General features: G+C 57.9%; 39 protein-coding genes and 1 tRNA gene. 21 read left to right on the forward strand and 19 right to left on the reverse strand.

The features are described from left to right. Positions 1–33 precede the first annotated feature (33 nt). Positions 34–798: an alanine/glycine:cation symporter family protein gene (locus AC2FEE_RS23585; RefSeq protein WP_496867891.1), complete on the reverse strand. Its 765-nt coding sequence runs from the start codon at positions 796–798 to the stop codon at positions 34–36. Between the two features lie 391 nt (positions 799–1,189). After that, a complete protein-coding gene (locus AC2FEE_RS23590; RefSeq protein WP_496867892.1) occupies positions 1,190–2,050 on the reverse strand; it encodes a hypothetical protein in 861 nt (286 codons plus the stop codon). 322 nt (positions 2,051–2,372) lie between these two features. Here AC2FEE_RS23590 and AC2FEE_RS23595 point away from each other — a divergent pair, with 322 nt between their 5' ends. The 5 genes from AC2FEE_RS23595 (at position 2,373) to AC2FEE_RS23615 (ending at position 6,876) form a co-directional block, all read left to right on the forward strand. After that, positions 2,373–3,350 (forward strand): serine hydrolase domain-containing protein, encoded by a 978-nt coding sequence (locus AC2FEE_RS23595; RefSeq protein WP_496867893.1) that lies wholly within the window; start codon positions 2,373–2,375, stop codon positions 3,348–3,350. 499 nt (positions 3,351–3,849) lie between these two features. Then, entirely contained in the window at positions 3,850–4,470 is a 621-nt protein-coding gene (locus tag AC2FEE_RS23600) for a sulfotransferase family protein (protein ID WP_496867894.1), read from the forward strand. A 400-nt stretch (positions 4,471–4,870) separates the two neighbouring features. Beyond that, positions 4,871–5,623: a hypothetical protein gene (locus AC2FEE_RS23605; RefSeq protein WP_496867895.1), complete on the forward strand. Its 753-nt coding sequence runs from the start codon at positions 4,871–4,873 to the stop codon at positions 5,621–5,623. A gap of 21 nt (positions 5,624–5,644) precedes the next feature. After that, positions 5,645–6,502, forward strand: coding sequence for a primase-helicase family protein (locus AC2FEE_RS23610; RefSeq protein WP_496867896.1), 858 nt, complete (start codon positions 5,645–5,647; stop codon positions 6,500–6,502). Positions 6,503–6,747: 245 nt separating this feature from the next. Then, the gene (locus tag AC2FEE_RS23615; protein ID WP_496867925.1) at positions 6,748–6,876 is read left to right on the forward strand and encodes a hypothetical protein; all 129 of its coding nucleotides are present in this window, start codon (positions 6,748–6,750) and stop codon (positions 6,874–6,876) included. Positions 6,877–7,063: 187 nt separating this feature from the next. Here AC2FEE_RS23615 and AC2FEE_RS23620 read toward each other — a convergent pair. Continuing rightward, positions 7,064–7,138: transfer RNA gene (locus AC2FEE_RS23620), tRNA-Gln, on the reverse strand. A 67-nt stretch (positions 7,139–7,205) separates the two neighbouring features. Between AC2FEE_RS23620 and AC2FEE_RS23625 the strand changes: the two genes are divergently transcribed. Further along, positions 7,206–7,370, forward strand: coding sequence for a hypothetical protein (locus tag AC2FEE_RS23625; RefSeq protein ID WP_496867897.1), 165 nt, complete (start codon positions 7,206–7,208; stop codon positions 7,368–7,370). 185 nt (positions 7,371–7,555) lie between these two features. Beyond that, positions 7,556–8,059, forward strand: a complete 504-nt coding sequence (locus AC2FEE_RS23630; protein ID WP_496867898.1) for a ferritin — start codon at positions 7,556–7,558, stop codon at positions 8,057–8,059. Between the two features lie 38 nt (positions 8,060–8,097). Here the strand turns inward: AC2FEE_RS23630 and AC2FEE_RS23635 are convergent, their stop codons facing one another. Beyond that, positions 8,098–8,586 (reverse strand): SH3 domain-containing protein, encoded by a 489-nt coding sequence (locus AC2FEE_RS23635; protein ID WP_496867926.1) that lies wholly within the window; start codon positions 8,584–8,586, stop codon positions 8,098–8,100. Between the two features lie 170 nt (positions 8,587–8,756). Here AC2FEE_RS23635 and AC2FEE_RS23640 point away from each other — a divergent pair, with 170 nt between their 5' ends. From AC2FEE_RS23640 to AC2FEE_RS23660, 5 genes are all read left to right on the forward strand, one after another. Continuing rightward, complete coding sequence (locus tag AC2FEE_RS23640) at positions 8,757–9,743, forward strand: 2-hydroxyacid dehydrogenase (RefSeq protein WP_496867927.1); 987 nt, start codon at positions 8,757–8,759, stop codon at positions 9,741–9,743. 46 nt (positions 9,744–9,789) lie between these two features. Beyond that, positions 9,790–11,583 carry a gamma-glutamyltransferase gene (gene ggt / locus AC2FEE_RS23645; RefSeq protein WP_496867899.1) on the forward strand — a complete coding sequence of 598 codons (1,794 nt, stop codon included), beginning with the start codon at positions 9,790–9,792 and terminating at the stop codon, positions 11,581–11,583. 12 nt (positions 11,584–11,595) lie between these two features. Next, positions 11,596–13,008, forward strand: a complete 1,413-nt coding sequence (locus AC2FEE_RS23650) for an FAD-binding oxidoreductase (protein WP_496867900.1) — start codon at positions 11,596–11,598, stop codon at positions 13,006–13,008. Between the two features lie 94 nt (positions 13,009–13,102). Beyond that, positions 13,103–14,386: a hypothetical protein gene (locus AC2FEE_RS23655; RefSeq protein ID WP_496867901.1), complete on the forward strand. Its 1,284-nt coding sequence runs from the start codon at positions 13,103–13,105 to the stop codon at positions 14,384–14,386. Positions 14,387–14,523: 137 nt separating this feature from the next. Further along, positions 14,524–17,031, forward strand: a complete 2,508-nt coding sequence (locus AC2FEE_RS23660) for a GcvT family protein (protein ID WP_496867902.1) — start codon at positions 14,524–14,526, stop codon at positions 17,029–17,031. 45 nt (positions 17,032–17,076) lie between these two features. Here the strand turns inward: AC2FEE_RS23660 and AC2FEE_RS23665 are convergent, their stop codons facing one another. From AC2FEE_RS23665 to AC2FEE_RS23675, 3 genes are all read right to left on the reverse strand, one after another. Further along, a complete protein-coding gene (locus tag AC2FEE_RS23665) occupies positions 17,077–17,412 on the reverse strand; it encodes a carboxymuconolactone decarboxylase family protein (RefSeq protein WP_496867903.1) in 336 nt (111 codons plus the stop codon). A 69-nt stretch (positions 17,413–17,481) separates the two neighbouring features. Further along, on the reverse strand, positions 17,482–18,135 hold the full coding sequence (locus tag AC2FEE_RS23670) for a DUF938 domain-containing protein (protein ID WP_496867904.1): 654 nt from the start codon (positions 18,133–18,135) through the stop codon (positions 17,482–17,484). Further along, on the reverse strand, positions 18,132–19,205 hold the full coding sequence (locus AC2FEE_RS23675; protein ID WP_496867905.1) for an NAD(P)/FAD-dependent oxidoreductase: 1,074 nt from the start codon (positions 19,203–19,205) through the stop codon (positions 18,132–18,134). Before AC2FEE_RS23675 ends, AC2FEE_RS23670 begins: the two co-directional genes overlap by 4 nt. Positions 19,206–19,348: 143 nt before the next feature. On the opposite strand from AC2FEE_RS23675, the gene AC2FEE_RS23680 reads away from it, so the two are divergent. Both AC2FEE_RS23680 and AC2FEE_RS23685 read left to right on the forward strand, forming a co-directional pair. Next, positions 19,349–19,729, forward strand: a complete 381-nt coding sequence (locus tag AC2FEE_RS23680) for a hypothetical protein (protein ID WP_496867928.1) — start codon at positions 19,349–19,351, stop codon at positions 19,727–19,729. A gap of 3 nt (positions 19,730–19,732) precedes the next feature. Further along, positions 19,733–20,965, forward strand: coding sequence for an HlyD family secretion protein (locus AC2FEE_RS23685; RefSeq protein WP_496867906.1), 1,233 nt, complete (start codon positions 19,733–19,735; stop codon positions 20,963–20,965). 19 nt (positions 20,966–20,984) lie between these two features. On the opposite strand, the gene AC2FEE_RS23690 is transcribed toward AC2FEE_RS23685, so the two are convergent. The 8 genes from AC2FEE_RS23690 to xdhA all read right to left on the reverse strand — a co-directional run bounded on the left by AC2FEE_RS23690 (position 20,985) and on the right by xdhA (position 31,849). Further along, positions 20,985–22,352, reverse strand: a complete 1,368-nt coding sequence (locus tag AC2FEE_RS23690) for an MFS transporter (protein ID WP_496867907.1) — start codon at positions 22,350–22,352, stop codon at positions 20,985–20,987. Positions 22,353–22,483: 131 nt separating this feature from the next. Beyond that, positions 22,484–23,557: a BMP family ABC transporter substrate-binding protein gene (locus tag AC2FEE_RS23695; protein ID WP_496867908.1), complete on the reverse strand. Its 1,074-nt coding sequence runs from the start codon at positions 23,555–23,557 to the stop codon at positions 22,484–22,486. A gap of 31 nt (positions 23,558–23,588) precedes the next feature. Next, complete coding sequence (locus AC2FEE_RS23700; RefSeq protein WP_496867909.1) at positions 23,589–24,509, reverse strand: ABC transporter permease; 921 nt, start codon at positions 24,507–24,509, stop codon at positions 23,589–23,591. A gap of 2 nt (positions 24,510–24,511) precedes the next feature. After that, a complete protein-coding gene (locus AC2FEE_RS23705) occupies positions 24,512–25,594 on the reverse strand; it encodes an ABC transporter permease (protein ID WP_496867910.1) in 1,083 nt (360 codons plus the stop codon). A 36-nt stretch (positions 25,595–25,630) separates the two neighbouring features. Further along, on the reverse strand, positions 25,631–27,148 hold the full coding sequence (locus AC2FEE_RS23710; protein ID WP_496867911.1) for an ABC transporter ATP-binding protein: 1,518 nt from the start codon (positions 27,146–27,148) through the stop codon (positions 25,631–25,633). Continuing rightward, positions 27,145–28,080, reverse strand: coding sequence for a xanthine dehydrogenase accessory protein XdhC (gene xdhC / locus AC2FEE_RS23715; protein ID WP_496867912.1), 936 nt, complete (start codon positions 28,078–28,080; stop codon positions 27,145–27,147). The genes AC2FEE_RS23710 and xdhC overlap by 4 nt, the downstream gene beginning before the upstream one ends. Continuing rightward, positions 28,080–30,494, reverse strand: a complete 2,415-nt coding sequence (xdhB, locus tag AC2FEE_RS23720) for a xanthine dehydrogenase molybdopterin binding subunit (protein WP_496867913.1) — start codon at positions 30,492–30,494, stop codon at positions 28,080–28,082. Before xdhB ends, xdhC begins: the two co-directional genes overlap by 1 nt. Next, positions 30,491–31,849: a xanthine dehydrogenase small subunit gene (xdhA, locus tag AC2FEE_RS23725; RefSeq protein WP_496867914.1), complete on the reverse strand. Its 1,359-nt coding sequence runs from the start codon at positions 31,847–31,849 to the stop codon at positions 30,491–30,493. Before xdhA ends, xdhB begins: the two co-directional genes overlap by 4 nt. Positions 31,850–32,192: 343 nt before the next feature. Here xdhA and dnaE point away from each other — a divergent pair, with 343 nt between their 5' ends. The 3 genes from dnaE (at position 32,193) to AC2FEE_RS23740 (ending at position 36,377) form a co-directional block, all read left to right on the forward strand. After that, positions 32,193–35,693 carry a DNA polymerase III subunit alpha gene (dnaE, locus tag AC2FEE_RS23730; protein ID WP_496867915.1) on the forward strand — a complete coding sequence of 1,167 codons (3,501 nt, stop codon included), beginning with the start codon at positions 32,193–32,195 and terminating at the stop codon, positions 35,691–35,693. A gap of 85 nt (positions 35,694–35,778) precedes the next feature. Then, positions 35,779–36,003, forward strand: coding sequence for a YMGG-like glycine zipper-containing protein (locus AC2FEE_RS23735; RefSeq protein ID WP_496867916.1), 225 nt, complete (start codon positions 35,779–35,781; stop codon positions 36,001–36,003). 5 nt (positions 36,004–36,008) lie between these two features. Further along, on the forward strand, positions 36,009–36,377 hold the full coding sequence (locus AC2FEE_RS23740) for a hypothetical protein (RefSeq protein ID WP_496867917.1): 369 nt from the start codon (positions 36,009–36,011) through the stop codon (positions 36,375–36,377). 21 nt (positions 36,378–36,398) lie between these two features. On the opposite strand, the gene AC2FEE_RS23745 is transcribed toward AC2FEE_RS23740, so the two are convergent. From AC2FEE_RS23745 to AC2FEE_RS23755, 3 genes are all read right to left on the reverse strand, one after another. Then, complete coding sequence (locus tag AC2FEE_RS23745) at positions 36,399–36,584, reverse strand: hypothetical protein (RefSeq protein ID WP_496867918.1); 186 nt, start codon at positions 36,582–36,584, stop codon at positions 36,399–36,401. Between the two features lie 108 nt (positions 36,585–36,692). Then, entirely contained in the window at positions 36,693–37,127 is a 435-nt protein-coding gene (locus AC2FEE_RS23750) for a hypothetical protein (RefSeq protein WP_496867919.1), read from the reverse strand. Next, positions 37,099–37,293: a SlyX family protein gene (locus tag AC2FEE_RS23755; protein ID WP_170407015.1), complete on the reverse strand. Its 195-nt coding sequence runs from the start codon at positions 37,291–37,293 to the stop codon at positions 37,099–37,101. The genes AC2FEE_RS23750 and AC2FEE_RS23755 overlap by 29 nt, the downstream gene beginning before the upstream one ends. A gap of 130 nt (positions 37,294–37,423) precedes the next feature. On the opposite strand from AC2FEE_RS23755, the gene hisS reads away from it, so the two are divergent. From hisS to hisG, 3 genes are read left to right on the forward strand one after another with little or no spacing between them, the layout of a single operon-like run. Beyond that, complete coding sequence (gene hisS, locus AC2FEE_RS23760; protein WP_496867920.1) at positions 37,424–38,911, forward strand: histidine--tRNA ligase; 1,488 nt, start codon at positions 37,424–37,426, stop codon at positions 38,909–38,911. A gap of 3 nt (positions 38,912–38,914) precedes the next feature. Continuing rightward, complete coding sequence (locus AC2FEE_RS23765) at positions 38,915–40,003, forward strand: ATP phosphoribosyltransferase regulatory subunit (protein ID WP_496867921.1); 1,089 nt, start codon at positions 38,915–38,917, stop codon at positions 40,001–40,003. Continuing rightward, on the forward strand, positions 40,000–40,689 hold the full coding sequence (gene hisG, locus AC2FEE_RS23770; protein ID WP_496867922.1) for an ATP phosphoribosyltransferase: 690 nt from the start codon (positions 40,000–40,002) through the stop codon (positions 40,687–40,689). Before AC2FEE_RS23765 ends, hisG begins: the two co-directional genes overlap by 4 nt. Here the strand turns inward: hisG and AC2FEE_RS23775 are convergent. Next, positions 40,686–41,117 (reverse strand): DUF1489 family protein, encoded by a 432-nt coding sequence (locus tag AC2FEE_RS23775; protein ID WP_496867923.1) that lies wholly within the window; start codon positions 41,115–41,117, stop codon positions 40,686–40,688. The genes hisG and AC2FEE_RS23775 overlap by 4 nt on opposite strands. 129 nt (positions 41,118–41,246) lie before the next feature. On the opposite strand from AC2FEE_RS23775, the gene AC2FEE_RS23780 reads away from it, so the two are divergent. After that, positions 41,247–43,532, forward strand: a complete 2,286-nt coding sequence (locus AC2FEE_RS23780) for an adenosylcobalamin-dependent ribonucleoside-diphosphate reductase (protein ID WP_496867924.1) — start codon at positions 41,247–41,249, stop codon at positions 43,530–43,532. Positions 43,533–43,928 lie beyond the last annotated feature (396 nt).

A 43,928-nucleotide genomic window follows, 5' to 3' on the forward strand; every position in this document is an offset into this window, starting at 1 on the left:
TAATCAAACCAACCAGATGCGCCAGATCCTCTCTTAGCTCAGGCAGCCATCTGTCCCAAAATCCCTGACAACGGACACCCCTGCAACAATCGACCACAACATAGTTGGCACTTCGGAAATGTTCAGGACTACGACAACGCAGGCAAGCAAGAGGTAAAGACCCGCCATGAGCGGCACGACAATCTCTGCAAACTTTGCGATGGTTCTTATTCCACCGAATATTACCACCGCTGCGGCTGCAGCTAGCGCTATGCCAACGACCAATTTGTTCAACCCGAACGCGCCCTCGAAAGCTTCAGCGATCGAGTTGGATTGGACCGCGACAAAAACCAAACCAAAGCTGACAATCAGGCAAATCGAAAAAATGACTCCAGCCCAAGGAGCATTCAAGGCGTTGGCCATGTAGAACGCTGGGCCTCCTCTGAACCTTCCGTTGGAAGATGTGACTTTATAGAGTTGGGCCAAAGTGCTTTCAGAATATGCAGTGGCCATTCCAACCAATGCCACGATCCACATCCAAAAGATGGCACCTGGACCTCCTAAGGTCAGAGCTACGGCTACCCCAGCCAGGTTTCCGGTCCCAACCCGGGAGGCCAAGCTTACCGTCAGCGCTTGAAAAGGAGTAATACCTCTTTTGTCCGTGCTCTTAGCATAAGTGAGCACACGCACCATTTCCCCAAAATGAAGAAACTGAAGTGCGCCAAGACGAATTGTAAAAAAGATACCGGTTCCAAGAAGTCCGTAAATTAGTACGTAGTTCCAAAGTACCGTATTTATGCCATTAACCAACGCTTCCATAGCACGCCTCTTGATAATTCAAGCACTTCTCGGAAGACAAAAACAGTCTGCCTAGTTTTTCATCATGCACAAAGATGCGAAAGTTGTCAGGAATAAGCTGCGCGGTATCACTAAAAGGTTGGCCTGGAGAGCACTGAAATTGAGGCACTGGCATATAATTACGTATCCATTTGGTAATTCGCTCAGCAGTAGTTCACGCCAAGTGCTGCGAACGACAGCGTCGAACCCAAAGAGTTAAATGCTGCGCTTTATGCGACTGTCACATTTGATTGGATTCTTCGGAAAGCGGCAAAGCGTTCGTTCAATCCCAGTGCAGCCGACGGCTGCTACTAGCACAAAGCAGAAATGCTTGAAGGGCAACGTGCTCTTAAGTTGTCCCGCGCTGTTTCAACTAGTTGCAGATAGGCAATTCTAGTGGCCGTTGTTTAGGCAAGGAAGCTCTCCAACTATTTATGATCGGTTGGAGCCTACTTTTGGGCCAGAACTTTGGTGCGCCTATTGCTTGCAAGCAAGCTGCGTTCCAATAAACTCCTGCTCGCGATAGTGATTTCCCCTTTTTTACAGCCTTAGCGACAGCATTGATGTCCTTGGATTCCGGGTAGATATACAGGGTCGTCGGATTCCCTTCCACAAGCGCCAATATCTCTTTTGAGGCAGACTGTGACCAGGTTGTGCAACCATTGCTACGACCACCAGTGTAGTTCACAAGTTTTCCGTAGGGGACATAGCCGTCGTTGTCTGCATGAGTGCTACGAGGATTTTTGAACCTACATTGCCACTTTAGGAAAACAGCGGGATGGCCTCCAATGGCGCGCTCCCGAGCATTGCTCGTTTCTCCTTCCCCATCAAACAAAAGAAAGGTGCGGTAGAACGGCTGCGTTTTGCCGGAATGACTGTAATAACCTTTGAAGGACGTGCGGGTTTCAGCTGTCACATAGGCACCTCCGGCGGTAAGTTTAGATCCTTCTGCATTGCTGAAGTTCTTCGCGCATTGCCGACCATTCGAGAAATTGGCGCTCTTTAGTTTTCGGCCATTTCCATAGCCGGACGAAACCGCTCGGAAGGAATTTTGTGACTCGCAGATGACGTAAAACCGCTTCGCGGGATTGCCGTTTCTTGCAGTGCTGGGGCGGGTTGCATCCTTGGCAAGGTAGCAGGGGTTCCTTACTTCGCCTCGTCGCACTTTCTCTATGTAAAGCGCTCGCGCCCTGTTCAAAACGATCGGCGCGATTTGGCCGTCATCCGTACCCACGTGTTTTTGTAACCACGCTGGGACATCTTGCGATATCGCTTCGACGCTGTCTGGGAGGGCGCCCGCCGAGATGGCAATTGTAGTGGCAGTGAGTGCGAGACGGAGTGAATTCGGTAGCAACTGGATATCTCCTGCTAGAATGTCCTCCGGGCCAGTCTAACACAGTTCTTGCACTTGACGACGCCAGCCAAGTGTACCAACGAAGCTTCGTGTTGCCACAAATCCCACACGACGATTTTTGGGGAGCGAACATTTTGGGCAATTGGGCTGCGATGTTGCGTAGAATTCTGGACATTCAGAGTTTGGCTTCCAAATAAATGCTATGACCACACGTCGAAAATTCATGTTGTTAACCGCAACCGCAACGGCTGCTCCATACATAGCGCGGGGACAAACGGTAGCGCTGAATAATGTGATAAGCGGTCTGCCGCAGTTGCATTCACTTCAAATTCAACGCGGAGATGACGTCATTTTCGCTAAGACTCAACAGGGTGCTGGCCTAGAAAGGCCAGCTAACATAAAGTCCTGTTCGAAAAGCATTGTGGCTCTGTTGCTTGGGACGGCGATCGGTCGGCAGGAAATCCCATCTGTAGACGCCACCCTGCGGGAGGTCGCTCCGCAGCTCTTGCCTGCTAATGCTACACCCGGCTCCGAAAGTTTAACCATGGAGGACCTGGTGACGCTGCGAGCCGGTCTCGAAAGAACCTCTGGCAGTAACTACGGGGAATGGATCAGCTCTCCTAACTGGGTCGCGGATGTATTGACACGGCCGATGGTTGCTGAGCCAGGACAACAGATGCTCTATTCCACTGGATCAACTCATGTTCTTGGTGCAGCGTTGACCGAGGCTGCCGGCCAAAGTCTTTTGACGCTCACGCGTGAGAGGCTGGGAGTACCTCTTGGTATTGAGATACCTGCTTGGACGAGAGATCCGCAGGGTTATTACCTAGGAGGCAATGAGATGGCAATTACTCCAAAGTCGATGTTGAAGATCGCGGTGTTGCTTCGGGACCGCGGGGCCTTTGCTGATAGGCAAATTATTCCTGAAAGCTGGGTCTTGGAATCGACCAAGCCATATGGCCGCTCGGCTTTCTCTGGGTTGGACTATGGGTATGGTTGGTTTCTGACCCCTTCGGGTTATGCTTTGGCGCGTGGGTACGGAGGGCAAATATTAGCTGCTCATACTGACCGAAACCTAGCCGTAGCAATCACATCTGATCCTACTCGTCCTGCTCGTTCCGGAGGATACTTTGGAGAATTGGTAAGATTATTGGACGGTCCAATCTTGAACGCCACCTAATTAGAACTTTCTATGGTAGTCGCCGAGTGCGCTACAAGGGTCAATATCCGCAACGGGCGCGTAGAGCATTAATGTCGTCGAGTTTCCTTGATTGAGCCCCATCTAGTTGAGGAAATAGACGCGGAATTTAATGGCCACGTCGACAACACGGTCATACCCAGTTTGGATAGAGCTCGCCGGATTTCCTCCTCCAAGTTCGGCGAGCAATTGAAAAAACCTTTCCAGAAACAACTATAACCGAATGGCTCTCGCAGCCAATATTAACCAATGCTGTACGATCACAGTTAAAAGTCAGCTTTGTCCGCGTTGCTGACCTTGATGCCGATTGAACCGACTCAATGACCTACTGAAACCGTCAGATGACCGGTCTGAGCCCGAAGCAGACATCAAATCAAGCTGTCAATCTCCAAACTTGAACGAATTGGTGACAGTAGACAAAAAGTTGGGTTTATTTGTAGTTCATCGCATTCAGACAGAACTAAATTATTAGGAGATTCATTTGCCACTTTCAGTTATTGGCGCAGGATTCGGCCGCACAGGCACCGAGTCGCTTAAGAAGGCCCTTGAAATTTTGGGGTTGGGGCCTTGCTACCATATGTTCGAGGTGCTGCCCAATGCTGAGCGAGTAGCGGTTTGGCGCTCCGCCGCCGGAGGGGACACACCAGATTGGGATCAGGTTTTCGCCGAATATAATGCAACCGTTGACTGGCCCGGCGCCTATTTTTGGAGAGAATTGAGCGCGCACTTCCCGAAAGCGAAGATCATCCTCTCCGTACGCGATGCCGACGCATGGTACGAAAGCATGGATAAGACGATATTGCCGATATTGCGGAATAGCGAAGACGCCGACTCAATTGGGATTAAGTTAATCGCCGATGGCGTGTTCGGCGGTAATATCGCCGAACGAGATCATATGATTTCTGTTTATGAAAAGAATATTTTGGATGTTCAAGCAGAGTTCGGGAAAGACAGACTTCTGACTTATGAGCTTGGTAGCGGGTGGGAACCACTATGCGGATTTCTGGATCGCCCAATCCCCGACCAACCCTATCCACACGGCAATTCAACCGACGAATTTCAGGGAAATGTCGACGCTGTCACAGACGCTCCTTCGGGCTGAAACTCTTTGCCTTTCCAAACGCTCAGCTATTCCACTAGCCTCCAGTTGAATTCCGGTATTGAATTCGGTGCGGAAGACAACACAAGAGCGTAAATTGTGAACATAGAAGAACGGCAACTTTGCCCCGCAGAGCTGCTGTCCAAGGTTCCACAACACTGCGTATTTAGTTTAAGGTCCGCTTCCTGTGCATTGCCGCCATCGCTGAGGCTTAGTGCTGCACTAGCAGCGAATGACAGCTCTGTGGCCTGATTTCTTGCCTTGCCCAACAGATTGCAAGCCCAGCGAATGTCGGTAAGGTCTGCTAAGCGAAAACTCGTCCGGATTGTTTGAACGTCTGCTCCCCAGGAAACCGAGAAACCTCCTGCATCTAAATAAAGAAGCAACTGCAGGAGTTTGATCCATGAAGTACCTGTCTGCCCTCGGCGTTCTCGTCGGGGGTTTTCTTTTGCACCCACCGCCCAAGGCTGTCCTGACGACGATGCTCTGGGTGGTCTCTCGGTCTCATCCCGCTGTCTCAGCGCTGGTTCTGCTGGCGGTTTACCGCCGCCGAAGCAGAGCACGAGCTGACGACTCCTCCACTGAGACACAAATCGAAGCTAACTCTCCAACCAATGCCAACGCACAGGATCAATCCAAGGCTAATGAAGACAACCCGAATGAAGCTCTCGTCGAAGACGAAGCGAATGCTGGCATTGAAAAAAGTGTGGTCTTTCTTGCCAGACAGATAAGCAAATGGGTCGTCCGCTATAAAAACCAGTACTACTTGGTTGAGAGACCTTCGCACCCTCTGTCGCAGGCGGAGGTCAAACGTATCGGTCTAAATAGGATGCGGAAAAACTATCCGACGATGGATTTGTCTCAAAAACTTGTACGCACGGTGTTTCAGCGGGCTTTCGAGGAGGTTCACGATGATCCTAGCCAGAATGTACGGATATGGAACGGATCGACTAAGTGCCGCCCAGACATCAAGGAGCCAATCATACCTGAAGGCGATACAGTTGCCCTCAATACTTGGAGCAAACCAGCTTACCGCAACCTCGCAGTTGCCGACGCTGATACGACAATGTTCGATCAGTTTCTTGAGCGAATCTTCTGCCTCGAGGCGGACCGCCGTGTCGTCAAGGATTGGATCTCGTGGGGTCTTCAGAATTAGGCTGAGAAACTAGCTTGGGCTTTGTTCTTTTACTCCAGACATAAAGGGACCGGCAAAAGCACCCTTTGCACCCTGATCACCAAGCTGTTCGGGGAAGAAAACTCGATCACGCAGAATAGCGTGGCCAAGCTGACTGGGAAGTTCAACAAGCCGATCCTGGACAGCAAGCTGGTGGTGTCAGAGGAACTGCAGCTGAAGCCGGACTCACCACAAGGGAACACCCTGAAGACCTACATTACAGAACGGGTGACAGTCTCGGAGGCCAAGGGACGTGATCTCGAGAAGGTCGAGCAGTGCTGCTGTTTCATCTTCACCACCAACCACATTCCACTATGGATCGAAGGCGGCGATCGTCGTTACTACGCGGTCGAGGTTGATCATGATGGACATGCTTCTGGCCCTGAGGCTGAAGACTTCGGTAACTTCATTGGCGAGTTCAACGCGTGGATGAACCAACCTGAGAATGTCGCTCGGCTCTATAACGGGTTGATGGAGCACCGGCAGTCGAATGACTTTAACCCTCGTTCTCTGAACCTGTCCCTGATCAAGACACCGGTCATGCAACAGATTATGGGAGCGTATCGGGAGGTGCTGTTGGTTCGGCTGGAAGAACATATCAACGGACTTGGTTGCTTCGCCATACCTCAGGAGAAACTGGCGAAGTTATTCATCGAGGAGTTGAAGACCAATCAGAACCGCATTCGTCACATGATGCCTGAACTTCGATGGCGTTCTGAAAGCGTGAAGTGGGGTGGTGTCGATCATGCAAGGACTGTCTGGGTTCATCCCGACTATCAGGTTGCTGGTGGGCGGGTGAGAGGTCCGGATGGCTATGACGAAGCCATCGACCCAGATGAAGACGAAGTGGAGATCATCTGATGAGAGCACCTTTGTTCATCGCAATGGATCGGCATCAAGAATGGTACACGGAACTGATCGCCAACCATCACCAAGAAGCCAGTCAAAAAGTAGAGGAATAGTTAAATGAAACTGAAGAAGATGAAAACGGCTGCTGGGTTACTCCGACTGTTGAGCCCAGAAAGCTACGATTCCGGGGGCAGCAGGATCGGGTGTACAGGTTCGTCTATTGTATTACCCACCGGCTTGCCGCCACCCGCGATCAGGTGATCCGACATCGCTGCCATAATCGTCGCTGTATCAATCCCCACCATCTGACCATCGGTGATCGTCGCGATAACCTTCAAGATGAGCGTGATCGGCAGGCGAACGGGATCGATTGGGATATGCTATAGTACTGTGGCTATGCACAAATCTCGACTTCAAACCAGCTAACCCGCTCCTCCCGCAACGTGGGAGGGGCACCCCCACAGAACCCGCTATAGTAGTTAACGGGTGGTTCGGGTGCCGGGGGCATAAACGGAGGCATTTCTCGGAGAGTTTAGCCCCAAGAGCCTGCTGACCATCCATGTTCCGATGATCTGGCTGGGGTGGTAGGATTCGAACCTACGATACACGGTACCAAAAACCGCTGCCTTACCACTTGGCTACACCCCAACGGTGAGCGGCTATCTACGATTGTTGTTCGGAGGGTTCAAGAGGCTTTGAGCGAAAATCTTCGGCTTTGAGCAAAATTTATTTGGCCCGCGTTCCCGATGGCTCAGGCTCGGATTTCATGTCGATCAGCCGGTTGAGTGATAAGGTGTTCCATGGGCACGAGTGGTCGATACTGCGCAAGGCTTTGGCCGGGAAAGGCGCTGCTTCAACTGACTTTTTTGATGACTGCTAGTGACTTGGTGGCCGACTTAATTAGGGCGTGGAAATCCGATGGGGTTGCAAGTGCCTTTCACTTGCAAATGTTCCCGGTAAAATATTGAAATATATCTAAAAAAACCAAGTGGTTCCGGTTGTGCCAGATCACTGGAGAACATAACTGTATGTTTGCCCCGGCAAACCGTGACACAGGAGATGAAGATGAAGTTAAACCCGAATGTCGCAGAAGCGTTGAATCGTCAGATCAATAATGAACTTCACGCTTCCTACACGTATCTCGCCATGGCCGCTTATTTCGAATCCGAGGACCTGCCCGGATTTGCCCAGTGGTTTCGTGGGCACTCGGTCGAAGAGAGCGGGCATGCCATGCGTATCTTCGACTTTGTAGCGCAGCGTGGCGGAAGAATCGAAATTGATGGAATCGCCAAACCAAAAAACGAATACGCCTCGCCTGTAGAGGCGTTGGAACACGCGCTTGCAAATGAAGTAACGGTGACCGGGCAGATCAATGCGCTGTTTGAGCTGGCGCATGAGGTCAAGGAATACAGCACTCAGAACATGCTGAACTGGTTCCTGGCTGAACAGAACGAGGAGGAGGATCTGTTCGGCAGAATCCTCGACCAGACCAAAGCGGCGAACGGGGATCGCTGGAACCTGCTGTTGTTGGATAAGGAAATGGGCACGCGCACTGCCGAGAGCGCATAGCAGCCGTATTGTTCAGGCGGGGCGGGCATATCGCCCCGCTATTCGCGAATCTCGGATGGATCGACGCCCCAGAGGTTAGACTTCTGTGTCCAGCCGCGATAGCCACCAGCAGAGACGTGGCACCAGTCCAGACTGCAATTGCCCAGGCGCGCTACCACGCCGGATTCGAATTTCGCGCTGACCTGAGAATTGGAGTCGGGGCTGGTGTAGACGGGCAGCAACTCGGATTCGATCAGCACGGTGCGCACGCCGGACAGCAGGGCATAGTGAACCCAACCACCAGCGCCGTCGCGGTCCTGAACCCTGCGCCAGTTGCCGTATTCGGCTGTAATTTGCAGCGGCATTCCGCGCCGTTTGAATACCCAGTCGATTCGATGCGTCAACGACGGGCCTCGGCGGACGTTGCCTTCGGCGGCCTTCATCGAAACATATCGCGGCAGGGGCAGGTTGGTGACAGGGCCACGCTTGTCCTGTGCGCTCGCGTTCAGAGTGCTCAGCACAACTAGAATTGCGGACGTGACCACCAGAAGGCGATGTTTTACTGGTAGAAAACCACTCACTGACTGTCTGCTCTTGTGCCTGTTGATCGGGTTTCGAAAAAAGGTCGTCTCAATGCATTGGGGTTCTTGTGCCCCGCCTTATCCTGCGCCACGATGCCATGGCGCGCGAAGATTTGCAAAGCGATGGGAGGGCGAAAGTGCCAAGAGAACGTCTGAGTGTTGTCGTTACGCGACGGTTGCCCGAGGCGGTGGAAACCAGGCTGAGCGAGTTGTTCGATGTGCAGTTGCGCGACGATGACACGCCTATGACGCGGGAAGAGCTGGTCGCAGCGGTGCAAAGTGCGGATGTCCTGGTGCCCACGGTGACGGATGCCATTGATGGCGGGTTGCTGGGTCAGGCAGGGGAAAAGCTGCGCCTGATTGCCAACTATGGGGCCGGGGTCGATAATATCGATGTGGCCACAGCCCGGCAACGGGGCATTCTGGTGTCGAACACGCCGGGCGTGCTTACTGATGATACCGCAGACATGACCATGGCGCTGATCCTGTCGGTGACCCGGCGGATTCCTGAGGGATTGACGGTCATGCAAAAAGGCGATTGGTCGGGCTGGGCCCCGACCGCATTGCTGGGTGGCCGCATCGGCGGGCGCCGTCTTGGTATTCTGGGCATGGGGCGGATCGGTCAGGCGGTGGCCCGCCGCGCCTCGGCATTCGGGATGCAGGTGCATTACCACAACCGTCGTCGGTTGCGCCCCGAGGTCGAACAGGAGCTTGAGGCTACCTATTGGGAGAGCCTCGACCAGATGGTGGCGCGAATGGATGTGATCTCCATTCATTGTCCGTCTACTCCGTCGACCTTTCACCTGATGAACGCGCGGCGGTTGAAGCTGTTGAAGCCATCGGCTGTGATCGTGAACACGTCGCGGGGCGAGGTGATCGATGAAAACGCGCTGACCCGTCAGGTCCGCTCGGGTGAGATCGCCGGAGCCGGGCTGGACGTCTATGAACACGGTACGCAAGTGAACCCACGCCTACGACAATTGCCGAACGTCGTCCTGCTGCCTCATATGGGATCGGCCACGCTGGAAGGGCGGATCGAGATGGGTGAGAAGGTCATCATCAATATCAAGACCTTCGAAGACGGGCACCGCCCACCGGATCAGGTTGTGCCTTCCATGTTGTAACGTGTTTGCGCCGCAAGGACGACAAACGGATTTTCAGGAGGATACGATGAAACGAAATCTGATTTCGGGATTGTTTTTGACGGCGTTGATGCTGAGCAGCGCGTCTTTTGCGCAAGAGACAGCGGATGCAGTGGCTCCCGAGGCGGCCTCTGACGGGCAGGTTCAGGGTCTGACGGACGAGGTCATCGCTGCGCTTGAGGCCAAGATAGCTGGTCAGCCGGTAACGTCGCAGAACTGGATGGTTGCCGCCGCGAACCCTCTGGCTGTTGAAGCCGGGGCAAAAGTGCTGCGGGCCGGTGGGTCTGCCGCTGATGCGATGGTTGCCGTGCAGGTTGTGCTGGGGTTGGTCGAGCCGCAATCCTCGGGTCTTGGCGGCGGGGCTTTTCTGGTCTGGTATGACGCAGCAACCGGCAAGTTGACCACGCTGGACGGGCGGGAGACGGCTCCGCTTGAGGCAAACCACCGGCTGTTCCATGACGAAAACGGCGAACCACTGAAATTCTACGACGCCGTGGTTGGCGGTCTTTCGGTTGGCACGCCCGGTACGCCCGCTTTGTTGGAAGAGGCGCACCGGCGTTGGGGGCGAAGCCCGTGGCCCGGCCTGTTTCAGGATGGCATCACACTGGCCGATGAGGGGTTCCTTGTCTCTCCACGCCTGGCCACGTTGGTCGAAGCGGACGCCGAGCGCCTGTCGCGTTTTCCTGCAACGGCTGAGTATTTCCTGCCGGGCGGAGAGCCATTGCAACAGGGCCAACGGTTGATGAACCCGGACTATGCCGAAACGCTGCGGGTTCTGGCCAGCGAAGGTTCTGCCGGATTTTATGGTGGTGAGATCGCGGCAGGGATTGTCAGCACTGTCCGCAACGCACCGGGTAACCCCGGGGTTTTATCCGGTGTTGATCTGGCGTTGTATCAGGTGATCGAGCGCGAGCCCGTTTGCGCCAACTATCGCGTCTATGAGGTCTGCGGCATGGGCCCGCCCTCTTCGGGTGCGTTGACGGTCGGTCAGATACTGGGGATGCTTGAAGGGTATGATCTGGCGACGATGGGGCCGGAGGACGTACATACATGGCGTCTGATTGGCGACGCCTCGCGTTTGGCCTTTGCCGATCGTGGTCGCTACATGGCAGATCACGATTATGTCCCGATGCCGACACAGGGCCTGGTCCATCCCGACTACCTCTCTGAACGCGGAACATTGCTGAATGGTGAGGGGGCGCTGCCCGAGGTTGCGCCGGGCAATCCTGAATTCGACCACGCGTCGAACTGGGCGGATGATGTGTCGCTGGAACTGCCTTCGACCTCGCATATCTCGATCGTCGATCAGTATGGCAACGTGCTGTCGATGACCACGACGATCGAGAACGGGTTCGGTTCGCGGCTGATGACCAACGGGTTCCTTTTGAACAACGAACTGACCGATTTCTCGTTCAAGACCCACAGCGATGGTGTTCCGATTGCCAACCGGCTGGAACCAGGCAAGCGACCACGTTCGTCCATGAGCCCGACTATCGTGATGCAGGACGGTGCGCCGGTGTTGGCGATCGGTTCGCCCGGTGGTAGCCGGATCATTGGCTACGTGGCCAAGTCGATCATCGCCTGGGCCGATTGGGACATGGATGTGCAACAGGCGCTGTCGCTGCCGCATCTGGTCAACCGCTTTGGCACCTATGATGTGGAGCAGGGCACGGCCGCCGAAGGCTATGCCGACGCGCTGATTGAGCTGGGGTTCGAGGTCAACCCGCGCGACCTGACCTCGGGTCTGCACGCAATTGAAATCGGAGATGTTCTGATCGGTGGCGCCGACCCGCGCCGCGAAGGCATTGCGCTGGGCGAATAAGAGAGGTTTTTCATGGTGCAGGCAGTAACGTTGCCCCGAAACGAGGCCGGGATTGAAACAGCTGTCGGCATCTTGAAGCAGAAATTCGGTGATCGCCTGCAAACTGGTCAGGCGATCCGCGAACAGCACGGTCACACGACTACCTGGATCGAAAACCAGTCCCCGGATGCTGTGGTTTTCCCGCATTCAACCGAGGACGTGTCCGAGATCGTCAAAACCTGCGCCCAGCACAAGGTGCCTGTGATCCCTTTTGGGACTGGCACCTCGCTGGAGGGGCATGTGAACGCCCCGGCTGGCGGGATATCCATCGACTTGACCCAGATGAACAAAGTGCTGTCTGTCCATGCCAGCGATCTGGATTGCGTCGTGCAGCCCGGTGTCACGCGTGAAGACCTGAACACCCATCTGCGCGATCAAGGCTTGTTCTTTCCCATCGATCCCGGCGCCAATGCCTCGTTGGGCGGGATGGCCGCAACCCGGGCTTCGGGTACCAATGCAGTGCGCTATGGCACGATGAAGGACAATATCCTCAGCCTCGAAGCGGTAATGCCGGACGGTCAAATTATCCGCACCGGCCACCGGGCCAAGAAATCCTCGGCCGGTTACGATCTGACGCGTCTTCTGATCGGGGCCGAGGGCACGCTGGGTATCATCACCGAGCTTACCCTCCGCCTGCAGGGCATCCCCGAGGCGATCACCTCGGCCCGGTGTTCCTTTCCTTCGGTCGATGCCGCCTGTCAGGCGGTGATGATGACGATTCAGTTTGGCGTACCCGTGGCGCGGATCGAACTGCTGGATGAACTGTCCGTCAAGGCTGCCAATGCCTATTCCGGGCTCGACCTGCCGGAAACACCACTGTTGCTTCTGGAATTCCACGGGTCCGAGGCCGGTGCGGTTGAGCAGGCCGAGACATTCGGTCAGATCGCCGAGGAATTCGGTGGTGCGGATTTCGCCGCGACGTCGACCGCCGAAGAACGCAGCAAGCTGTGGCAGGCGCGGCACGACATGTACTGGGCAAGCTTGCAACTGCGTCCCGGTGCGCGGGGAATTTCTACCGATGTCTGCGTCCCGATCTCGCGCCTGGCGGAATGCGTCGCGGCGACGCGGGCCAAGGCGCAGGACGTTGGCCTGTTGGCCCCGATTGTCGGGCATGTAGGCGACGGGAACTTTCACACTCTGCTGCTGATCGATATGGAGAACTCGGACGAGGTGGCCAGGGCCGATGGCTTTGTCGGCTGGCTGAACGATCTGGCGATCTCGATGGAGGGGACTTGTACCGGAGAACACGGAATCGGGCAGGGTAAACGACCCTACCTGGTCAAGGAACTGGGCCCGGCGGTCACCTATATGGCGGCGATAAAAACGGCGCTGGATCCGGATAACATCATGAATCCGGGCAAAATTTTTCCGTCCACAGAGTGTTGACACGTATCGGTTTTCCGGCGCCACAGCCATAAGACCGCCCCAATTTGGTTATATCTTTCGCGAAAACGAGCAGCGATTGATTTCGGGTATTCAGATGGACGGTTTGCGGATCTTTGGGTTTGTGGTGATCATAGTCTTGGTCATTGTCGGCCTGGACTATTATCAACAGGACAAAAAACACGAAGGTACTCTGTCCGCTAATGGCTATGTGGACACGATCAAGCATCGCTTTTCGCAGCAGCAGGCCGAGCGTGACGCCAAAGCCGCCGAACGGGAGCGCAAGAAGCAGTGGAAAGCGGGCGCAAAATCTCACCTTCCTGCCTCCACCGAGGAATGGTCCCGGTATGAGCTGACCGATGCGGAAAGCAAGGCAGTTGCGACCGCGATTTCAAAATTTGGTATGACGCCGCTGATCAGTTCCATTTCAAACACGGCGGAACTGATGAGTCTGTCCGGCGGGGGCAAAGACGGTATTCTGCGCAAGCTCAGCAAAACAGGTGCGGTCTATGCCAAAGGCGAGGAGATCGCTTGGTTCGACATCAGCCTGAAACCGGAATCGGCACGCAACACGCTGGCGGGAATCGCGCTGTCTCGACAGCAGAATTTCATGGCGCAGGCCGTGATCAAGAAAGGGCTCGCCGTTGTCGACGGTGTCGCCTTCGTTGAGATCACTCAGGACATGACGTCTCCGACCGATACGCTCGCGTATCGCAAGGTCACAGGGCGGATCGGGATCGACGAAGAGGTTGTGATCCGGCTGCACACCAATGCCAGCGACGCCTCTATCCGAGAGCTTTTGGGCATGGTTGACTATGCAGCCCTCAACTCTTTACTGACTTTCCCTTCACCTGTGGTAGGGCAAGGAATATCGGTGCCTCTGGATCGGCAACCGGAGGTCGCCGGGAAAATGGATCGCCTGTATTCCGAGATGACGTTGATTCAGGAAAAGACGACCCGCAAAAAGCTCAAGAATCTGGATGTCACGGCACTGATGGTGAACACGATGACGGCGTCGGGGTTCAACAGCGATGGCCTCATGGACATCACTGGCGGAGAGGTCTTCGAAAATCAGGACGTCCTCCAGATCGGTTATGGCCGGGCGCAGAAACTGCTGCTGGACTCAGATAAGCGTCAGGCAGCTTTGGATGATGCGGCCGAAGTGGATACCGCGGCAATGGATGACGCCATTGAAACGGAAGCTCGGGGCTTTTTCAGCCTGTTGAAAGACAAACTGCCGGCTTTCGGTGCGTCGGAACCCAAGGAAGCTGCTGCAAAACGCCCAAGGAGCAGTCAGCCGGTGCGTGTGCACAAAGGCGGGCTGGGTGGTGGCTGTGCCAAGGTTGGCAGCATCAAGCGGTGTTCGGTCACCGGACAATAGTAGCAAAATCGACGAATCCGGCGGTCATCTGCGGCAGCGGGGTCGTTTTCCTTCTCTCACTGGTCGGATGAATGTCGCGTTTGACCCTGCAAATGCGCCATATGGTTCCAACAGATTCCAAGGAGAGACGTCCGGTTATGAAAACCCAAGTCAAAGCACTGGTCGTTGGCGGCGGCGCCGTCGGGACCTCGATTGCCTATCACCTGGCCAAAGCAGGCTGGGACGATGTGATGTTGATCGAACGGGACGAGCTGACGTCCGGGTCCACCTGGCACGCAGCGGGCCTGCTGCCGCTGTTCAACATGTCCTATGCGACGACCCACATCCACAAATACTCGGTCGATTTCTACAAGACGCTTGAAGAAGAGACCGGCCTGAACGCGGGGTTCGCAGTGGTCGGCAACCTGCGCATGGCGCAGACGCAAGAGCGCATGGACGAATATATGCTCTACGCGTCCACGGCCGAAACCTGCGACGTTGACTATGAATGGCTGACGCCCGAGCAGATCAAGGAACGCTGGCCGCTGATCGAGACCTCGGACCTGAAAGGTGCGATCTACCACACAGAGGACGGCTATATTAACCCTGCCGACGTGACCCAGGCGATGGCCAAGGGCGCCCGTCAACGCGGTGTAGATATCGTCCGCAAGCTGCAGGCCGACGCTTTCCACTGGAACGGCACCCATTGGGAAGTCACCTGCACCAAGATGGTGGAAAAGGGCGGCAACCTTGTCGAGAGCGACGAGCAGGTGGTGATCACTGCCGAGCATGTTGTGACTGCATCCGGCAACCACGCTCAGCGCACCGCCAAGATGCTGGGTATCAAGATGCCCGCGATCCCGGTCGAGCACACGTTCATCGTCATGGACAAGGATCCCGAGCTGGTCAAATGGCGTGAAGCGGGCAACCCCGAGCACCCCGTTGTCCGCGATGCTGATAACGAATCCTACGCGCGTGAAGAGCGCGGCGGCTGGATTTTGGGTATCTATGAGCACGGCGCACCTGCGCGGTTCGAGCACGGTGTACCGGACAGCTTCCGCGCCGACCTGTTCCCGCTGGATCTGGATCGTATTGCTGATCAGTACATGGCAATGGCCGAGCGCGTGCCATCCTGTGCCGAATCCGGCCTGAAAGACGATTTCAACGGCCCCATCTGCTATACGCCGGACGGCAACCCGCTGGTCGGCCCGGCTCCGGGGCTGCGCAACATGTGGCTGGCCGAGGGTTTCAGCTTCGGCATCACCGCGGCAGGCGGCACCGGATACTATCTGGCGCAGATGATGGTCGATGGCGAAGCCGAGATCGACATGGCGTCGCTGGACCCCAAGCGGTACTCGTCGAACTGGATGACCACCGAGTTCGCAGCCCGCAAGAACGAAGAGTGCTATGAGCACGTCTATATTCTGCACCACCCGGACGAAGAGCGTGCCGCCTGCCGTCCGCTACGGACTGTTCCGGCCTATGACCGCCAGAAAGCACGTGGCGCACAGTTTGGGTGGGTCAACGGTTGGGAACGTCCTAACTACTTTGGTCCTGTCGATGCACCTGAGAACTTCGATCACGACGCCCGCTCCTTCCGCCGTGGCGGTTGGTGGCAATACGCCGTCGAAGAAGCCAAGGCGATCCGCGAAGGCGTTGGTCTGATCGACGCGTCCGCGTTTACCAAGCATGTCGTCAAAGGCCCCGGTGCGACCCAGTTTCTGGATTGGTTCACCTGCAATAAGCTGCCCAAAGTCGGCCGTATCAACCTGACCTACGCACTGACCTCGCACGGTACCACCCGCACCGAATACACAATCGTCCGCAACGGCGAGAACAACTACTACATCGTCTCTGCCGGCGCCTGGACCGAGTACGACGCCGACTATCTGCGTAAGGCGGCCGAGGACAAGATGGAGGAGTTCGGCTATATCGAGATCCAGGACGTGACCACTCAGTGGGGCGTCTTCGCCATCGCCGGACCCAAGTCGCGTGACGTTCTGAAAGAGGTCATCAACGACGTCGATCCGGAAACCGCACTGTCCAACAAGCGTTTCCCGTGGCTGTCGGCCCGTCAGATCGAACTGGGCATGTGCCCGGTCAACGCGATCCGCGTGGCCTATACCGGTGAGCTGGGCTGGGAATTGCACCACCCGATCGAGATGCAGAACTACCTATTCGACCTGTTGGAAAAAGCTGGCGAGAAACACGGTATGAAGCTGGTCGGTGCGCGGGCCCAGAACTGGCTGCGTCAGGAGAAATCCTACCGCGCCTTCGGCACGGAACTGGGACGGGACGCGACCCCGCTGGAAGCCGACCTGCCGCGCTTTGTTGACCTGTCCAAGGACTTCTACGGCAAGGCCAAGCTGGAAGAGACCGGCGTGCGCGTGAAGTGCTGCACCCTGCTGATCGACGGACCGGACGATGCCGACCCGTGGGGCCGTGAGGCGCTGTACATACCGGAAGGCGAGCGTGTAGGTCGTCTGACCTCGGGCGGCTACTCGGTGGCGTTCGAGAAATCCATCGGCATGGGGTACGTGAAGCCCGAGTTCGCCGTCGAGGGCACCAAGCTGCAAGTCAAAATTCAGGACAAGCTGTGGGATGCGGTCGTCACCTGCGACAGCCCCTACGATCCGAAAAACGAGACCATCCGCAAGGACGGCTAAACAAACAAAGGCTCCGGTTAAGTCCGGGGCCTTTTGCTTTTGTGGTCAGTCGCTCAGTTCGTCATAGCATTCCAGTGCCTTGGCGGCATACATCATCGATGGGCCGCCGCCCATCTGAACGGCCATGGCCAACACATCGGAAAACTCCTCTCGCGATGCGCCTGCTTTGAGCAAGGCTTCGGTGTGGAGCGTGATGCAGGGCTCGCACCGGATTGCAATGGACATGCCCAGAGCGATGAACTCTTTGGTCTTGTAATCCAGCGTTCCGCCCTGCTTGACCGCTGCGCTGAGCGCACCGAATGCGCGGGTCGCCTCGGGTATCGCGCCGTTGAGGTTGCGCAGACCATTGCGTGTGTCTTTGATCTTGTCCTGCCAGTTCATGTCATCATTCCATTTAATATTATACAAACGGAATATGTTCCGGCGTGTTAAGCCGGACCTTGATCTTGATCAGGTGCCGGGTTTTTCCGCGACGAAGGCCAGGTTGTTTGCGGGCATCTCCACGGATTCGAGGACGGTCAGGTTTTGCGCGGCCATCCAATCGGCGATATCTTCGTTATTCTTATATCCGATCTCAGTATCCTGTTGGACCAGCGCGTCGTGGAACTTCTGGTCGCCGTCGCTTGTCAGTTGGCTCGACCGTTTGAACGGCCCGTAGAGGATGAACCTCCCCTTCGGAGCCAGCGCCCGCGCGGTTTCGGCTATCAGCATCTGTGTTTCCGGCCAACTGATCAGATGCACCAGATTGATCAGAACGATCAGGTTCTGACCGGCAAACTCTTTATGCCATCCCTGCGCTGTTGCATCCAACGCGACGGCGCTGGCGATGTTGGTAAGGTCGGCGGCATAAGCGTCGATGCTGGCGCGACGGTCGGGTTCCACCTCGGTCGGTTGCCAATGGAGGTCGGGCAGGCATCGGGCAAAGGCACTGACATGCTGGCCGGTACCGCTGGCGATCTCTAACGCCTGACCAGTCTTTGGCGCCCATTGCGCCAGCAGTTCACACAACACCTCGGCATTGCGGGTTGCAGCGGGGGCAATCAATCGGCCATCCCGCCCTTCGGAGGCGACGCTGGCGTTGGACGGCAGGGACCGTTTGCTCATCGGTGCAACCTTTCCGGGCTAAGGGCTGCGATCGTTTCCGGGTCCAGTTCCGGCGCAGCGCCGATCACGAGGTCCGAGACCAGTTGAGACGCGGCCGGAGAAGTCTGGAACCCGTACCCGCCCTGACCGGCAGCCCAGATGAAAGTGGGGTCTGCCGGGTCCGGCCCTAGCACAAGGGATCCATCGGGCGCAAAGCTACGCAGTCCCGCCCAGTTCATTTCCACTCGCGTGACGGGTTCGGAGACCATTTCCTCGTACCGGGCCAGACCTTCGGCCAGCACCATATCATCGGCATAGGCATCATGTGGCGGCACAGGATCGGCCTCGGATGGTGACACCAACAGTTTGCCCGCATCGGGTTTGGCATACCACGCTTCGGCCACGCCCAGCATCATGGGCCAGTCCCGGACGTCATGCCCACCCGGAGCTGGCAGGCGTGCCATCGACCTGCGTTTAGGAATTATCCCAATCGGGGCAATCTTGGCCATTTTGGCGACCTCATCCACCCAGGCGCCGGCGGCATTGATCAGAGTACGGGCCTCGTAGGTGTCTGCGGCCTCGACAATCCAGTGACGGTTTTTGCGAATGGCAGAGACTCTGGCTTTGGTCAAAACCTCACCGCCATTGCCGCGAATAACACGGACGAAATCTTGCAGCAGCCTGTCCGTGTCGATGTCGAATGCGGCATTGCTGACAGCTGCGAAACCCAGCGCTTCGGGATTGAGGATCGGTACACGGGTCCGCGCCTCTTCCGTGGGGATGACCTGCATGTTCAGATCCGCAACGTCCTGTTCGAAGGCCGCGCTCTGATCCTTTCGACCAACCAGCATCAACCCGCGCGGTGTCAGAAAGCCGCCGTTTTCGGCGTGCAAAAAGCCGGCGCTGGCCTTGTTCAGCGCCACAACCGAAGGCGGGCCATAACTTTCTTCGAACAACGCGGCCGAGCGGCCAGATGCGTGATAGCCAAGGGCATCCTCGGCCTCGAGCACGGTAACGTTTCCGTGCTGCGACAGCCGTGCCCCAGTGCTCAAACCGGCGATGCCGCCGCCGATGATCAGATAATCAATCATGTGCCCCCTGTTGGCTGCGCGATGTGTTAAATGCATGACAGCGTCTGGGAACTTTAAGCAGGCTTGAATTTACGCATCAACCCATCCAAACAGGGATCAAGCAGAAACAGGAGGGCAGGGTGAGTACCGCAGACCTACACCCGATGGCCACGGGGCATATTCCGACCTACGTGACCCAGGCGGACGGCAGTGATTTTCTTTTGACGTTCATGTTCATTTTTACCGTTGTCGTTATCATTCTGATCGGAGTGGGGTATTTCACGCTACACTCGATCCCTGAAAAGATTGCGCATGAATCCAATCACCCTCAGTTCCAGTTGGTCGGCATTCTGGCCCTGTTGGCGCTGTTCACGCATAACGGGTTGTTCTGGATCGCCGCCATCCTGGTGGCCGGGTTCCAATTCCCCGATGTTGCCGCCCCGCTGAGAGCCATCGCTGATGCGATCCGATCTTTGGGCAAACAGGACCTGCCCGAACCCGCCCCGGCCCAGCCGGTTGAAACTGCCGCGCAGCAGGAGCAGTAAGACATGCTTGAGACATTGATGTGCGCGCTGGTGACGGTGCTGCCCGACTATCTGTTCCGCCGATTTGTTCAGGGCAAGCGGATCGGGCACGAAATTACTCTGTTTACAATGTGGTACGAGCTGCGTTGGGGTCTGACCACCTGTGCCATTCTGGCGCTGACCGTGATTACCACCCTGTTTTACTTCCATCCCGCCAGCAAGACAGCGGCTTCCTATTTCCGTACGGTGACGATCCTGCCGCAACTTGGTGGCCGCGTGTCCGAGGTTTACGTCACCAACAACCAACAGGTTGTGGCAGGCCAACCGATATTCCGGATTGAGGATTTCACCCAGACCGCCATGGTCGAGGCTGCCCATGCCCAGATCGCACAGGTTCAGGCCTCGTTGAAAGTGGCGGAAACCGATCTGGCCGAGGCCGAAGCCGGGATAGCAGGGGCTCGCGCCTCGCTGGATCAGTCGCTTGAGGACTTGGAGCGTAACACCACGCTGCGCGACGAGGGCTCAAGCGCCGTAAGGCTGGCCGAGATTGACCGGCTGGAAAACCTGGTGGCGGAACGTGAGGCGCAACTGAGGGCGGCGGAGGCGCAGCGTGCTGCTGTCGTTCAACAGATCGAGGAGTTGATCCCCGCGCAATTGGTCAGCGCCAACGCGCAGCTGGATGCCGCGTTGACCGAGCTGGACAAGACCGTGATCAGCGCCGGCGTAACGGGTCGGGTTGAACAGTTCGGCCTGCAGGTCGGTGACTATGTCAGCCCGCTGTTGCGCCCGGCAGGCATCCTGGTTCCGTCAAGTTCGGGACATGACCGGTTTCAGGCCGCGTTCAACCAGATGTCGGCGCAGGTCATCAAACCCGGTATGATCGGAGAACTGGGTTGCATGACCAAGCCCTTCACCGTGATCCCGATGGTTGTGGTCGAGGTTCAGGACGTGATCCCATCCGGGCAAATCCGCCCTTCGGACGAGTTGCGGGATGTGCAGGCCAACAAGACTCCGGGTTCAATTCTGGTCTATATGGAGCCTCTGTACAAAAACATGGCCGATGATATCCCGCCAGGCAGCAATTGTCTGGCCAACGTCTATACCGACAATCACGAACGGCTGGAGCATGAGCATCTGGGATTTTGGCAATCCGCTACCCTACATGTGATCGACACAATCGGCGTGGTCCACGCGGCAGGCCTGCGCCTGCGCCTGATCCTGATGCCAGTGAATACGCTTGTTCTGACGGGCCACTAAATCGGACTTCAGCCGTGCCTCACCCAGAGGCGCGGCCGGGTGTCTTTGCTTCAGACAGCGAGGCGAAGGAATACGCGAAAATGCAGGCTGCGAAACCCGCAACGAAGCAAAAGACTAGCGGGTAGGAATTGGTTATCGCAAAGACTGAACTTCCAAGGGCCATGCCGACCGTGCCGCCCAACAATTGAAATGTCATGGATATCCCGCTTGCCTGACCATGCAGGTCTTGTGACACGGCAGACATAATGGCGCGCCGGGGCGGGACGAAAAGAAACGGTACGCAGCATCCCCAAAGGATGTAACCCGCATAGATCAACGCCATGATGTCCTGATACATTCCCAGTGCAACCAGTAAGACGGCCACTGTCCCCACCGCTGTCCCCATCAGCGAGGGGCCGCGTGTGCCGAACATATCGGCAACCTTGCCCGCTATCGGTGCGACGAAGATTTGTGGAAAAGCGATTGGTAATAACGCTGCTCCTGCGGCCAGAGGGGAAAAGCCAAGCTTGGTTTGAAAGTAGGACGCTCCGAATACAAAAAGAGCAATCTTGCCGAACTGCGCAGTGAACAGGATCATGTTCGCCGCCGCAAAACCGGGGTTGGCAAACAGGGTTACCGCGATCAACGGCGTAGGGATGCGTCGCTCAACCCGGACAAAAAGCGCGAGCGCCACAAGGCCAGTGAGTAACGCCGCAAGCACTTCGGGTTGGGTCCAGCCTCGGTCCGGGCCTTCCATGATCCCAAAAACCAGCGCAGCCAAGCCGGGAACCAGCAGTACAAGCCCCTTCCAATCGAGCCCACGCTCCGGCAGGCGTGGCGGGTCGCGCCAAAAGGTCCAGGTAATCGCAGCGACAGCCAGCACGATTGGCGGGTTGACCCAGAATATCCAGCGCCAGGACAGATACTCGGTCAGTACGCCTCCGACCAGTGGCCCCAATGACAAAAACACCGTGCCGATCCCTCCATATAGACCTAAGGCAAGGCCGCGTTCCTTTTCGTCAAAGGATTGGATCAGTATTACCATCGACAAGGGAAAGATCAGGGCCGCTCCGATGCCCTGAACCGCGCGGGCGGTCAACAGTGAGAAACCGCTCTCAGCTAATCCCCCGAGCACCGAAGACAGGCCGAAGATCAGTAAACCCGCACCCAAAGGTGCCCGGATGCCCAAAATGTCGCCCAGTCGACCTGCCGCCCCCGCGAAACAGGCCAGCACAAGCAGGTAGATATTCACAACCCAATGCGCATCCAGCCGTGAGAGGTCCAGATCATCCCGGATGGTGGGCAGCGCGACGCTGACCACTGTTTCATCGAGCAGAATGACCCCAAGGATCGCTCCCATCGCGCCCAGAATCCACCAGCGGCTGCGATCTCGGGCCTTGGTCTGCATTGGATTACTATTCCGCGATTGTTGCGCCTTTGACCCCATCAGGTCTGGGATAGGGCTTTTCGTCAAGGTTTCTGAGCAACAAAAAAAGGGCCAGCCAAAAGGCCAGCCCTTCGATGTGTGTGCCGTTTAGCTTACTGCGGAATTTCGCCTTCCAGCCCTTCGACATAGAAGTTCATGCCGGCCAGAGTGCCGTCATCGGCGGTTTCGCCCTCGGCCAGCCAGTCGCTGCCGTCCTGTTTTTTCAGCGGGCCGGTGAAGGGGTGGTATTCACCCGCAGCCATGGCAGCCTTGAGTGCCAGTGCTTCTTCCTTGACGTCGGCCGGGACTGCGTCGGAAATCTCACCGATCTCGACCATGCCTTCCCGGATGCCGTCCCAGGTGTTCACGGTCTCCCACGAGCCATCCATGACGGCCTGGGTGCGCGCGATGTAGTAGGGGGCCCAGTTGTCGATGATCGACGACACGCGCGGGAACGGAGCGTATTCGCTCATATCTGAGGCTTGGCCGAAGGTGACAACATTCCCCGCCTCTTGCGCGGCCGCCTGTGGCGCGGTCGAGTCAGTGTGTTGCAGGATCACGTCGGCGCCCTGTTCGATCAGAACGGTGGCCGCGTCAGCTTCTTTTGCAGGATCGAACCAGGTGTAGGCCCAGACGATCTTGAACTCGACATCCGGGTTTACCTTCTTGGCGTGGATGTAGGCCGAGTTTATGCCGCGGATCACTTCGGGGATCGGGTACGAGCCGATGTAGCCGATGATGTTGGACTTGGTCATCTTGCCCGCGATGTGGCCCTGAACGGCACGGCCTTCGTAGAAGCGGGCCGAGTAGACCGAGACGTTGTCGGCGGTTTTGTAGCCGGTCGCGTGCTCGAACTTCACGTCCGGGAATTTCTTGGCCACGTTGACGGTCGGGTCCATGTAGCCGAACGAAGTGGTGAAGATCAGATCGGCCCCCTCCAGCGCCATCTGTGTCATCACGCGCTCGGCGTCGGGGCCTTCGGGTACCGATTCAACGAACACGGTTTCGACCTTGTCGCCAAAATGCTCTTCGACCGCTAGGCGGCCCTTGTTGTGCTCATAGGTCCAGCCGCCGTCACCCACGGGGCCGACATAGACGAAACCGACCTTGGTCTTGTCTTCGGCCATGGCGCCCGTGGCCAGACCAAGCGCCATGGCGGCACTTGTCAGAAGTGTAGTGAATTTCATGTGTTACTCCCCAAGTTGGTTTAGTTGGCCCCTAGTGCGAGGCATGGAAGGTCCGGCCCAGTGAGGCAGGTGCGCTGCTCTTGTCGGCCGAAAGGATCACAAGCACAAGGATCGTGATTATATAAGGCGACATTGCCAGATACTCGACAGGAATGGCAACGCCCGCTGCCTGCAAATTAAGCTGCAACACGGTGATGCCGCCGAACAAATAGGCACCCAGCAGCGCGCGCCATGGCTTCCAACTGGCGAACACCACCAACGCCAGGGCGATCCAACCGACACCGGCGGTCATTCCCTCGGTCCACTGCGGGACACGGATCAGGCTGATATAGGCGCCGCCAAGGCCCGCACATGCGCCGCCGAACAGGATCGCCATGATGCGGATTTTGATGACTTTGTAGCCAAGCGCGTGGGCTGCGTCGTGGTTTTCGCCCACCGCGCGCAGGATCAGGCCGACACGGGTGTATTTCAGCGTGGCCCAAACGGCTGCGGTCAGGGCAATGCCCACATAGAGGATCGGATCATGCTGGAACAGGATCGGGCCGATCACCGGGATATCGCTGATCAGCGGGATGTGGATGTCACCCATGCTGGGCGGCTTGACCCCGACATAGCTTTGCCCCAGCAGGGCGCTGAAACCGAGGCCAAACAGGGTCAACGCAAGGCCGCTTGCGACTTGGTTGGCCAATGCAAACTGCGTCAGCAGCACGAATAGCAAGGACAGCACAGCACCGCCAATAGCCGCTGCGATGAAGCCCAGCCAAGGGGACCCGGTCTCGACCGAGATCGCAAAGCCACTGATTGCGCCGACGATCATCATGCCCTCGACGCCGAGGTTCAGGACGCCCGCTTTTTCGACAACCAGTTCCCCGATCGCGGCCAATAGCAGGGGGGTTGCGGCGACCATCAGCGAGGCGACCAGCAGTACGGGATTAATTTCGCCAAGATCCATGGTTACGCCACCTCGCTACGGGCCGCACGGATGCGGTAGTTTGTCAGAAGATCGAATGCCAGCAGGAAGAACAGCAGCATCCCCTGAAACACTTGAATGGCGGCAGCAGGCAGGCCCAATTGGGATTGCGCGATTTCACCGCCGATATAGGTCAGCGCCATAAGGCCACCGGCCAGCAGAATGCCCACCGGATGCAGACGGCCCAGAAAGGCCACGATGATTGCGGTGAAGCCGTAGCCAACGTTGAAGTCGATGCTGACCACACCTGAAGGACCAGAGACTTCGAACATCCCTGCCAGACCAGCCAACGCACCGGACAAGCCCAGACAGAACAGGATCAGACGCGCCGGGTTCACACCGGCGAACTTGGCTGCGCGGGGCGCTTCACCCGTTAGTCGGATGTGGAAGCCCAGCATATGCCGGTTCAGCAGGACATAGGCAAAGATCACAGCGATCAGCGCAGTCACCACACCCCAGTGCATGCCCGATCCGGCGATCAGCTCGGCGTTATGCGCGCTTTCATAGGATTGCAGGTTGCGCGATCCGGGAAAGCCAAACCCTTCGGGGTTCTTCAGCAGACCAAGCGAAACCGAAGCCAGCATCTGCTCGGCCACATAGACCAGCATCAGCGAGACGAGGATTTCGTTGGTGCCAAAACGCACCTTCAGGAAGGCCGGTATTGCCGCCCAAAGCCAGCCGCCAAATGCGCCGGCGATCACCATGATCGGGAAAACGTAGAACGCGTCCAGCGGATAGAAGGCCAGACCTGCTCCGGCACCAAAGATAGCGCCCATGATGTATTGCCCCTCGGCGCCGATGTTCCAGATGCCTGCGCGAAAGCCCAGTGAAAGACCGATCGCAATCAACACCAACGGCGCACCTTTCACCAGCAGTTGCGGGCGGTAATAAAAGGCGAACTCACCAAACAATGGTTCCCAGAAGATCGTACCGATGGCTTCGACCGGGTTTTTGCCCAAAATGGCGAACAGGATGCCGCCAAACACCATCGTTGCCAGTACCGCAGCCAGTGGGGTGGCATAGGACCAAGCCTTGGACGGCTGAGGCCGTTTCTCCAACACTATCATCTGCTCATACCCCCGATTTCAGTTCTTGTTTTTGTATTAGACATGGGCCACCTCCATGCCATGCGCACCGCCCATCATCAGGCCGATCTCATCAACCGTCAGGCCGGTGGTCGGGCGCGGGGCACTCAGGCGGCCTTCGTTCAGGGCCGCGAAGCTGTCCGAGATTTCCATCAACTCGTCCAGGTCCTGAGAGATACAGACCACCGCCGTGCCTTTGGCCGCCAAATCCAGAATGGCCTGCCGGATTGAGGCCGCAGCCGCAGCATCTACGCCCCATGTCGGCTGGTTCACCACCAGCACGTCGGGGTTTTGCAGAACTTCGCGGCCGATCACGAATTTCTGCAGGTTGCCGCCCGACAGCGAGCGCGCTGCGTTCTCCGGGCCCGGTGTACGGACGTCAAAGGCGCTGATGATTTTCTCGGCAAAGCTTTTGGTCTCGTTCCATTTCAGGAAACCGTTGTTTTCAAGCCCTTCGCGAACCGATCCGGTGAGCAGGGCGTTTTCGGTCAGGCTCATATCCGGGGCCGCCGCATGACCCAACCGTTCTTCGGGGGCGGTCAGCACGCCCAGCTTCCGCCGCGCGGTGGGGCCGAGTTTGCCGATCCGTTGGCCATTGAACTTGATCGCATCAGCGGTTGTCGGGATTTCGCCCGACAACACGCCCAGCAACTCGTCCTGCCCGTTTCCGGCGACGCCGCCAATGCCCAGAACCTCGCCCTTGCGGACCGTCATGTGGATATTGCGCAATGCCGTGCCGAATTCGGACGGCGAAGGCACTGACAGCCCGCTGACATCCAGCGCCACCTCACCGAATTCACGGCCAGACCGTTCCGGTGTCTGTAGGGTTGAACCGACCATCATTTCAGCCATATCACGCGCCGAGGTTTCGGCCGGAACGCATTCGCCCACATTCTTGCCCAGACGCAGGATCGTGGCATGGTCGCACAGGGTCCGGATTTCTTCCAGCTTGTGCGAAATGTAGAGTATCGAGGTGCCTTCGGACCGTAACTTGTTCAGCGTCTCAAACAGGATTTCCACTTCTTGCGGCGTCAGAACCGAGGTCGGTTCGTCCATGATCAGCAGCTTGGGATCCTGCAACAGACAGCGGATGATCTCGACCCGCTGACGCTCACCGGCGGACAGGTCACCTACAGTTCGGTAGGGGTCCAGCGGCAGGCCATATGTTTCCGAAACCTCGCGGATACGCGCGGCCAGATCGCCCATAGCTGGCGGGTTCTCCATCCCCAGGGCGATATTCTCAGCCACGTTCAGCGCGTCAAACAGCGAGAAGTGCTGGAACACCATTGCGATCCCGTCGGTCCGCGCCGCGCGCGGTTCCGGCGGTGCAAAATGCTGTCCACGAAGCAGCATCGTGCCGCTGTCGGGCTTGACCAGACCGTAGATCATTTTCACCAGCGTGGATTTACCTGCGCCGTTTTCGCCGAGCAGGGCGTGAACTTCGCCCTCACCGATGTCAAAGGACACCTGATCATTGGCCACGACGCCAGGGTAGGCTTTGGTCAGCCCTTGCAAGCTTAATAGTGGAGTGGTCACGCGCTCAGGTCCTTCTTCAACTCGTTCTGCCTGGCCGGGCGCAAGAGCTGCGCGGCGACGCCGACGGCGATCATCTGCGGGTGTTTTCCCAGGCTGGGATCACCGATCGGGCAAGTGATCCGACCGATCCGTTCGGGTGAATGCCCGAGGGCCGCCAGCCGCGACCGGAACCGCGCCCATTTGGTAGCCGAGCCGATCAGGCCAGCAAAGCGGAAATCGTGCGAAAGCAGCCGGTTGCACAGCTCTAGATCCAAAATGTGTGAATAAGTAAGCACAAGATGCTCGGCATCGCGCGGCGCATGGTGAACCAGCTCGCCTGGCTTGGCGGCTGGAACCGGAGTCACACCAGTTGGAATCGTATCCGGAAACCGTTCGGGGCCGGTATCGACCCAGGTGATTGCAAGATCGGGCAGGGGGGACAACACATCCACCAACGCGCGACCTACATGGCCAGCGCCCCAGATCCACAGATTACGGGATGGCTTATGCACCGGCTCAACCATCCAGCCGTCGATCAGTTGCGGCTGGGGCGCGATGCCCTGTCCGCGCGCAGCCGCCAGCAGGCGTTTGACCGACAGGGGTATGTCCCCGCCGGACGGGGATCGCGCGACAACGGTATCATCCAGTGCATTCATGGCACTTTGGTCATAGACCTCGCTCAGCAGCGAAACCACACCGCCGCAGCATTGGCCCATGTCTGGACCAAGTGCGTGATGTGCCAGGCGGCAAGGCGTGCTTTGATCCCGTGCGGCCTCAGTCGCCTGAAACTCCAGCGTGCCGCCGCCGATGGTCCCGCTTTGCCCGTCCTCCCAAACCAGCATCGCTGCACCAACCTCGCGTGGGGATGACCCTTTAATCGCAGCGATGACCACCCGGGTGACCTTCCCATGGGTTCTGACCGCCTCCCTCAAAGCCTCTCGATCAAATCCCATCAGGCTCCTCCCTTTACCCTTCGGACGCCGCGCCAAACCTCTTCTGCCGTGGCGGGGGCATCCAGCGCGGGATAGCTGTCACCGCAAGCCGCCACCGCATTCGACAGGGCGAGCCAGGCGGATATGCCCAGCATAAACGGCGGCTCTCCCACTGCTTTCGAGCGATAGATCGTGTCCTCGCGGTTCGCGCCATCCCAAAGCGCGACGTTGAAAATGTCGGGCCGGTCGGAACAGGCCGGAATCTTGTAGGTCGACGGAGCATGGGTGCGCAGATTTCCCTTGCCGTCCCAGACCAGTTCCTCGGTGGTCAGCCAGCCCGCGCCTTGCACGTAACCGCCTTCGACCTGCCCGATGTCCAGCGCCGGGTTCAGCGACGTGCCTGCATCATGCAGGATATCAGTGCGCAGGATGCGGTTTTCTCCGGTCAGAGTGTCCACGGCAACTTCGGTGATCGAGGCTCCATAGGCGAAATAGAAGAATGGTCGACCGCGCCCGGCGATCCGGTCCCATTCGATCTTGGGGGTCTTGTAGAAACCAGTCGCCGACAGGCTGATCCGACCCTGATAAGCCAATGCGGCAGCTTCGGCGAAGGTATAGCGCTCTTCGCCAATCGAAACGTGGCCGTCCGAGAATGTAACTGCCGACGGGTTGGCCTGATGCCGCTCGGCCAGATACTCGGCCATCCGGTCGCGGATCGTGTCGCAGGCGGCCTTTACGGCCATGCCGTTCAGGTCACTGCCCGATGACGCGGCAGTGGCCGAAGTATTGGGCACTTTGGCGGTATCGGTGGCAGTGATCTTGACCATCTCAAGCGGGATGCCAAAGCGCGACGCAGCCACCTGTGCGACCTTCTGGAACAGACCCTGACCCATCTCGGTACCACCATGATTCAGGTGGACCGAACCGTCCTGATACACATGCACCAACGCACCAGCCTGGTTCAGGTGGGTCAGCGTAAAGGAAATCCCGAACTTGACCGGAGAGAAGGCGATGCCTTTCTTGATCACGCTGTTCTGGACGTTCCACTTTTCAATTGCAGCCTTGCGCTCGGCATAGTCGCTGGATTTTAGCAGAGCCTCGGTCATGGCGTGCAGCTCGAAATCAGTGACTTCCATACCATAGGGCGTTGTATTGCCGCCTTCCGGCACCGGACGGACCGGCGGAGCGGTCTCAACCTGTTCGACAGCGCCCAAGCTTGTCAGATCCTCATGTGGATCGACACGTTTTAATGGACGCTTTGCCAGATGCTCGGCTTCCATGGTTGGCGCATGCGCGGGTTCATAGTAGTTCCGGCGGCGTAGTTCGACCGGGTCCATTCCCAACGCATAGGCTGCGTGGTCCATGACCCGTTCGATCGCGATCATGCCCTGCGGGCCGCCGAAGCCGCGATAGGCGGTGGCGGATTGGGTGTTGGTTTTCAGCCGGTGGCTTTCAATCCACGCGTTGGGTAGCAGATAGGCATTGTCCGAATGCAGCATTGCGCGGTCGGCGACAGGCAGGGACAGGTCCTGCGCCCAGCCGCAGATTGCATGTTGCAGGAAGGATACCCCCTGAATATGGCCGTGCTCATCAAACCCGGCCTTGTAGGCAATCCGAAACGCGTGGCGCTTGCCGGTGATGATCATGTCATCGTCGCGGTCGTAACGCATCTTGCAGGCCTTGCCGGTCGCACGAGCCGCGATAGCGCATGAGACGGCCAGTGCATTGCCTTGACTTTCCTTGCCGCCAAAACCGCCGCCCATGCGGCGCGTTTCAACGCGAACCGCGTGCATCGGAACACCCAGAGCGTCCGCCACCTTGTGCTGAATTTCCGTCGGGTGCTGGGTCGAGCTGTGGACCAGCATATCCGCGCCCTCATTCGGCACGGCTAGGGCGGCCTGACCTTCCAGATAGAAGTGTTCCTGCCCGCCGAGTTCAAAGCCCCCTTCAATCACATGGGCCGCGCCCGCAATGGCAGCATCCGCGTCGCCTTTGGCATAGATGCGCGGGCCTTCTTCGAACCGGCTGTCGGCGGCAAGCGCGTCTTCAACCGTCAGGATCGGGGTTTCTTCGTCATAGTTGATCTTGCCCAGCCGCGCGGCCTTGCGGGCGACCAGATGGCTGGTGGCGACAACCAGAAACACGGGCTGGCCAATGTAATGAACGGTGCCGTCCGACAGCAATGGCTCATCATGGATCGAGGGTGAAACGTCGTTGGCGAAAGGTAGATCCTCGGCCGTCATCACCATCACGACACCTTGGGCGGCTTTCACGGCTGACAGGTCCATCGAGGTGATCTTACCCTTGGCAATCGGGCTAAGGCCGAATGCCAGGTGCAGAGAGCCCTTGGGCGTCGGAATATCGTCCACGTATCGCGCCGAACCGGATACATGCAGCGGCGCCGCGTCATGGGGGAGGGGATTGGACACGCTCATGCCGACACCATCAACACGTTGGTCACTTTGCCCTGATCTTCCAGGAAGTAGCGTTCCAGCATCGCTTTGGCCGTTTCCAGACGATAGGTGGCTGAGGCGCGCATATCCGTCATCGGAGTGAAATCATCCGCAAAGGCCGGGATCGCAGCTTGAACGGTCTCACGCGTCCAGGGCTTGCCAGTCAGTGCAGCTTCGACATTCGAGGCGCGCTTTGGAATACCGGCCATGCCGCCGAACGCTATACGCGCGTCAGTGACCCCGCCGTCTGTTACCGTGATGTTGAAACAGCCGCACACGGCCGAGATATCCTGATCGAACCGTTTACTCAGCTTATACGCCCTCAGACGATCCGCCTGGCGCGGGAAACTGACGGCTTCGACAAATTCACCGGGGCCACGGTCTTGCTTGCCGTAGTCGATAAAGAACTCATCCAGAGGTATCGATCGGCGCTCATTTCCCTTGCGCAGATGCAAGGTAGCGTCCAGCGCGATCAGGGCAGGCGGGTTGTCTCCAATGGGTGAGCCATTGGCGATGTTGCCACCGACGGTCGCGGCATGGCGTACCTGTACACTGGCATAGCGGCGGATCATTTCAGCATAAGAGGAGTGGATTTCGGCCAGCGCCTCGCCCATACGATTCATATCGACCATGGCACCGAAACGGACTTCCTCATCTGTAATCGAGATCTGTTTCAGATCATCACAGCGATTGAGGAAAATTACCGGATCCAGATCACGCAGTTGCTTGGTAACCCAAAGCCCTACATCCGTTGCTCCGGCGATCAGAGTGGCATCCGGGTTCTCGACGTATACAGCTGCCAACTCGTCGGACGAACCGGGCAACATCGGCGATGCCTGCACTGTAACCGGATTATCTTTGACCCAAACCGGAACCGGCTGTTCTTCGGCCGCTTTCGCCGCACGAATGATCGGGGCGTAGCCCGTGCAGCGGCACAGGTTGCCGGCAAGCTGGGTGTCGTGATCGGTCGCGCCATTCGCATGCCCGGCGACCATCGACATCACAAATCCGGGGGTGCAGAAGCCACATTGCGAACCGTGCAGGTCAACCATCGCTTGTTGTACCGGGTGCGCCTCACCGTTCGGGCCGCTTGCCCCTTCGACGGTGCGGACCGCCTTGCCATGCAACTGAGGCAAAAACAGGATGCACGAATTCAGTGCCTTTGCTCCGCCCTCATCTGTCACCATGACGGTGCAGGCCCCGCAATCGCCCTCGTTGCAGCCTTCCTTGGTGCCGGTCAGGCCGCGATCCTCGCGCAGCCAGTCCAGCAGGGTCGCTGTCGGATCGGCATCCGCCAGTTCCACGGTCTCTCCGTTCAGAAGAAACGTGATGTTCATTCGAGAAACCCGTCGCCTTACCCGGTTGCGCCCTTGGGTGCCCTCCTTCGATGCGACGTAGAAAGAGTGGCGGGCGAATAGCTTGCCGTCAGATGTTAGGAACAGGGCAGGTTCTCTGGCAAGAAAAACCGCCTATATGATGTACCATTGGACCCGATCGGCCTGTGAATGTCACGTTTGTGTAGAAGGCAGTCGCTTGAAAATAAAGCTTTTTTGGAAACGGCGCCGGAACGTGCCCGAAGCTCCTTCTGGAAAAGCCGAATAATCGGTACTGATTTTTTAGGCATTCCAAGGTGTCGGTTCCCGCTTTTGCCGCGCTGCTGGCTGGGATAGCGTAGGCGGCATGAGCAGTACTCCACGATTCATTCACCTCCGCGTTCACACCGAATATTCTCTGCTTGAAGGCGCTGTGCGGCTGAAAAAGCTGCCCGCCCTATGCGAGAAGATGGAGATGCCCGCCATTGCGGTGACGGACACCAATTCGATGTTCTCGGCGCTGGAATTCTCCGTGACCGCCAGCGGAGCCGGAGTCCAGCCGATCATGGGGTGCCAGGTTGATCTGACCTATCTGCAGGCGCAACCGGGCGAGAAGCCCAAAGCCCCCGCGCCGCTGGTGTTGCTGGCACAATCCGAGGTCGGGTATGAGAACCTGATGAAGCTGAGTTCCTGCCTCTATGTGGATAAGGGCGGGCAGTTGCCGCAGGTCACGTTGGAGGAGTTGGCGGACAGGTCGGATGGTCTGATCTGTCTGACCGGCGGACCGGACGGGCCGGTTGGGATGCTGCTGCAGCAAGGTCAACGCCCGGCAGCTGAAGCTCTGATGGATAGGCTGGCTGCGATGTTCCCGGATCGCCTTTATATCGAACTTCAGCGCCATCCGGGCGAAGATGGTCAGCCCGAGACCGAACGCCTAACCGAGCGTGGTCATGTCGAGATGGCCTATGCCAAGAACCTGCCTCTGGTCGCCACTAATGACGTCTATTTCCCGACCTCGGATATGTATGAGGCGCATGACGCGCTGATTTGTATCGCCGAGGGTGCCTATGTCGATCAGCAACAGGGCCGCCGCCGCCTGACTGCGCAGCATTATTTCAAATCACAGCAGGAAATGGTGACTCTGTTTGCCGACCTGCCCGAGGCTATAGAGAACACGGTCGAGATCGCAAAACGTTGCGCTTTCATGGCTTATCGCCGCGATCCGATCCTGCCGAAATTCGCCGATGACGAGGTCGCTGAACTGCGCCGCATCGCCAATGAGGGTCTGCAAAAACGGCTGGCGGTAATCCCGCATGCTGTGACGCCTGAGGAGTATCAGGAGCGTCTGGATTTCGAACTGGGCATCATCGAAGGCATGGGATTCCCCGGGTACTTCCTGATCGTTGCCGACTTTATCCAATGGGCCAAGGATCACGACATTCCGGTGGGGCCGGGCAGGGGCTCTGGCGCGGGATCGCTGGTGGCCTATGCGTTGACGATCACCGACCTTGACCCGCTGCGCTATTCACTGCTGTTCGAACGGTTCCTGAACCCGGAACGGGTGTCGATGCCGGACTTTGATATCGATTTCTGCATGGACCGCAGGGAAGAAGTGATCCGCTACGTGCAGCAGAAGTATGGCCGCGACAAGGTGGGGCAGATCATCACCTTTGGTGCGTTGCTGTCCAAGGCGGCCGTGCGCGACATCGGGCGTGTCCTGCAGATGCCTTACGGGCAGGTGGACCGCCTGTCCAAGATGATCCCGGTTGAAGGGGTCAAACCGGTCTCCATCGAAAAGGCGCTGAAAGACGAGCCACGCTTGCGCGAAGAGGCCCGCAACGAAGAGGTCGTGGACCGCCTGCTGACCTATGGCCAACAGGTCGAGGGGCTGTTGCGAAACGCCTCGACCCACGCGGCGGGGGTTGTGATCGGGGATCGGCCTTTGGACGCGCTGGTACCGCTGTATCAGGACCCTCGGTCCGACATGCCTGCAACCCAGTTCAACATGAAATGGGTGGAACAGGCCGGGCTGGTGAAGTTCGATTTTCTGGGCTTGAAAACGCTGACCGTGATCCAGAACGCGATGGACATCATCTTCAAGTCCGGCCGCCCACTACATGTCGCTGCCGACGGCACAGAACTCTATGAGCCCGCCGACGGGGCTGAAAACCAGATCAACGCCATTCCGCTGGATGATGAGGCGACCTACAAGCTCTATTCGGCGGCCAAGACCGTGGCAGTGTTCCAGGTGGAATCCTCGGGCATGATGGACGCGCTAAAGCGCATGAAGCCGACTTGTATCGAAGACATCGTGGCCCTCGTGGCGCTGTATCGTCCCGGTCCGATGGAGAACATCCCGACCTATTGCGAGGTCAAGAACGGGCTGCGCAAGATTGAATCTGTGCACCCTCTGATCGACCATATCCTTGAAGAAACGCAGGGCATCATCGTTTACCAGGAACAGGTGATGCAGATTGCGCAGGTCATGGCCGGGTACAGCCTCGGCGGCGCCGACCTGCTGCGCCGCGCGATGGGTAAGAAGATCAAGGAGGCGATGGATGCCGAACGCCCGAAATTCGAAAAGGGCGCGGGTGAGAACGGGGTCGATGCCAAGAAAGCCTCTGAAGTTTTCGACCTTCTGGAGAAATTCGCCAACTACGGTTTCAACAAGTCCCACGCCGCCGCCTATGCGGTGGTCAGTTATCAGACCGGCTGGCTAAAGGCGAACCACCCGGTCGAGTTCATGGCGGGTGTCATGAACTGCGATATCCACCTGACCGACAAACTGGCCGTTTATTTCGAAGAGGTCCGCAAGGGGCTGGAACTGCCATACGTGCCGCCTTGCGTGAACCGATCCCTAGCGACGTTCGATGTGGTGAGTGGTGAACTGGTCTATGCGCTGGGCGCGCTGAAAAACGTGGGCGTCGAGGCGATGAACTTGGTCGTTGAAGGGCGCCATGACAAGCCTTTTGTCAATCTGTTCGACTTCGCCCGCCGGGTGGACCTGAAGAAAGTCGGCAAACGCCCGCTTGAGATGCTGGCGCGGGCAGGGGCATTCGACCAGCTCGACAAAAACCGCCGCCGCGTCTTCGAAAGCCTCGACCCGCTGGTGCAGTATTCTGCTGCGATCCACGATCAGAAAAACTCGAACCAAGTGTCGCTGTTTGGTGAGGCAGGTGACGACCTGCCCGAACCCCGCCTGTCGCCAACGCCCGACTGGCTGCCCGCCGAGCGGCTGAGCGAGGAGTTCAAGGCCATTGGCTTTTACCTCTCGGGTCACCCGTTGGATGATTACATGCCAGCGTTGAAACGCAAGCAGGTGCTGACGCTGGACGACGTGATGGCAAAGGCGCGATCTGGCCCGTTCATCGCCAAGATGGCGGGCGTCGTGGCCGGGCGGCAGGAACGGAAATCTGCGCGGGGAAACAGGTTCGCTTTCGCCCAGCTTTCGGATCCGACCGGGGCCTATGAGGTTACACTGTTCTCGGAAACGCTGGAGAAATCGCGCGAGTATCTGGAGACCGGCGCACAGGTGGTTTTGACCGCCGAGGCAACGATGGAGTCCGATCAGCTGAAATTGCTGGGCCGCTCGGTCGGGCCGGTGGATACGGTTGTGGCCGAAGCCGGCGCGACCGGGTTGCGGATATTCGTGGACGAGCCGGGGGTGTTGGCGACCGTCGCCAAAGTGCTTGCGGACGCCGCCGGTGCGGCCAAACGGGCCTCGAAGGGGCCGATCCATATCTACCTGATGGACCCGGGCCTGCCGGGCGATGTCGAGATGGATTTGGGGCAGGACTTCCCGATCAATCCGCAGATCAAGGGCGCGATCAAGTCGCTGGATGGTGTGACCGAGGTCGAAGAAATCTGAGCCAGCCTTTTGTTGCCACAGCGTTTTTGCGCGGCTAGGCTGTGATCATTGCCTCATTTGGGGCGTGTCACGGGAGGGCACCGGTATGGCAATTTCTACTTTTGGAGTAAGAACTCTGACCTTTGCGGCGGCAGCGTCGCTGGCATTGGTCGCGGCGTCTGCTGGATTAGCGGATGACAAGGATGAGAAAAAGAAGAAGACGATCGAAGGCGCGCTGATCGGAGCGGGCGTCGGAGCGTTGGTTGGTGACGGCAAGGGCGCAGCGATTGGTGGCGTGGCCGGGGCCGTTATTGGGCATAACTGGAAGTGATGGTGATGCGATTTTTTAGACTCAGAATATTCGCTTGCGCCGCAATCCTGGTGACTCCGTGTGTGGCGTCGGCCGATGACGCGGCGGATCAGATGGTGCAGGAAGCTTTGCCTGTGATGCACTATACCTGCGCCTCGATTGCTGAGGAGGCTGATGGTGACGAAGCCTTTGTTATCGCAGTCGTTGAAAAGATGACGGCCCTGTCGCTTTACAACCGCCAGATCAATATCGAAGATCATGCGACCACTGACGAAGAAAAGGCACAGCTGCGTGAAGCATTCATAGCCGCGCTGTCAGAAGGATGCGCCGCTGATAAGGATGCCCTTTTGGGTGGGGTGGTCGACAACGCAGTGAAAACGACGCTGGGGTTTTGAATGGCTTGCGGTTTGGGCGCGCTAGAGCGTGCCCACTGCGCAACGGACCAGACCCCATCCTTTATCCATTCCGGCGGATTTGAGGTCAGTGACTAGGTGGTCGTACAAGAACAGCAATGAGGGTACATTGGGGTCCAGCCAGATGTCCGGGCCATCCATGGCTTCTCGAACAACAACAAGCTCGTCTTCTTTTCCGCTTATGGGCAAATATCTGACACTCCCGTCCCGGCAATTTAGCAGCGCACTTGCAGGCCCCCCTTCTGGCCCAAGTGCCTCATAATTGCCCATTGACCGTTTGTTGCCCACATTCAGCAATTAGTATGGCTCGGGCGTTTTCAGTCGTGTTTCGTCTGAATCCATCAATGTCAGCGGGTGAAAAACTGTTTCTCCCAGATCGAACTGTTCAAGAACGGCTTTAGCGGACTCGGAAACCAATGGATACCCACCGCCACTGATAAACGGCGGTTTGGAGTATTCGGGATGTGCATTGAAATACCAAACATCGCCAACCTGTTCCTTGGTAAGAATGTCACCGCGTTTCCAGCCGAGACCGGACTCGCTTGCCATCCTATTTGACCATTCAACCAGTTCTGGCGTTTGCTTCAAAAGCCCGTCCCCGTATTCCTTACGGAGCACGGCTTCAATTGCGTTGATGTTATTAACTGTCGTGGAAATCCATACGCAGGGCTTTGAATAATCGTCGTTTGTCTTTTGCCAATTCTTAATAATGCGGCGGACGTTCGTCGCCAAGCACAACCCCGCCGGACCCTTCTTGCGCCCGTTCGCCTTCGCGGCGCATCAGCATCTCGACCCGGCGGGTCAGGCGATCGATCTCGTCCTGTTGCTGGGTGACGATTGCGTTCAGGTCTTCGACCGTACGGGTCAGATGGGCGATCTGTTCTTCCAGATGCTGCATGGGGGACTCCTGTGTCTTGTGTGGGTCATAGCGACCCTGTGACGCCAAGGCCAGCGAAAGCGCGCCTTGCCCCGATGCGGGCCATGGGATAGACCGCGCGCGGAACACTAAACGCCCAAGGACGCCCCACATGGCCAAGCCCAAGAAACAGCCCCGCCCCAAGGCCGTAACGCCAAAAGGGTTCCGCGACTATTTCGGCCAGGAAGTCACGCAGCGCACCGAGATGCTGCGGGCTATTGCAGACGTCTATCACCGGTACGGGTTCGATGCCTTGGAAAGCAGCGCGGTTGAAACCGTTGAAGCGCTGGGTAAATTTCTGCCCGACGTCGACCGCCCGAACGAGGGCGTGTTTGCGTGGCAGGAAGTCGATGAAAACGACAAGGGCGGCTGGATGGCCCTGCGTTACGATCTGACTGCACCTCTGGCGCGTGTCTATGCGCAGCACCGCAACGATCTGCCGACGCCTTATCGCCGCTTTGCGATGGGGCCGGTCTGGCGCAACGAAAAGCCGGGGCCGGGGCGCTATCGCCAGTTTTATCAGTGTGATGCGGATACGGTGGGCACAGCCTCGATGGCCGCGGATGCCGAGATCTGCGCGATGCTGTCGGACACTCTGGAAACCGTCGGCATTCCGCGTGGCGACTATCTGGTACGGGTCAACAACCGCAAGGTTCTGAACGGTGTGCTCGAAGCGATGGGACTAGGCGAAGACTTGGCCGCCCGCGACAACGTTCTGCGTACCATCGATAAGTTCGACAAGGTGGGTGAACAGGGCGTGCGCGAGTTGCTGACCAAAGGCCGTCTGGATGCCTCGGGCGCTTTCATCGACGGCGTTGGCCTAAGCGACGATCAGGCCGAGCCAGTGATTGCCTTCCTGACCTCCAAGGCTCCTGATACGGCTGGAACGCTGGCCAATCTGCGTGCGGCGGTCGGTGACAGCAAGACCGGTGCAGACGGCATTGCTGAATTGGAGCAGATCGGCGCGCTGCTGGACGCCGGTGGGTATGGTGCAGATCGGATCGAGATCGATCCCTCGGTCGTCCGTGGTCTGGGGTACTACACCGGGCCGGTCTACGAGGCTGAACTGACCTTTGAGATTTTCGACGAAAAAGGCCGCAAGCGGCAATTCGGATCGGTCTCGGGCGGTGGTCGTTACGACGATCTGGTCAAGAGGTTTACCGGCCAGGAAGTGCCTGCGACCGGTATCTCCATCGGTGTGGACCGCTTGCTGGCGGCCTTGCGCGAAAAGGGTTGGATCGCTGCGCAAGCCACGGGTCCCGTGGTTGTGACCGTCATGGACCGCGACCGGATGGCAGATTATCAGGCGATGGTCGCCGAGTTGCGCAATGCGGGCATTCGGGCCGAGGTCTATCTGGGCAACCCAAAGAACTTCGGTAACCAGCTGAAATATGCGGATAAGCGGAACTCTCCGATCGCGGTGATTGAAGGTGGTGACGAAAAGGCCAACGGGATCGTCCAGATCAAGGATTTGATCCTTGGTGCCAAGATCGCCGAAAGCGCAACGCTGGAAGAATGGAAAGAGCGCCCCAGCCAGTTTGAAGTGCCACGCGGCGATCTGGTCGCCAAGGTGCGCGAAATTCTGGACACTCAGGACTGACCCATGCCCAACCGTTCCCAGATACAAGCCCGCGCCGCGATGATGCGCGTCAGGTTCGAGGCCGCAGGTGCGCAGGTCGTCGATCCACCGCTACTGCAACCGGCCGAAACATTGCTGGACCTCTACGGCGAAGACATACGCGCGCGCGCCTACGTGACCTCTGACGCGCTTCGCGGCGAGCAGATGCTGCGCCCCGACTTCACTATGCCGGTGGTGCAGATGCACATGAGCGAGGGCGCAGAGCCCGCTCGCTACACCTATTCCGGTGAGGTGTTCCGCCGTCAGGAGCACGATCCGGATCGGTCGAACGAGTACATTCAGGTCGGCTATGAGGTGTTCGACCGCGATGACCCCGCAGGTGCCGATGCCGAAGTGTTTTCACTGTTCGCCCTGCAACTGCGCGGCTTGCCTCTGCGCGCCGCGACCGGGGATATCGGTATCCTGATTGCGGCTGTTCAGGGCCTTCGCACGACCGACCGTCGCAAAGCGGCGCTGATGCGGCATCTGTGGCGTCCGCGCCGGTTTCGGGTTCTGCTGGATCGCTTCGCCGGGCGCAAACCCGGCTCGGAAGGGCGTGACGCTCTGTTGAGCGCGGATAACCCGTTGGACAACGACATTCCCATAATCGGCAAGCGCCGCGCGTCCGAGGTCGAGGCGCGGATCGAGGCCCTGCGCGAGGATCGTGATACGCCGCCGATTTCCGACAATGAACTGGCCGGGCTGGAAACGCTGCTGAATGTCCGCGAGATTATGCCCTTTGCGTTGGAGCAACTGCGCGACGTGGCGGTGGACCTGCCGCAGATTACCCCCGCATTGGACCGGCTCGAAGCTCGGATAGCGTCTCTACAGGCGCGCGGTGTGGATGTGGAACGGTTGGATTTTGAGGCCGCTTATGGCCGAACCTCGATGGAGTATTACGACGGGTTCGTCTTTGGATTCTATGCCGAAGGCCGCCCGGACCTGCCTCCGATTGCCACCGGCGGGCGCTATGACGCGCTGACCCGGCAACTGGGCAACGGCGCCGAAATCCCCGCTGTGGGCGGTGTCATCCGCCCGGATTTGATGCTGGACGTTGAGGAGGATGCACAATGAGCCTGAAACTGGGCGTGCCCTCGAAGGGCCGGTTGATGGAGAAGACCTTTTCGTGGTTCGAAAAGCATGGCATCACCCTGTCGCGTAGCGGATCGGACCGGGAATATGCGGGAAAGGTCGAGGGGATAGACGGCGTTTCGTTGGTCCTGTTGTCCGCTGGGGAGATCCCGCGCGAACTGGCGGCGGGACGCATTCATCTGGGCGTCACCGGGATCGATCTGGTGCATGAGAAACTGCCGCGTTGGGAGCAGCAGGTCGAAGAGATTTCGCGGCTCGGATTCGGCAAAGCTGACCTGATCATCGCCACACCTGCCTGCTGGGTGGATGTGGACACGCTGGACGATCTGGATGCGGCAGCGGCGGCGTTTCGGAAAACCCACGGCCACCGGCTGCGGATTGCCACCAAATACCATCGGTTGGTGCGCGAGTTTCTGACTGATGCAGGCGTGGCCGACTACACTCTGGCCGACAGCCAGGGTGCGACCGAAGGCACAGTAAAGAACGAAACAGCCGAAGCGATTGCAGATATCACTTCGACGGGGGAAACCTTGCGGGCGAACCACCTCAAGATCTTGTCGGACGGGCTGATCCTGCAATCGCAGGCGACGCTGTGGCGCAGCCGGGTGGCGCAATGCGACGCAGGGGAAAAGGCGGCTCTGTCCGAGCTGCTGGATCGTTTGCGCTAAAGCACGCCGATCTCCGCCAAAGCGCGGTTGAGGTCATCGGGAAGAGCATCGTCCTGCTCGCGTCCTTTGGGCAGGTCGGCGGGGGTGTCCTCGGGTTTCAGATAGCGCCAGCCTTGGAAAGGGCGTTTCAATGCGTTCTGGGTGCGGTGGACCTCGGGGTCCAGCACGATGGCGCAGCGGCAAATGCCGTCCTCGCCGCGCACCTCATCCAGTCGCAGAATACGCTGGCGGCACTGGATCACGCCCTTGATTACCCAATAGATTGATCCGCCATTCAGAATCTCGGCCTCGCGCTTGGGCCACATGCGGGTGACATGGCGTGGGCAGCCGTCCTCGTAAAGCGGCTTGCGGCTGTCCTGCCACGCGATCAGCGAGTCGACGCTCTCCGATCCGACCGAGAGTTTTATGAGGTTAACGTACTTATCCACAGCTTTCCCACAGAGTCGTCCCGAGGTTTGTCTTTATATTGTAGCTCAGTCTTGGATGTCATCAAGGTGTTGTGGTTGAGATGTGAATTGGGGTAGTCTGTATCCCTCTTCTAACACAGGGAATCGCCAATGAGCCGCTTTGCCGCCCCCATCGCCGAGCAGATCTGGGATATGAAATACCGCTTCAAAAAGGCGGATGGCACGCCCATCGACCAGACGGTCGAGGACAGCTGGCGGCGCATCGCCCGCGATCTGGCGCGGGTCGAGAATGACCCGGCCCATTGGGAAGAAAAGTTCTTTGCTGCGCTGGAAGATTTTAAGTACCTGCCCGCTGGTCGCATCACCGCAGGCGCAGGCACCGCACGGCAAGTGACGCTGTTCAACTGCTTTGTCATGGGCACGGTGCCGGACAGCATGGGTGGCATTTTCGACATGCTGAAAGAGGCCGCGCTGACAATGCAGCAGGGCGGGGGGATCGGTTACGATTTCTCGACCATCCGACCGCGCGGGGCGGATGTACACGGGGTAGCGGCTGATGCTTCGGGGCCGCTGAGCTTTATGGACGTATGGGATGCGATGTGCCGCACGATCATGTCCGCAGGGTCGCGTCGTGGGGCGATGATGGCAACAATGCGCTGCGATCACCCGGACATCGAACAGTTCATTACCGCCAAATCCGACCCTGCCCGGCTGCGCATGTTCAATATGTCGGTGCTGGTGACCGATCCGTTCATGGAGGCGGTCAAGGCTGATGGCCCGTGGGAATTGGTGTTCGGCGACAAGGTCTATCACACGGTTCAGGCTCGTGATCTGTGGAACAAGATCATGCAGGCCACCTATGATTATGCCGAACCCGGCGTGATCTTCATCGACCGCATCAATCAGGCCAACAATCTGAGCTATGTGGAAACCATCGCCGCGACGAACCCTTGTGGTGAGCAACCTCTGCCGCCTTATGGCGCGTGTCTGCTAGGCTCGATAAATTTGGCGCGATTGGTGGCAGAGCCTTATGAGGGCGCAGCGCATCTGGATGAGGTCGCATTGCAGGAACTTGTCGCGACCGCCGTTCGGATGATGGACAACGTGGTGGACGCGTCGAAATTTCCGCTGCCGGAACAAGCAGCCGAGGCGCAAGCCAAGCGCCGCATCGGGTTGGGTGTGACAGGGCTGGCCGATGCGCTGCTGATGCTGGGCCTGCGTTATGGCTCCGACGAGGCAGCGCGTCAGACCGAGCGCTGGCTGAAGGCAATCGCCCGCGCCGCGTATCTGGCGTCGGTGGACTTGGCAAAGGAGAAAGGCGCATTCCCTCTGTTCGACGCCGAGAAATACCTGGCCAGCGGCACCATGCAGCAGATGGATGACGATGTGCGCGATGCAATCCGCGAGCACGGTATTCGCAACGCTCTTCTGACCTCGATCGCGCCGACCGGCACAATTTCACTGTATGCGGGCAACGTGTCTTCGGGGATCGAGCCGGTCTTTGCCTATGCCTATACGCGCAAAGTACTGCAAAAGGACGGCTCGCGCACCGAGGAAGAGGTTGTGGACTATGCTGTGCAGATGTGGCGCGACAAGTTCGGCGACAAGGACCTGCCGGACTATTTCGTTAACGCGCAGACGCTGTCTCCGTCGGATCACGTGAAGATGCAGGCGGCGGCCCAGAAATGGATCGACAGCTCTATCTCGAAGACGATCAACTGTCCCGAAGATATCAGCTTTGACGCCTTCAAGGATGTCTACATGCAGGCCTGGGATCAGGGCTGCAAAGGCTGCACTACTTATCGCCCCAACGACGTGACGGGATCGGTTCTGACTGTATCTGAAAGTGCAGACACTGCGCCGGGTGAAAGCGCGGCGGCACCGCATGAAGTTGACGGTGGCGAAGTCGTCTATATGTCCGAGCCGCTGGACCGCCCGCAATCGCTGGAAGGATCGACTTACAAGCTGAAATGGCCCGATAGCGAGCACGCGATCTACCTTACCATCAACGATATCGTGATCGGCGGTCGTCGCCGTCCGTTCGAGGTGTTCATCAACTCGAAGAACATGGAGCATTACGCCTGGACGCTGGCCCTGACCCGCATGATCTCGGCCGTATTCCGTCGGGGTGGGGATGTGTCCTTTGTGGTCGAAGAACTGAAGGCCGTTTTTGATCCACGCGGCGGTGCGTGGGTGAAGGGTAAATACATCCCCTCAATACTGGCGGCCATTGGCGGCGTGATCGAACAGCACCTGGTCAATATCGGTTTCCTCGAGGGTGAAGGGATGGGGCTGAAATCTGACCCTCAGGCGCAGGTCGTCAACATGGATGCCCCGCGTGGCAAGGCGTGCCCGTCTTGCGGTCAGTTCGACATGGTTATGATTGAAGGCTGCATGACCTGCCGTAGTTGCGGCCATTCAAAATGTGATGGATGAAACTCTATGCAAATTGATGTTGATGCACCAAGCAATTGAGACCCAAATCAGCGATTTTTTCGCCCGAAGACAAGGTCTTTGTCGCCCAAGTATCAAAATCCCCTTGTTTTCATAAGGGCGGGAAAGCGTCTGAATTTCTTAGCGGACGCTTTCTCAGTCAGCATCAATCATTCGAAGGTATTGACGTGCGTCCAGTAATAGGGCTGTTTCATTCTATGACGACATCGCAGCATATCTTTCTCATACGGTTTTTCTGATCTGCCCCTGTTAGGGCCGACCGGTAGCTGCTGATAATTTATCTTCTTTTGCGCTCGTTTTTGGTCGGTTTGTCTCACTGGATAGATGAGGGAACTGCTATGAAGACCATCAAACTCCTACTCGCCACGGATCCCAACA

Source organism: Ruegeria sp. YTSC199, from assembly GCF_059609725.1.

Bases quoted from the DNA above. Each gene is read 5' to 3' on its own strand.
- AC2FEE_RS23585 (WP_496867891.1), bottom strand. From the start codon at position 798: ATGGAAGCGTTGGTTAATGGCATAAATACGGTACTTTGGAACTACGTA.
- AC2FEE_RS23595 (WP_496867893.1), top strand. From the start codon at position 2,373: ATGACCACACGTCGAAAATTCATGTTGTTAACCGCAACCGCAACGGCT.
- AC2FEE_RS23605 (WP_496867895.1), top strand. From the start codon at position 4,871: ATGAAGTACCTGTCTGCCCTCGGCGTTCTCGTCGGGGGTTTTCTTTTG.
- AC2FEE_RS23630 (WP_496867898.1), top strand. From the start codon at position 7,556: ATGAAGTTAAACCCGAATGTCGCAGAAGCGTTGAATCGTCAGATCAAT.
- ggt (WP_496867899.1), top strand. From the start codon at position 9,790: ATGAAACGAAATCTGATTTCGGGATTGTTTTTGACGGCGTTGATGCTG.
- AC2FEE_RS23650 (WP_496867900.1), top strand. From the start codon at position 11,596: ATGGTGCAGGCAGTAACGTTGCCCCGAAACGAGGCCGGGATTGAAACA.
- AC2FEE_RS23655 (WP_496867901.1), top strand. From the start codon at position 13,103: ATGGACGGTTTGCGGATCTTTGGGTTTGTGGTGATCATAGTCTTGGTC.
- AC2FEE_RS23660 (WP_496867902.1), top strand. From the start codon at position 14,524: ATGAAAACCCAAGTCAAAGCACTGGTCGTTGGCGGCGGCGCCGTCGGG.
- AC2FEE_RS23665 (WP_496867903.1), bottom strand. From the start codon at position 17,412: ATGAACTGGCAGGACAAGATCAAAGACACACGCAATGGTCTGCGCAAC.
- AC2FEE_RS23670 (WP_496867904.1), bottom strand. From the start codon at position 18,135: ATGAGCAAACGGTCCCTGCCGTCCAACGCCAGCGTCGCCTCCGAAGGG.
- AC2FEE_RS23675 (WP_496867905.1), bottom strand. From the start codon at position 19,205: ATGATTGATTATCTGATCATCGGCGGCGGCATCGCCGGTTTGAGCACT.
- AC2FEE_RS23680 (WP_496867928.1), top strand. From the start codon at position 19,349: ATGGCCACGGGGCATATTCCGACCTACGTGACCCAGGCGGACGGCAGT.
- AC2FEE_RS23685 (WP_496867906.1), top strand. From the start codon at position 19,733: ATGCTTGAGACATTGATGTGCGCGCTGGTGACGGTGCTGCCCGACTAT.
- AC2FEE_RS23690 (WP_496867907.1), bottom strand. From the start codon at position 22,352: ATGCAGACCAAGGCCCGAGATCGCAGCCGCTGGTGGATTCTGGGCGCG.
- AC2FEE_RS23695 (WP_496867908.1), bottom strand. From the start codon at position 23,557: ATGAAATTCACTACACTTCTGACAAGTGCCGCCATGGCGCTTGGTCTG.
- AC2FEE_RS23700 (WP_496867909.1), bottom strand. From the start codon at position 24,509: ATGGATCTTGGCGAAATTAATCCCGTACTGCTGGTCGCCTCGCTGATG.
- AC2FEE_RS23705 (WP_496867910.1), bottom strand. From the start codon at position 25,594: ATGATAGTGTTGGAGAAACGGCCTCAGCCGTCCAAGGCTTGGTCCTAT.
- xdhC (WP_496867912.1), bottom strand. From the start codon at position 28,080: ATGGGATTTGATCGAGAGGCTTTGAGGGAGGCGGTCAGAACCCATGGG.
- xdhB (WP_496867913.1), bottom strand. From the start codon at position 30,494: ATGAGCGTGTCCAATCCCCTCCCCCATGACGCGGCGCCGCTGCATGTA.
- xdhA (WP_496867914.1), bottom strand. From the start codon at position 31,849: ATGAACATCACGTTTCTTCTGAACGGAGAGACCGTGGAACTGGCGGAT.
- dnaE (WP_496867915.1), top strand. From the start codon at position 32,193: ATGAGCAGTACTCCACGATTCATTCACCTCCGCGTTCACACCGAATAT.
- AC2FEE_RS23735 (WP_496867916.1), top strand. From the start codon at position 35,779: ATGGCAATTTCTACTTTTGGAGTAAGAACTCTGACCTTTGCGGCGGCA.
- AC2FEE_RS23740 (WP_496867917.1), top strand. From the start codon at position 36,009: ATGCGATTTTTTAGACTCAGAATATTCGCTTGCGCCGCAATCCTGGTG.
- AC2FEE_RS23755 (WP_170407015.1), bottom strand. From the start codon at position 37,293: ATGCAGCATCTGGAAGAACAGATCGCCCATCTGACCCGTACGGTCGAA.
- hisS (WP_496867920.1), top strand. From the start codon at position 37,424: ATGGCCAAGCCCAAGAAACAGCCCCGCCCCAAGGCCGTAACGCCAAAA.
- AC2FEE_RS23765 (WP_496867921.1), top strand. From the start codon at position 38,915: ATGCCCAACCGTTCCCAGATACAAGCCCGCGCCGCGATGATGCGCGTC.
- hisG (WP_496867922.1), top strand. From the start codon at position 40,000: ATGAGCCTGAAACTGGGCGTGCCCTCGAAGGGCCGGTTGATGGAGAAG.
- AC2FEE_RS23780 (WP_496867924.1), top strand. From the start codon at position 41,247: ATGAGCCGCTTTGCCGCCCCCATCGCCGAGCAGATCTGGGATATGAAA.